The sequence below is a fragment of the Christiangramia sp. genome (genome assembly GCF_029937855.1).
Classification (GTDB): domain Bacteria; phylum Bacteroidota; class Bacteroidia; order Flavobacteriales; family Flavobacteriaceae; genus Christiangramia.
On sequence record NZ_JAPYPC010000025.1, the window covers coordinates 1 to 57,671 of the forward strand.

56 protein-coding genes and 1 riboswitch (1 of these 57 running past the window's edge) are annotated in these 57,671 nt (G+C 37.8%); of the genes, 34 read left to right on the plus strand and 22 right to left on the minus strand.

The window, feature by feature from the left end; genetic code table 11:
- Positions 1-175: 175 nt before the first annotated feature.
- The 7 genes from Q1K34_RS12875 to Q1K34_RS12905 all read left to right on the plus strand — a co-directional run bounded on the left by Q1K34_RS12875 (position 176) and on the right by Q1K34_RS12905 (position 9,912).
- A complete protein-coding gene (locus tag Q1K34_RS12875) occupies positions 176-2,911 on the plus strand; it encodes a PAS domain S-box protein (protein ID WP_300439577.1) in 2,736 nt (911 codons plus the stop codon).
- Between the two features lie 2 nt (positions 2,912-2,913).
- Positions 2,914-3,315: a response regulator gene (locus Q1K34_RS12880; protein WP_300439580.1), complete on the plus strand. Its 402-nt coding sequence runs from the start codon at positions 2,914-2,916 to the stop codon at positions 3,313-3,315.
- Positions 3,316-3,702: 387 nt separating this feature from the next.
- Positions 3,703-4,389, plus strand: a complete 687-nt coding sequence (locus tag Q1K34_RS12885; protein WP_300439583.1) for a TetR/AcrR family transcriptional regulator — start codon at positions 3,703-3,705, stop codon at positions 4,387-4,389.
- A complete protein-coding gene (locus tag Q1K34_RS12890) occupies positions 4,379-6,040 on the plus strand; it encodes a peptidase domain-containing ABC transporter (RefSeq protein WP_300439585.1) in 1,662 nt (553 codons plus the stop codon). The genes Q1K34_RS12885 and Q1K34_RS12890 overlap by 11 nt, the downstream gene beginning before the upstream one ends.
- A gap of 3 nt (positions 6,041-6,043) precedes the next feature.
- Positions 6,044-7,399 (plus strand): HlyD family efflux transporter periplasmic adaptor subunit, encoded by a 1,356-nt coding sequence (locus Q1K34_RS12895; RefSeq protein WP_300439588.1) that lies wholly within the window; start codon positions 6,044-6,046, stop codon positions 7,397-7,399.
- Entirely contained in the window at positions 7,396-8,784 is a 1,389-nt protein-coding gene (locus Q1K34_RS12900) for a TolC family protein (RefSeq protein ID WP_300439591.1), read from the plus strand. The genes Q1K34_RS12895 and Q1K34_RS12900 overlap by 4 nt, the downstream gene beginning before the upstream one ends.
- Before the next feature lie 114 nt (positions 8,785-8,898).
- A complete protein-coding gene (locus tag Q1K34_RS12905; RefSeq protein WP_300439594.1) occupies positions 8,899-9,912 on the plus strand; it encodes an LLM class flavin-dependent oxidoreductase in 1,014 nt (337 codons plus the stop codon).
- Positions 9,913-10,016: 104 nt separating this feature from the next.
- Here the strand turns inward: Q1K34_RS12905 and Q1K34_RS12910 are convergent, their stop codons facing one another.
- The 4 genes from Q1K34_RS12910 to Q1K34_RS12925 form a co-directional block, all read right to left on the minus strand.
- Positions 10,017-10,436, minus strand: coding sequence for a cytochrome c oxidase assembly factor Coa1 family protein (locus Q1K34_RS12910; RefSeq protein WP_300439598.1), 420 nt, complete (start codon positions 10,434-10,436; stop codon positions 10,017-10,019).
- A gap of 36 nt (positions 10,437-10,472) precedes the next feature.
- Complete coding sequence (locus tag Q1K34_RS12915) at positions 10,473-10,940, minus strand: hypothetical protein (RefSeq protein WP_300439601.1); 468 nt, start codon at positions 10,938-10,940, stop codon at positions 10,473-10,475.
- 189 nt (positions 10,941-11,129) lie between these two features.
- A complete protein-coding gene (locus tag Q1K34_RS12920; RefSeq protein WP_300439604.1) occupies positions 11,130-11,468 on the minus strand; it encodes a hypothetical protein in 339 nt (112 codons plus the stop codon).
- Between the two features lie 186 nt (positions 11,469-11,654).
- Entirely contained in the window at positions 11,655-12,020 is a 366-nt protein-coding gene (locus tag Q1K34_RS12925; RefSeq protein WP_300439606.1) for a DUF2200 domain-containing protein, read from the minus strand.
- 738 nt (positions 12,021-12,758) lie between these two features.
- Here Q1K34_RS12925 and Q1K34_RS12930 point away from each other — a divergent pair.
- A complete protein-coding gene (locus Q1K34_RS12930; protein WP_300439609.1) occupies positions 12,759-13,694 on the plus strand; it encodes a ribose-phosphate pyrophosphokinase in 936 nt (311 codons plus the stop codon).
- 177 nt (positions 13,695-13,871) lie between these two features.
- On the opposite strand, the gene Q1K34_RS12935 is transcribed toward Q1K34_RS12930, so the two are convergent.
- Positions 13,872-15,446, minus strand: a complete 1,575-nt coding sequence (locus Q1K34_RS12935) for a Ppx/GppA phosphatase family protein (RefSeq protein ID WP_300439612.1) — start codon at positions 15,444-15,446, stop codon at positions 13,872-13,874.
- Positions 15,447-16,255: 809 nt separating this feature from the next.
- On the opposite strand from Q1K34_RS12935, the gene Q1K34_RS12940 reads away from it, so the two are divergent.
- The 16 genes from Q1K34_RS12940 (at position 16,256) to Q1K34_RS13015 (ending at position 32,589) form a co-directional block, all read left to right on the plus strand.
- Positions 16,256-16,918, plus strand: a complete 663-nt coding sequence (locus tag Q1K34_RS12940) for a 50S ribosomal protein L25/general stress protein Ctc (RefSeq protein ID WP_300439615.1) — start codon at positions 16,256-16,258, stop codon at positions 16,916-16,918.
- 150 nt (positions 16,919-17,068) lie between these two features.
- The gene (gene pth, locus Q1K34_RS12945; RefSeq protein WP_300439618.1) at positions 17,069-17,695 is read left to right on the plus strand and encodes an aminoacyl-tRNA hydrolase; all 627 of its coding nucleotides are present in this window, start codon (positions 17,069-17,071) and stop codon (positions 17,693-17,695) included.
- Between the two features lie 6 nt (positions 17,696-17,701).
- Positions 17,702-18,637, plus strand: a complete 936-nt coding sequence (locus tag Q1K34_RS12950; protein ID WP_300439621.1) for a bifunctional riboflavin kinase/FAD synthetase — start codon at positions 17,702-17,704, stop codon at positions 18,635-18,637.
- Positions 18,630-19,949 carry an HTTM domain-containing protein gene (locus Q1K34_RS12955; protein WP_300439624.1) on the plus strand — a complete coding sequence of 440 codons (1,320 nt, stop codon included), beginning with the start codon at positions 18,630-18,632 and terminating at the stop codon, positions 19,947-19,949. The genes Q1K34_RS12950 and Q1K34_RS12955 overlap by 8 nt, the downstream gene beginning before the upstream one ends.
- A 70-nt stretch (positions 19,950-20,019) precedes the next feature.
- Positions 20,020-21,291, plus strand: a complete 1,272-nt coding sequence (gene serS, locus Q1K34_RS12960; protein ID WP_300439628.1) for a serine--tRNA ligase — start codon at positions 20,020-20,022, stop codon at positions 21,289-21,291.
- A gap of 46 nt (positions 21,292-21,337) precedes the next feature.
- Complete coding sequence (locus tag Q1K34_RS12965) at positions 21,338-23,122, plus strand: tetratricopeptide repeat protein (RefSeq protein WP_300439630.1); 1,785 nt, start codon at positions 21,338-21,340, stop codon at positions 23,120-23,122.
- Positions 23,123-23,146: 24 nt separating this feature from the next.
- Positions 23,147-23,455 (plus strand): DUF4286 family protein, encoded by a 309-nt coding sequence (locus Q1K34_RS12970; protein ID WP_300439633.1) that lies wholly within the window; start codon positions 23,147-23,149, stop codon positions 23,453-23,455.
- A 104-nt stretch (positions 23,456-23,559) separates the two neighbouring features.
- A complete protein-coding gene (rsmA, locus tag Q1K34_RS12975; protein ID WP_300439635.1) occupies positions 23,560-24,405 on the plus strand; it encodes a 16S rRNA (adenine(1518)-N(6)/adenine(1519)-N(6))-dimethyltransferase RsmA in 846 nt (281 codons plus the stop codon).
- The gene (gene mgtE / locus Q1K34_RS12980) at positions 24,386-25,735 is read left to right on the plus strand and encodes a magnesium transporter (protein ID WP_300439637.1); all 1,350 of its coding nucleotides are present in this window, start codon (positions 24,386-24,388) and stop codon (positions 25,733-25,735) included. Before rsmA ends, mgtE begins: the two co-directional genes overlap by 20 nt.
- A 123-nt stretch (positions 25,736-25,858) precedes the next feature.
- Positions 25,859-26,842 carry a 2-hydroxyacid dehydrogenase gene (locus Q1K34_RS12985; RefSeq protein WP_300439640.1) on the plus strand — a complete coding sequence of 328 codons (984 nt, stop codon included), beginning with the start codon at positions 25,859-25,861 and terminating at the stop codon, positions 26,840-26,842.
- A 103-nt stretch (positions 26,843-26,945) separates the two neighbouring features.
- Complete coding sequence (gene pnuC / locus Q1K34_RS12990; protein ID WP_300439643.1) at positions 26,946-27,578, plus strand: nicotinamide riboside transporter PnuC; 633 nt, start codon at positions 26,946-26,948, stop codon at positions 27,576-27,578.
- Entirely contained in the window at positions 27,539-28,117 is a 579-nt protein-coding gene (locus tag Q1K34_RS12995; protein WP_300439646.1) for an ATP-binding protein, read from the plus strand. Before pnuC ends, Q1K34_RS12995 begins: the two co-directional genes overlap by 40 nt.
- Entirely contained in the window at positions 28,107-29,645 is a 1,539-nt protein-coding gene (locus Q1K34_RS13000; protein WP_300439649.1) for a DUF4301 family protein, read from the plus strand. The genes Q1K34_RS12995 and Q1K34_RS13000 overlap by 11 nt, the downstream gene beginning before the upstream one ends.
- Position 29,646: 1 nt before the next feature.
- A complete protein-coding gene (arfB, locus tag Q1K34_RS13005; RefSeq protein ID WP_300439652.1) occupies positions 29,647-30,048 on the plus strand; it encodes an alternative ribosome rescue aminoacyl-tRNA hydrolase ArfB in 402 nt (133 codons plus the stop codon).
- Between the two features lie 508 nt (positions 30,049-30,556).
- Entirely contained in the window at positions 30,557-30,901 is a 345-nt protein-coding gene (locus tag Q1K34_RS13010; protein WP_300439655.1) for a hypothetical protein, read from the plus strand.
- Between the two features lie 335 nt (positions 30,902-31,236).
- Complete coding sequence (locus Q1K34_RS13015) at positions 31,237-32,589, plus strand: sigma-54 dependent transcriptional regulator (protein WP_300439658.1); 1,353 nt, start codon at positions 31,237-31,239, stop codon at positions 32,587-32,589.
- On the opposite strand, the gene Q1K34_RS13020 is transcribed toward Q1K34_RS13015, so the two are convergent.
- Positions 32,579-35,020: an ATP-binding protein gene (locus tag Q1K34_RS13020; protein ID WP_300439661.1), complete on the minus strand. Its 2,442-nt coding sequence runs from the start codon at positions 35,018-35,020 to the stop codon at positions 32,579-32,581. The two genes, Q1K34_RS13015 and Q1K34_RS13020, sit on opposite strands and share 11 nt — an antisense overlap.
- A gap of 89 nt (positions 35,021-35,109) precedes the next feature.
- Positions 35,110-35,199: riboswitch (TPP riboswitch) on the plus strand.
- Positions 35,200-35,302: 103 nt separating this feature from the next.
- On the opposite strand from Q1K34_RS13020, the gene Q1K34_RS13025 reads away from it, so the two are divergent.
- Entirely contained in the window at positions 35,303-37,684 is a 2,382-nt protein-coding gene (locus tag Q1K34_RS13025; protein ID WP_300439664.1) for a TonB-dependent receptor, read from the plus strand.
- A 61-nt stretch (positions 37,685-37,745) separates the two neighbouring features.
- Here Q1K34_RS13025 and Q1K34_RS13030 read toward each other — a convergent pair whose 3' ends face one another.
- Complete coding sequence (locus Q1K34_RS13030) at positions 37,746-38,174, minus strand: hypothetical protein (protein WP_300439667.1); 429 nt, start codon at positions 38,172-38,174, stop codon at positions 37,746-37,748.
- A gap of 256 nt (positions 38,175-38,430) precedes the next feature.
- Between Q1K34_RS13030 and greA the strand changes: the two genes are divergently transcribed.
- The 3 genes from greA to Q1K34_RS13045 all read left to right on the plus strand — a co-directional run bounded on the left by greA (position 38,431) and on the right by Q1K34_RS13045 (position 39,810).
- Positions 38,431-38,907, plus strand: coding sequence for a transcription elongation factor GreA (gene greA / locus Q1K34_RS13035; RefSeq protein ID WP_300439670.1), 477 nt, complete (start codon positions 38,431-38,433; stop codon positions 38,905-38,907).
- A 97-nt stretch (positions 38,908-39,004) separates the two neighbouring features.
- A complete protein-coding gene (locus tag Q1K34_RS13040; RefSeq protein ID WP_300439672.1) occupies positions 39,005-39,400 on the plus strand; it encodes an HIT family protein in 396 nt (131 codons plus the stop codon).
- Positions 39,397-39,810: an acyl-CoA thioesterase gene (locus tag Q1K34_RS13045; protein WP_300439675.1), complete on the plus strand. Its 414-nt coding sequence runs from the start codon at positions 39,397-39,399 to the stop codon at positions 39,808-39,810. Before Q1K34_RS13040 ends, Q1K34_RS13045 begins: the two co-directional genes overlap by 4 nt.
- Here Q1K34_RS13045 and Q1K34_RS13050 read toward each other — a convergent pair.
- A complete protein-coding gene (locus Q1K34_RS13050; RefSeq protein ID WP_300439678.1) occupies positions 39,807-40,955 on the minus strand; it encodes a HAMP domain-containing sensor histidine kinase in 1,149 nt (382 codons plus the stop codon). The two genes, Q1K34_RS13045 and Q1K34_RS13050, sit on opposite strands and share 4 nt — an antisense overlap.
- A gap of 114 nt (positions 40,956-41,069) precedes the next feature.
- Here Q1K34_RS13050 and Q1K34_RS13055 point away from each other — a divergent pair, with 114 nt between their 5' ends.
- The 3 genes from Q1K34_RS13055 (at position 41,070) to aat (ending at position 43,363) form a co-directional block, all read left to right on the plus strand.
- Positions 41,070-41,942, plus strand: a complete 873-nt coding sequence (locus Q1K34_RS13055) for a flavin reductase family protein (RefSeq protein WP_300439681.1) — start codon at positions 41,070-41,072, stop codon at positions 41,940-41,942.
- A gap of 8 nt (positions 41,943-41,950) precedes the next feature.
- Entirely contained in the window at positions 41,951-42,325 is a 375-nt protein-coding gene (locus Q1K34_RS13060; RefSeq protein WP_300439684.1) for a DUF3127 domain-containing protein, read from the plus strand.
- A 399-nt stretch (positions 42,326-42,724) separates the two neighbouring features.
- Positions 42,725-43,363: a leucyl/phenylalanyl-tRNA--protein transferase gene (aat, locus tag Q1K34_RS13065; protein WP_300439687.1), complete on the plus strand. Its 639-nt coding sequence runs from the start codon at positions 42,725-42,727 to the stop codon at positions 43,361-43,363.
- Here the strand turns inward: aat and Q1K34_RS13070 are convergent.
- The 9 genes from Q1K34_RS13070 to Q1K34_RS13110 form a co-directional block, all read right to left on the minus strand.
- Positions 43,356-43,949, minus strand: coding sequence for a DNA-3-methyladenine glycosylase I (locus Q1K34_RS13070; RefSeq protein ID WP_300439690.1), 594 nt, complete (start codon positions 43,947-43,949; stop codon positions 43,356-43,358). The genes aat and Q1K34_RS13070 overlap by 8 nt on opposite strands.
- A 4-nt stretch (positions 43,950-43,953) precedes the next feature.
- Positions 43,954-44,682, minus strand: a complete 729-nt coding sequence (locus Q1K34_RS13075; RefSeq protein WP_300439693.1) for a hypothetical protein — start codon at positions 44,680-44,682, stop codon at positions 43,954-43,956.
- A 22-nt stretch (positions 44,683-44,704) separates the two neighbouring features.
- Positions 44,705-45,421 carry a tRNA pseudouridine(55) synthase TruB gene (gene truB / locus Q1K34_RS13080; RefSeq protein WP_300439696.1) on the minus strand — a complete coding sequence of 239 codons (717 nt, stop codon included), beginning with the start codon at positions 45,419-45,421 and terminating at the stop codon, positions 44,705-44,707.
- A complete protein-coding gene (locus Q1K34_RS13085) occupies positions 45,411-46,205 on the minus strand; it encodes an undecaprenyl-diphosphate phosphatase (protein ID WP_300439699.1) in 795 nt (264 codons plus the stop codon). The genes truB and Q1K34_RS13085 overlap by 11 nt, the downstream gene beginning before the upstream one ends.
- Positions 46,206-46,210: 5 nt before the next feature.
- Positions 46,211-46,468 (minus strand): DUF3098 domain-containing protein, encoded by a 258-nt coding sequence (locus Q1K34_RS13090; protein WP_300439702.1) that lies wholly within the window; start codon positions 46,466-46,468, stop codon positions 46,211-46,213.
- A gap of 25 nt (positions 46,469-46,493) precedes the next feature.
- The gene (locus tag Q1K34_RS13095) at positions 46,494-46,907 is read right to left on the minus strand and encodes a GxxExxY protein (RefSeq protein ID WP_300439705.1); all 414 of its coding nucleotides are present in this window, start codon (positions 46,905-46,907) and stop codon (positions 46,494-46,496) included.
- An 82-nt stretch (positions 46,908-46,989) separates the two neighbouring features.
- Positions 46,990-47,868, minus strand: a complete 879-nt coding sequence (locus Q1K34_RS13100; RefSeq protein ID WP_300439708.1) for a permease-like cell division protein FtsX — start codon at positions 47,866-47,868, stop codon at positions 46,990-46,992.
- A 322-nt stretch (positions 47,869-48,190) separates the two neighbouring features.
- The gene (locus Q1K34_RS13105) at positions 48,191-48,904 is read right to left on the minus strand and encodes a geranylgeranylglyceryl/heptaprenylglyceryl phosphate synthase (RefSeq protein WP_300439709.1); all 714 of its coding nucleotides are present in this window, start codon (positions 48,902-48,904) and stop codon (positions 48,191-48,193) included.
- Positions 48,904-49,548, minus strand: coding sequence for a 4'-phosphopantetheinyl transferase superfamily protein (locus Q1K34_RS13110; protein WP_300439711.1), 645 nt, complete (start codon positions 49,546-49,548; stop codon positions 48,904-48,906). The genes Q1K34_RS13105 and Q1K34_RS13110 overlap by 1 nt, the downstream gene beginning before the upstream one ends.
- A gap of 64 nt (positions 49,549-49,612) precedes the next feature.
- Here Q1K34_RS13110 and ahcY point away from each other — a divergent pair, with 64 nt between their 5' ends.
- Positions 49,613-50,929, plus strand: a complete 1,317-nt coding sequence (gene ahcY / locus Q1K34_RS13115; RefSeq protein WP_300439714.1) for an adenosylhomocysteinase — start codon at positions 49,613-49,615, stop codon at positions 50,927-50,929.
- Between the two features lie 88 nt (positions 50,930-51,017).
- Here ahcY and Q1K34_RS13120 read toward each other — a convergent pair whose 3' ends face one another.
- Both Q1K34_RS13120 and Q1K34_RS13125 read right to left on the minus strand, forming a co-directional pair.
- Positions 51,018-51,236 (minus strand): hypothetical protein, encoded by a 219-nt coding sequence (locus Q1K34_RS13120; protein WP_300439716.1) that lies wholly within the window; start codon positions 51,234-51,236, stop codon positions 51,018-51,020.
- 7 nt (positions 51,237-51,243) lie between these two features.
- Positions 51,244-51,429: a hypothetical protein gene (locus Q1K34_RS13125; protein WP_300439718.1), complete on the minus strand. Its 186-nt coding sequence runs from the start codon at positions 51,427-51,429 to the stop codon at positions 51,244-51,246.
- Positions 51,430-51,599: 170 nt separating this feature from the next.
- On the opposite strand from Q1K34_RS13125, the gene Q1K34_RS13130 reads away from it, so the two are divergent.
- A complete protein-coding gene (locus tag Q1K34_RS13130) occupies positions 51,600-53,396 on the plus strand; it encodes a DUF885 domain-containing protein (RefSeq protein ID WP_300439720.1) in 1,797 nt (598 codons plus the stop codon).
- 383 nt (positions 53,397-53,779) lie between these two features.
- Here the strand turns inward: Q1K34_RS13130 and Q1K34_RS13135 are convergent, their stop codons facing one another.
- From Q1K34_RS13135 to Q1K34_RS13145, 3 genes are all read right to left on the minus strand, one after another.
- On the minus strand, positions 53,780-54,145 hold the full coding sequence (locus tag Q1K34_RS13135) for a hypothetical protein (protein WP_300439722.1): 366 nt from the start codon (positions 54,143-54,145) through the stop codon (positions 53,780-53,782).
- A gap of 226 nt (positions 54,146-54,371) precedes the next feature.
- The gene (locus Q1K34_RS13140; protein ID WP_300439724.1) at positions 54,372-54,605 is read right to left on the minus strand and encodes a hypothetical protein; all 234 of its coding nucleotides are present in this window, start codon (positions 54,603-54,605) and stop codon (positions 54,372-54,374) included.
- 26 nt (positions 54,606-54,631) lie between these two features.
- Positions 54,632-54,808 (minus strand): hypothetical protein, encoded by a 177-nt coding sequence (locus Q1K34_RS13145; protein WP_300439726.1) that lies wholly within the window; start codon positions 54,806-54,808, stop codon positions 54,632-54,634.
- 292 nt (positions 54,809-55,100) lie between these two features.
- On the opposite strand from Q1K34_RS13145, the gene Q1K34_RS13150 reads away from it, so the two are divergent.
- On the plus strand, positions 55,101-57,671 hold the 5' portion of the coding sequence (locus Q1K34_RS13150) for an amidohydrolase family protein (protein WP_300439728.1). It continues 786 nt past the right edge of the window; 2,571 of the gene's 3,357 nt are visible here — the first part of the coding sequence; it begins with the start codon at positions 55,101-55,103; the stop codon falls past the right edge of the window.

The window sequence follows — 57,671 nt, forward strand, 5'->3', positions numbered from 1 at the left end:
GGGGCTAGCCCCCAATGATTTAATTTGAGTTGCATTTATATATTGAACTTAGAAATATAAAAATTACAAAATTTATAAATATCTTAAACGATTAATAATTTTAGTTAAAATAATAATATATTCGTAAGGAAGATTCACAAAATCCTAGGGGCGGGATTATAAATAAATTTTGAGTATGGGCTTAAAATCTATAGGGATTTTTGGGTTCAAATTTCCTTTAAAACCCCTTATTACAGGTTTTTTTACTTTCCTCTTATTCCTAATCATAGGAGTATTTATACTATGGCAACGATTTCAAATCCTGGAAGAGGAACAGCGAAGGGAAATGTCTACCATTATTAACCTGGTAGAGAAGAATATGCAACAGGCATTGGGCTATAGTTCAGCGGCAGCTTTAAGCTTGGGGATGCAGGTAAATAATAACGGTGAAGTAGAAAATTTTGAAAAGGTGGCCTCCAGGCTCGTGGATGAAAATCCCAACATAGACATTGTGGAAATGGTTGAAGGTGACCGTATTACTCATGTCTATCCGTTAGAAGGTAATGAGGCTGCTTTGGGACTTAAAATCCTTAAAGATAGTGTACATCGCAATGAAGCTTTGCGAACTATAAAAGAGCAACGTATGTTCTTCGCGGGCCCTGTTCGTATCAAACAGGGTGGTTTTGCGGTAATTGGAAGATTGCCCATCCTGATAAACAACAAATTCTGGGGTTTTAGTTCAGTGATTATAAGCTTGGAAAATCTCCTGGTACAGTCCGGAATATATGAGTATTCCCATGAACAGTATAATTTTCAATTTTCTAAAATAGATCCAAACACAGGAAAAGAGACTTTTTATCTTCCAGATTTCGATAATTTCGATAAATCCTATTCCGAAGAAGTAATTCTTCCGGATGGTGACTGGAAATTTTATATCGCTCCTACTAATCCACACGAAATAGCTGGTTCCCTTTTTCCAGTGGCATTATTTATACTTTTTCTATCTGGATTTTTTGCATTTGGGACCTATTATTTCAGTATGCAACCATTGAAATTAAGGGTGCTGGTGGCGAAAAAGTCTAATGAATTGGCAAAAGTAGAAAATCAGTTTCAAACGGTATTTAACCAGGCTGCAATTGGAATGGCTCTCGTAGATACCAAGACTGGAAATTTATTGGAATCAAATTCCAGGTTACAGCAACAATTGGGGTATAAAAATACTGAATTAAAGAAGTTGGATTTTCAGGAGATAAGTTCTAAAGAAGATTATGAGGAAAATGAAAGGCTCTTAAAAGAATTGCGAAATAATAAACGTAGAGAATACTCCCAAAAGCTTAGGCTAAAAAAGAAGAACGGTGAATTTGCCTGGATACGTCTTACGGTTTCGGCTCTATGGCAACCCGGTGAATTACCAGATAAACATATAGCGTTGGTGGAAGATATTTCTGAAAGTGAAAGGGCTAAAAAAGACTTGCTAAGGAGTGAAATAAAGTTTAGGTCTATCTTTAATGAAGCGGCCGTGGGAATGGTTCGTGCCGATTCTAATACAGGTGAAATCCTGGAAACTAATAAGAGTTTTCAGAAAATGCTGGGTTATAGCTCGCAAGAACTTAGGGAAAAAAAATTCAGGGAGATATCCCATCCAGATGAGCTTAGGCAAAACCTTGAATTGTTAGAAAAATTAACCAAAAATGAAATTAGGAAATTCACCGTACAGAAACGATTTATAAAGAAAGATGGAGCTATAGTTTGGGTGCAGCTCAGTATAACCCCCTTAGGGGGAAAAGCGGAGAAACCCACTTTTCATATTGCAATTGCAGAAGATATTACAGAGAAAGTTGAAGCTCAAAAGAAACTCGTGCAAAGTGAAAAACGTTTTAGGGCAATTGTAGAGTATTCCAATGAAATGATATTAGTGTTGGATAAAAATAGGCAGCCCAGCTATTACTCTCCCGCCTTAAAAAAAATAATAGAGCAGGCAAATATTGATTTCGAGAGAAACCCCCTTATTTCCATAGTTCATCCCGAAGACCATCTAGTTATAAAGAATAAAGTAGAGGAAGCAGAAAAACAGCCGGGTGTTCCGCAAAAAGAAATTGTTTTTAGGTCTTTAGCTAATAAGCACAAAGTATTGTGGAAAGCTGTTACTATTACCAGTTTATTGCATGAAGAAAGTATTAAAGGTTTGGTATTTAATATTCATGATATTACAGCTAGCAAGGAAGCTCAAATAAAGCTGAAAAAATCTTTTGATCTGGTGACTGAACAGAATAAGCGACTCATCAACTTTTCTTATATCGTATCCCATAATCTACGCTCCCATTCCAGTAACCTGGAGTCTTTGTTAGATCTCTATAAAGAAGCTGAAAATCAAGATGAAAAAGAGGAATACCTCCAACTTTTACCAACGGTTTCTTCTGCTTTAAGCCAGACCTTAATGGATCTAAATGATGTAGTTACTATACATAACAATCATGCTTTAAAAATCGAATTGTTAAGTGTAAAGGACTACTTAGAAAAGACTTTAGAATCGCTTAAGGTAAATATACAGGATAAAAATGCTGAAATAAGTACTCACATACCCGAAGAAATGAAGGTTTATTTCAATCCTGCATACCTGGAAAGTATCTTTCTCAATTTAATTTCAAATGCTTTAAAATATAGCGCCGAATCAAGGCAGCCGACAATCTCTATTAAAGGCTATTTGAAGGATGGAAAATGGATCCTTGAGATAATGGACAATGGAATTGGAATAGATTTGGAAAAACATGGGACTAAAATCTTCGGACTTTATAATACCTTTAGTAATGCGTCTAATTCCCGTGGCATTGGCCTTTTTATCACTCAAAATCAAATGGAAGCCATGGCAGGTAGAATTACTGTAGAAAGCGAACCAGGTAAAGGCGCCACTTTTAAACTCTTCTTTGAATAAATATGTTTAAAACACTTACAATAATAGATGATGATCCGGTATATCAACTTATTGCCGGTAAGCTGATAAACAAAACTGAGATATTCTCCCACCCCACTTTTTTCAACAGTGGTATAGATGCTATTGAAGAATTTAAAAAAGAAGAAAACCCCCTGCCACATATTATCCTATTGGATATTAATATGCCCTATATGGATGGATGGCAGTTCATCAAAAAACTAAAGCAGCTGCGGCCTAATTGTAAGGAAGAAACTAATATCTATATCGTTAGTTCATCTATCTCTGAACGCGATAAGCATAAAGCAGAAGAAATCGAAGAGGTGATAGATTTTATAAGCAAACCCTTACATGTAGAGCGATTAAAAGCTATTGGAAAAAACACTAATCAAAAAATCAATTTTTAGTCAAAATTTGATAAATGTGAGGTTGTTTAAAGGGAAAAGTATCCCTGGATTATTTATAATATTCACAAGTAAATATTTCTCGGGATTTCCAAAGGTATTTAATTAGAATTTGAAGAAATTCTAATTCCTCTAAATGGAATTATTGAAATTTAACTTTGGAAGAATTAAGACTACCTGCACTCTGCTTACCTGAATAATTCAAACAAAATGATTAGCCTTTAATCATCTCGATCAATATTTTTTAAGGTTATAATGCATGGTGTATCATGATTAACTGATGCATAAATCAAACATTTTATCTAAATTTCGATAGTTCTACAAGTGTTAAATAACAGCAAAACTTTCTATTATGAAAGTATTACTATTATTTTTGAAAAAAATTTCAGCATGGAGGAATTGCTTAAGAACCTGAAAATATCTGTTAGCGAAAATCTTTACCTCAAGGATCCTGAGTCAAGTGAGTTAGGAAGAAGAATAATAGAACATGGTATTTTGCTTATTGATAAAATAGGCTTCGAGAAATTCACTTTTAAGAAACTGGGGTTGGAGATCCAGTCTAATGAAAGTTCTATTTATCGTTATTTTGAAAACAAACATCTCTTCCTGGTATATATCACCAACTGGTTTTGGGGATGGAAGGAATATCAGTTAATGTTTTCCATATATAGTATCAATGATCCCGAAGAGAAGCTTCTAAAAGCCATAGATGTTATGGCCCACCCGGTGATACAGGATATTCGTTTTAAGCATATTGATGAAGTGGCGCTTAACAATATTATCATAAACGAGTCTTCAAAATCTTACCTCACCAAAAAAGTAGATGAAGAAAATAAACATGGACATTTCCTGCTTTATAAAAGATTGGTAAAGAGAATTAGCCAAATGATCTCAGAATTGGATTGCGAGTATAAGTATCCATTCAGTCTTGCCACTACCATTATTGACGGTTCATTACATCAACATTTTATAAGTCAGCATTTTTTAAGCATCACCGATGGTGGTGATAAAATCAATCCGTCCATGTTTTTCAAAAACTTAGTTTTAAATCTTTTAAATACTAACAATGGCAAATAAACTCACCCCATTTCAGAGATTTGTAGGATTGCTGAAATTAGAGCGAAAGGATTTTCTTCAAATTGTTTACTACGCGATTTTTGCCGGACTTGTGAGTCTATCGGTTCCACTTGGTATTCAGGCGATTGTTAATCTTATGCAAGGTGCAAGGATTTCTACATCCTGGTTTGTACTTGTAATATTGGTAACGCTTGGGGTGGCTTTTGTGGGCATACTTCAGTTAATGCAAATCAGAATTTTAGAAAACATTCAACAGAAGATCTTTACACGTGCTTCTTTTGAATTCATCTATCGTTTTCCGAAGATAAAAATGGATCAGCTGCGAAATTTCTATCCGCCGGAGCTGGCCAATCGTTTTTTTGATGTCCTGATCATCCAGAAAGGCCTCTCAAAGGTGATTATAGATTTCCCGGCTGCTTTAACTCAGGTGATTTTCGGACTTATATTATTATCGCTCTACCATCCATTTTTCATTATTTATGGAATATTACTGGTCTTTTTGATATATGTAGGTTTTAAGTTCACTGGACAGAAAGGGCTGGATGCAAGTATGCTGGAGTCTAAATATAAATACCGAATAGCTCACTGGATTCAGGAAGTAGCCCGCGGACTAATGACTTTTAAAATCTCCGGAAAAACTAATCTTGCTATTTCCAAGAATGATCGCATGCTCAGTGAATACCTGGTGGCTCGAGAAGGACATTTCCAGGTACTTAAAATTCAGTTTATCCAGCTCATTATTTTTAAAGTGCTGGTTACAGCAGGTCTTTTAGCAATTGGAGGTATGCTCGTTTTAAATCAGCAAATGAACATTGGGCAGTTTGTAGCGGCAGAGATCATTATATTATTGATCATTGGTTCTGTGGAAAAAATTATCCTGGGCCTGGAGTCTTTTTATGATATTCTTACCTCCCTGGAGAAAATGGGGGAAGTGGTAGACAAGGAGCTGGAAGACCAGACCGGGGAAGAACCTTTTGAAATAGGGGAACCACTTACAATAGAGCTGGATGGAGTAAATTATAAAGGTTTTAGTGACAATAGAATAATTAAAAATATAAACCTTAAGATAAATCCTGGCGATAGGATTTTATTAAAGGGAAGTAACGGTGCAGGTAAATCTACGCTACTCAAACTGGTGGCAGGACTTATTCAGCCAAGTCTCGGAGAGATCTACGTGAATGATATTTCCCTTAAGAGCATTAGGCCCAATCATTACCGTGCCTTACTGGGACAGTCTATAACTGAAGAATCTCCTTTTGAAGGCAGCATCCTGGAGAATATCACCATGGGAAATCAGGATATTCCAAAACAGGATATTCAATGGGCACTGGAAAAAACAGGTCTGCTGGGATTTGTAAAGCAACAACCTAAAGGTTTAAATACCATCATTTATCCTGAAGGCATCCAAATGCCTTATTCGGTTTCAAAAAAGTTGATTCTGGCACGAAGTATTGTGAAGCGTCCTTCACTGCTAATTTTAAATGATCCATTGAATCAATTAGATCCAGAAGAAGAGGATAGAATCCTGGATTTTCTTTTTAGTAAAGAGAATAATTGGGCAATAATTGTGGCCGGAAAAGGTGAAAAATGGGAGAAATATTGTGACCGGCATCTTTTTATAAAAAACGGGAAAATAACAAATAAGACCTAGAATATGTTAAATATCACAAATAACACACTGCACGAGAAAGTAGATCTTAAGCAGTACGCTTCTGGGAAAAAGGTACTTCGAGATCGTACCCAAAAATATTTCAATAGGTTCCTAATAACTTTTGGGATAATTCTGATCGTCATTTTATTTTTACCCTGGACCCAAACTGTTGCAGGAAAGGGATATGTGACCACATTAACGCCGGAACAGCGACCACAAACTCTTCAATCGCCTATTCCGGGCCGTATTGAGAGATGGTACATCAACGAAGGTGATTTTGTAGAAAAGGGAGATACCATCCTTCATATTTCAGAAGTTAAAAATGAATATTTCGATCCGCAATTGGTGGATCGTACAGGCGATCAGATTAGGGCAAAAGAAAGCTCTCAGAGATCCTATGAAAGTAAAATACAATCATTGACCAATCAGGTAGGTGCCCTTCAGCAGGAAAAAAGACTAAAAATTAATCAGGCCGAGAATAAATTACGACAAAGCAAATTGAAATTCCGCAGTGACAGCATCGATCTGGAAGCCGCGAAGACAAATCTTGCTATTGCTGAAACACAATTTGAGCGGGCAAGAATGCTTAATGAAGAAGGATTAAAATCCATGACCGATCTGGAAAATTCCCGATTAAAACTTCAGGAATCTCAGGCTAAGCGAATTGCGCAGGAGAATAAAATGCTGGCTTCACAAAATGAAATAATCAATGCTGAAATTGAATTGAATCGTCTTGAGGCCGAATACCAGGAGAAGGTTTCCAAGGCTCAAAGTGACCGTTCTTCAGCAGAAAGTTCAATGTATCAAACCCAGGCAGACATTAGCAAGCTTGAAACTTCCTATGCTAACTATGATAAGCGAAGAGGGCTTTATTATATTTTGGCTCCACAAGATGGATATATTAACAAAGCAATTAAGGCGGGTATCGGCGAAACCTTTAAAGAAGGGGAACCTCTTCTGGGAATTATGCCCTCCAATTATCAACTGGCGGTAGAAACTTTTGTAGATCCTATAGATATGCCGTTGTTGCACGTGGGAGAATCTGTGCGCGTACAGTTTGATGGTTGGCCGGCGATTGTCTTTAGCGGCTGGCCCAATAGCTCATACGGCACCTATGGAGCAAAAATTGTCGCCATTGAAAATTTCATTAGTGCAAATGGGAAATACAGGGTTCTCTTAGCTCCAGATGAAAGCGAATATGCATGGCCAACGGAAATAAAGATAGGCTCCGGTGCTTCTACATTGGCTTTGTTAGAAGATGTACCTATCTGGTATGAATTATGGCGACAATTAAATGGTTTTCCACCAAACTATTATTCGCCTGAAGATGCTGTAAATACCAAAGTTTCAGAAAAATGAGAAAGCTGATCTTTATTTTAATGCTTGTGATGGTGAATGCCGGACACGCTTCTGAAAAAGACAGTTTAAGACTGGGTTTTGAAGAGTATCTGGCTATTGTGAAAAAATATCATCCCCTGGTGAAACAAGCCGGTTTAAAAGTGGATGAAGCTGATTTTAAGCTCCTAAAATCCCGTGGTTTTTTTGATCCCAAGATCCAAGCCGATCTATCTGAAAAAGATTATAAGGGAACTGAGTACTACAATATTTTTGGGGCTGCATTTAAAGTTCCCACGTATTACGGATTGGAATTCAATGCGAAATTTGAAGAAAATTCCGGCGAATACCTCAATCCTCAAAATACAGTTCCTGAAGAAGGGCTTTATTCCGCAGGAATTTCCCTGGATGTGACTAATGGCTTATTTATGAGCGAACGTATGGCGGCACTTAAACAGGCTAAAATTTACCAGGATCAGTCACTGGTGAAAAGGGACCTTATGATCGCTGAAATTCTTTATGATGCTTCCAGTGCTTATTTTAACTGGTACGCAGCATATCAGGAATTGTTGCTCTATCGTAGTTTTGTTAGCAATGCCGAATTTAGGCTAAGATCTGTAAAAACCCAATTTCGGTTGGGGGATAAACCGGCAATAGATACGCTTGAAGCCAATATTACTTTTGAGAATCGGGAAATTCAATTACAACAGGCTGAATTGGATTATCTGAAAGCTTCCCTCAGACTATCAAATTATCTCTGGACAGAAGCTAATGTTCCATTAGAGATCACTTCAGAAGTAAGGCCTAACGAAGATCTTTTTGAAAAGGTAAACGCAATGTGGCTGAAAAACGAAATCGCGGTTAATGAAGAGATTGATTCGAATCCAAAAATCAGGTTTCTGGAATATAATCTGGATATACTGGAAATTGAGAAAAAACTGAAAGCCAATAAATTATTACCAGATCTCGATATTAACTATAATTTTATTACCAATCAACCGGAAGAGTGGAGAGGTCTTAATACCCAGGACTATAAATTCGGTTTTTCTTTTAGTTTGCCCATTTTCTTAAGAAAAGAGCGTGGAGAATTACAACTCGCCAAACTGGAAGTGGAAAATTCTCAATATGAACTTTTAAATGCAAGTCAGGAAATTTCTAATAAACTGCGATCCCTTCAGAATGAAATTAGCTCTTTTAGAAATCAACGTTTCAAGCTGAATACTTTAGTGGCCGATTATGCCAGGCTTGTAGATGCTGAACAAAGAAAATTTCAACTTGGGGATAGTTCTCTTTTTCTGGTGAATAGCCGGGAGAACTCTTATATTTCTGCAAAATTGAAAGAAATAGAGGTTATTTTAAAGTATTTGAAAAGTCAGGCAGAATTGCTGAAAATTAAAGCTGCTTTTTAAAAAAAGAAAATGGTAGTGCTAATTTTTAAATCGATCTATAAATCCCGTAAGTATTCAGGGAAAACCAGACCAAACCCGGGTTTGTATTAGTGTAGAATTTGTAAATTGACGTAAATGCCTCATAAAAAGACAGCCTATTCTATCCTGGAACTAGCCGTAGTAGGTCAGGATATTCCTCATCATATAGTTTTTGAAAACAGTGCTGAACTTGCGAAAACCGCAGAAGATTTAGGTTACAAAAGATTCTGGCTGGCAGAACATCATAATATGGTTAGTATTGCCAGTTCGGCCACGACGGTACTTATGGGGCATATCGCCGGTAAGACAAATTCTATTAGAGTAGGTTCCGGGGGGATTATGCTTCCAAACCACTCTCCACTTATTGTTGCCGAGCAATTTGGAACTCTGGGAACCCTATATCCAGGAAGGATAGATATGGGACTGGGAAGAGCACCGGGAACAGATCAGGTAACGGCCCATGCGATTAGAAGTGACCGGATGAATTCGGTTCATAAATTTCCGCATGAGATTGATGAAATTCAGCAATATTTTAAGAACCAAAGAGCGACCAAAAAAGTAAGAGCTACGGTCGCCGAAGGTGTGGATGTTCCTGTGTATATTTTGGGATCCAGTACAGATAGCGCCCATGTGGCAGCAGAAAAAGGGCTTCCCTATGTTTTTGCCAGTCATTTTGCACCTGCTCAATTATTTCAGGCGATGGAAATCTATTACCGGGAATTTCAGCCTTCAGAATATCTGGAAAAGCCTTATAGCATTGCTGGTATCAACATAATTGCTGCTGATAGCTATGCTGAAGCTGAAAGAATTTCTACAAGTTCCCTTAGAATGATGGTTGGAGTATTAACAGGTAATCTTGATTATCTTCAGAAACCGGAAGATATGAGTCCGGAACTTACTGAAATTAGGAATCATCCTCAACTTTCACGAATGCTGCAATACGCTTTTGTGGGAGACCGTGAAAGGATCAAAAAGGATACAGAAGATTTTATCAAACAAACAGGGGTAGATGAAGTAATTGTTGCATCTCATATCTATCATCAGGAAGATCGCTTGAAATCTTACAGGATATTTTCAGAAATTATGCAGGAGCTTAATGAAGGTTCTTAGACTTTCATCTTTATATATTTAAGATCAAAGAGAATAATAGTGATCAATTAGAAAGATTTTGTACTCATCTTTTTTACCAGGATTGCTATTCCTTAATTTAATCGTCATTGATATATTTCTATAGCTTGAGTTTCCCCAGTGCTATTATCTATTCTAACCTGTAGAAGATCATACCTCCATTCATCGTTTTTTAGATGTGCTTTAATATCAAGTTTAGCCTTCCCTTTATCCCCATGAACCTTAATGGTAGAAGTCACTTTTTGAAAATCACTGAAATAATTGACTTCCCCGTTAAAAATCGCCATCCTATCAATACTCTTTATTCTAACTACTACTTTAATTACACGCTCCTCTTTATTAGCCATTTCTATAGCCTTTCGATAAAGTTCTTTATCGGAATAAGCCTGCACCAGATCTTGCGAAATTTTGCCGAAATTGAAGGAACTTAAGAAGTAGAAAATAATGATAATAGTACCCGTTACAGGTACAAGCCATATAATATTCTTTTTGAACCAGTTTTTCATACATCAATCTTTACGCACGAATGGCTATGAAGTTTTTTATGCATACAGTAGCGCAATAATAAATGGAATAGTAACGGTGATAGATATAAGGGCAGGTTTTACCCAGCTCTTTTTTTCAAATTCAATATCTTTTCCCAGGTATCTATTCCAGAAATATTCATTTAGAATAATGGCTCCTAAAATATTTAGTAAAATGGTAAAATTACTTGATTTGGTATATGCTACGGTAAAGATCATTCCGGCCGTGTAGATAATAGAAAAAAATAGTACCTGTAGCTTTCCTTTTTGTTCATCTTTTTTCTTCAGATTACTCATTAAAATAACGGCTCCGAAGATGGTAGAAAATAATATACAGAAAGCGGTAATTACCCTTTTTGAATATAATTCTGGCGGTATTTCGGTAATCTCATTTTCTTCAAATTCTTCATCTAAAGGCTGGTGGGAGTAATTACTTCCCGGTTCTTTTTCGGTTAATTTCCTTTGGTAGTTTAATAATTTCTCCAATATGAGAGGTGTTTGATTATAATATATTATACTGAGGAAAACTTGCGGAAGTAGGGATGCAGCTTTCAACAATAGGCTAGTAAATAGCGAATTTAGAAAAAACCACAGGAATCACATAGAATATTGAAAAAACTATGGAAGAACTGTTTTAATACCGCAGAAGGATAAATTCCATGTTTCAAAAACCATTTAAGTTCGGTATAGATTCGTAGGATGGGTAACATTATTTCTCCTGTGCATTTCTTCTTCCACTTTATGTACAAAAAGAAAGATTAAGAACAGGATGATGAGTATTGAAATAATGAGCAGTTTAAAATCTTTTATGGTTTCTAATCGAGCATTGGATCTTATTTTTTTAATCACCTGCTCAACAGATTTTTCAGGAATCCTGTCAAAAAGAAGTCCGTCTTCCGGAATTTCATCTTTATAAATATTTTCCCTGATATTTTCTTTAAATCTCGGTTTGTTGGAACGTAAAAGAGATTTGTTATGATCCTGCTGACTTCTTATTTCATTCCTGTTAGGCATGCTTTTACTTATTAATCTATCTCACTTTTAATATTGCAATTTGAAAAGGAAAAATAAGTGTAGGGAATAAACTCCATTCTTTAACTGCTTAATTAGGCAGAAGTTAATAATTTTTTTGAATATGTCTTTGGGAAGAAAATACGATTCCCGGGATAAAATCTCCCAGAGTTTTCCTTCTTCTGGCTACTATGATTTCCGTAATATTTTTTCCATTTTTCGTCCTTTTGCCAGCTCATCTACCAGTTTGTCCAGGTATCTTACCTGTTGGGTCAACGGAGTTTCCAACTCCTCTATTCGATACCCGCAAATCATTCCCTTAATTAGATGTGCGTTTTGATGTAAACGTGCTTTTTGGAAGAATTCTTTAAAACTGACTTTTTCCTTTATAAGTTCCAGTATTTTCTTTTCATCAAATCCTGTTAACCACTCTATAACCTGATTTAATTCCTCTTGCGTTCGTCCTTTCTTCTCCACTTTTGTAATATAATGTGGATATACCGAGGCAAAAGTCATTTTTGCAATTCTTTCATCATGTTCAGGAGTAGTTTTCATATCTCAGCTTATTGAAAATGATAAGTTACTTCAATCTTTTCAAACGTCACTTTTCTTTAGTGATTTTTTGACTTTCTTCTGAACCTTTTAATTGTTAAAAGGACATTTCCATAGAAAATCAGTTAATTCTTTTTTGACTTAATGCTTTTATTAATCAATTTATAATCTCTGTAATTATAATGCTGTCGGAAGCTTCTCCTCTAAGTCCTTTTTTCAAATTCTTTCCAATCATAAATGATTATAAAAACAAATGCAGCTAATGCACCAAGGATAAAAAATGTGAGATATCTACGGGTGAAATTAAAACTCATATTATCGTTTTTGGTTATTCCTGGAATTTTTATTTTTCTGAAATCCTGAAGGAATCAATCTTTGCTTTCTTCTGTATTTGTTACCGATGCTGCTTCATCATCAACTAATGGACTTTTTAAATCCTGTTTCTTTGAAATTGTGGATTAATCCTGATTAGAAGAAATATCAGGTTGTAATATGTTTAAAATTAAGAAAGATAGTAGGCTTATCATGAATTTTTTTCAGACATGAAAAAAATTTAATTTCTGGCAGATAAATCATTTATAAAATAAGTAACGGTTTTGACTGTTAAGATATCTTTTTGGTAAAATTTACATAGTTAATTCATCTTTCTTTTGATGGAGTTGGTTTTATCCTATTATCACAAGGATAAATTTTTAAATTTGCAGGCAACAAGAACAAACACACAACAAAAAACAACACAACATGCCTGCTACAGAAGCTAAGATCTTTAATTGTACCCAAAGTCGCGAACTCGCTGAGAAGATCGCTGAATTTTATGGTTCCAAACTGGGAAATGTGATTACTTCCACTTACAGTGATGGTGAGTTTCAGCCTTCCTTTGAAGAATCGGTAAGAGGATCCCGTGTATTTATAATTGGATCTACACATCCGGGGAGCGATCACCTTATGGAAATGTTGCTGATGCTGGATGCTGCGAAAAGAGCTTCTGCTAGACATATTACTGCAGTGATGCCGTATTTTGGGTGGGCCAGGCAGGATAGAAAAGACAAGCCGCGGGTTCCTATTGCAGCGAAAATGATTGCCAGTATTTTGGAAACTGCCGGGGCTACAAGAATTATTACCATGGATCTTCACGCAGATCAAATTCAGGGGTTCTTCGAAAAGCCGGTAGATCATTTGTATGCAAGTACTGTTTTTCTTCCGTATCTAAAGAAGCTTGGACTTGATAATTTAACTGTAGCATCACCAGATATGGGAGGTTCTAAAAGGGCCTATGCCTATTCCAAAGCACTGGAGAGCGATGTAGTGATTTGTTATAAGCAAAGGGCTAAAGCGAATGTAATTTCCCATATGGAACTTATTGGAGATGTTACCGGAAAGAATGTTGTTCTGGTAGATGATATGGTAGATACTGCCGGAACTCTTACTAAAGCCGCAGATCTTATGATGGAGCGTGGTGCGAAAAGTGTTCGTGCTATTTGTACGCATCCTGTACTTTCAGGAGAGGCCTACGATCGTATAGAGAAATCTAAACTTCAGGAATTAATTGTCACAGATTCTATTCCGCTAAGACAGGAAAGCAGAAAGATTAAAGTAGTAAGTTGTGCTGAACTTTTTGCTGATGTAATGAAGCGTGTTCAGGATAATAAGTCGATAAGCTCTAAATTCATTATGTAATTGTAGATCGCTTCACTTTGTTCGCGATGACAGTCAATAGAAGTTGTTGATATTGTGAGTGAAACGGAATAGTTTCATGTTGCTTATGTGGTTCTGAGTTTTCTGCATTGAGAAAAGTCACTGCGAGCATAGCGAAGCAGTCTCATCTTCGGTATTGCCGCTAGGAAGTTCTATGCGTCATTGTTCCTTGTTAACACTATAGATCTCAAGTTTTTTCCCGGTCACTTTTTCAAATAGTTTAGATTTCCTTTCGGCGCCCCAGATCTCAAGTTCAGGATCACCCATGGTCGTGATATGGAATTTCACTTTTTCAGCTTCATTTTGCACTTCCAGTGTTTGAACATTTTGATAATGGCTACGATCCAGGCCATCAGCTACACGCAATAAAGCAGAAAGTTTTTTAACTCTTTTTCGAAGCGGTTTCTCAAGTTTTTTATACAGGAAATGTCTTTTCCTGGGGGTGGATCTCCGGTGATATCTGGCCACATTGGCCATAATATTGATCTCATCTTCGGTAAAGCCCCTTAAATCTGAATGTCTTATTAAGTATAATGCATGTTTATGATGTTTTCTATAAGAAATATAATAGCCAATATCGTGCAGGTAACTGGCATATTCCAGCAGTTCCCGATCTGTTTCCTCTAATTTTAATTCTTTTCTAAATTCATCAAAAAGCTGCAGAGCCATATTGGCGACATGTTTTGAATGCGCTTCCAGCCAGTTACATTTACGGAGCAATTCAAAAATACTTCGCTTTCTGGGTTCGGGAAAATTGGCGACCATATCTAGTTTTGGCCTTTCTTCTTTAATAAAGTTCAGGATCATCCCATCCCTTAAAGCAGCTTCGGAAATCTTTATAGTTTGAATTTTAAATTCTTCTATAAGATATTTTACCAGTACCATTCCAGGGTTGATGATATCTATCCGCTTTTCATCCAGTTCACTGATCTTTTGGCGTTTTTTTCTGTTTAGCTCAATAAAATCCTGGTATAGGGAGTTAAAATCTGAAGCCTCAAAACTTAGTTCATTAAGGCTCATGGAAGCAGTGAGGGAATTACGGCTGGCTACCATGGCTCCGATATTTTCCATAGTTCCTGAAGAACCTATCATGGTGGTGATATGATTCTCTTTGAGAATTTCTGAAATTTCTTTTAGTTCCTGTTGATAGTGTGAAACTAATATTTGAATTTCCTCTTCAGTGATCGGATCATTTTTCACAAATTTCGCGGCCATTCTGGCAACTCCTAATTTTAAACTTTCCCGATAAATAAATTTTTGATTATTCCCTATGATAAATTCTACGCTTCCCCCGCCTATATCAACCATTAGTACCATTTCCTTGTTCAATGCAATACTATGCCTAACCGCGTAACCAATAAGTTCAGCTTCCATTTGTCCCGGAATCGCCCTGGCTTTTATACCTACTTCATCGATCATACGTTGAATAAAATCACCGCCGTTCTTTGCTTCCCTTATGGCGCTGGTGGCAAAAGCGAGAATTTCTTCTACATTCTGACTATCACATAGGAATTTAATGCGTTTCAAAGCATCGAGTCCGCGTTGCATGGCATCTTCGCTTAGGTGATTATCCATGCCTTTTTCAGCAAGTATCACCATTTCTTTTAGTTTATCGATGGTTCTGAAACTTCCGTCGGGATAAATATCTACCAGCACGGCATGGAATGAATTAGTTCCCAGGTCTATGGCTGCAATTCGTTTGGTGGAGGTGGAAGATTCGGTATCATTTTTCATTCTTTGAATATTTCAGGATGAAGTTTTCTCTTATTTTTTTCAATTTACTGAAAATAGGCTTTACGTCCTTGAAAGGCTTTGTGAAAACAATAATCAGTTAGTTGAGAATAATCAGAGATTTCTCCCTTCGGTCGAAAGGACAATGAGGTTGAGATCCTGAAACAAGTTCAGGATGACGGTTCCAGGAAGTTGTCACTACGAGTGAAACGAAGCAGTCTCCAACTGGGATTGCTTCGCTTCTCTATTAATGAAAATGAGCGGTGGAGAAATTTATTTAATGCAGGGAATCAACGTGTACTATAAATTTCCGTATCTCTTTATTGTGGCCACGAATTCACGAATGTTTGGTTTTATCAATAGAAATATGAGTGCATTAGTGGCTAATGATTTGAATGTCATAACGCTATATTAGTGCTGTTCGCATTCTAATAAAACATTTCAATGGTAGCGGAGTGAAACCAGACGAAGCAAATTCGCTATTATCAAGTTCAAACATATTTTAGAGGAAAACAACAGCAGTTTGCTTCGGCTACACTTCGCAAAGACCACCGGTTAAATAACCCGTTTTTCTATACGTCACTGCAAGTGAAACGAAGCAGTCCCATATTGCCCCCCAGACCTTGCCGAAGTATGGATTCCCAACCATCCAAATCTCTAAAATGATAATTCTTAATTCCGTAGAGCTTTTTAAGCTACAGGGTTTTACAAATAAATAAAAAAGACTTACTTTTGCAGTCAAATTTTTAAGCAAATGAAGGCGGTCCACGAAGGACTTGACAACATTTGTTCAATTAAATTAAGATTTACAAATGAAATCAATTACGATCAACGGATCTAAAAGAGAAAGCGTAGGCAAGAAAGCAACGAAAGCACTACGTAATGCTGGAGAGGTTCCTTGCGTATTGTACGGGGTAGAAGGTGATCCACTACACTTTGCAGCAGAGGAAATAGCATTCCAGAATTTAGTGTACACACCAGACGTACACACTGTAAAAATCAAATTAAAAAGTGGGGAGTCCTATGACGCGATCCTTCAGGATATCCAATTCCATCCTGTTACCGATGCGATTCTTCATATTGATTTCTACCAGATCTTTGGAGATAAACCAATTACTATGGAAATCCCAATTCACACCGAAGGTGTTGCAAGAGGGGTTAAGAATGGTGGTGTGTTAAGATATAACCTACGTCGTCTTAAAGTAAGAGGATTGCCAGGAGATCTTCCAGATTATATCGTAGCGAACGTGACTAAGCTTAAAATTGGTCAGAAGCTTTATGTAACTGGAGTAGATAGTAAAGATTTCGTAATTCAGCATCCAGATAATACTGTAATATGTCAGGTAAGAACTTCACGTAACCTTGTAGAATTAGAGGATGAAGATGAAGACGAAGATGATGTAGCAGCAGATGAAGTGCCAGCAACTGAAGTTGATGATCAGGCAGCTGTAAAAGAGGGAGAAGATAAAGAGTAACCTTCTTTGAATAATTTTTAAAAAGCATTCCTTATTCGGCAATCCCGATTTCGGAATGCTTTTTTATTTGAAATATTTTAAATCTTCGGTTTTGTTTTTTCTGAATTAAAAGTATCTGATTAATTTTATCTTTACCAAAACACTAAATGGATGCTTTCATTCTTCGGAAGGATTTTAGGAAAGAAAGAGACCGAGGAGAAAATAGATCCCATGAAGAAATTTTTGATCGTTGGTCTGGGCAATATTGGCCCCAAATATGAAAATACCAGGCACAATATCGGGTTTAAAATTCTCGATGAACTTGCCCGGGAAAAAGAAGTGACTTTTGAAACGCAGAAGCTTGGAGATGTGGCGACCTTTAAATTTAAAGGAAGAACCTTCGTTTTGCTTAAGCCCAGTACCTATATGAACTTAAGCGGAAAAGCAGTGAATTACTGGATGCAGAAAGAGAAAATTACCCTGGAGAATCTTCTGGTGGTAACAGATGATCTCAATCTTCCCTTCGGAACGCTTAGATTAAAGACCAAAGGCAGCGACGGTGGGCATAATGGTTTGAAGGATATACAGTCGCAACTTAACACCACGAAATATAATCGTTTTAGGTTTGGGATAAGCGATGAATTTTCCCAGGGGAGCCAGGTGAATTATGTGTTGGGTGAGTGGACCGATGATGAGGAAAGTAAATTACCGGAACGTTTAAAAACGTCAGCTGAATTGATCCAATCTTTCGGAACCGCGGGAGTCTCTAATACCATGAATACATTTAACGGAAAATAGCAGGATTTGAAAGAGCATAAAGGAGCAAACTCATTTGTAAGTGAACGTCAAACGGTAGTCACGATTGGTACTTTTGATGGGGTTCATGCAGGGCATAGGAAGATCATAGAACGCCTCGTAAATGCTGCCAATGCAAATAACCTGGATTCTGTAGTGCTTACTTTTTTTCCTCATCCAAGGATGGTGCTTCAAAAGGAAAGTGGAATTCAGCTTATAAATACCATCGAAGAGCGTAAGAAACTTCTAGAAGAAACAGGAATAGATCATTTGGTGATACATCCTTTTACCCATCAGTTTTCCAGACTTACGGCATTGGAATTTGTTCGGGATATCCTCGTAAATAAACTTAAAGCTAAAAGAGTTATTATTGGCTATGACCATAGGTTTGGACGTAATCGTACGGCAGATATTAACGATCTGAAGCAGTTTGGAGAGGATTTTGGATTTGAGGTGGAAGAAATTTCCCAGCAGGATGTGGAACAGGTAGCGGTAAGTTCTACCAAGATTAGAAATGCCTTATTAGATGGCCGGGTGGAAAGGGCCAATATGTATTTGCAACATCCATTTACTTTGAAGGGAACCATTGTTAAAGGCCGCGGAATTGGCAAAGACCTTGGTTTTCCTACCGCCAATCTCGAGGTGACTGAAGAATATAAACTTATTCCAAAAAATGGGGTTTATGTAGTGCAAACTAAAATAGATGGTGAGAAGGTCTATGGAATGATGAATATTGGTACGAATCCAACCGTAGGCGGAAAAGAAAAAACTATAGAGTCCTATTTTTTTGATCTTGATAAAGACCTTTATGGAAAAGAAATAGATCTGGAATTGCTGGTAAGGATTCGTGATGAGAAGAAATTTGTTTCGGTAGAGGATCTCAAGATCGCCATGAAACAGGATCAGGCATTTTCAAAACAATACTTAAAAGATAACCATGCTTAACAGGTGGCTTTTTAAGCAGGTTGATAATTCGGCATTGGTAGTTTTCCGTGCGCTTTTCGGATTTCTCATTGCCATAGAAGCTTTTGGAGCCATTTTCACGGGTTGGATTAGGAGAACGCTTATCGAACCCGATTTTACCTTTAATTTTATAGGTTTTGAATTCCTGCAACCGCTACCGGGCAATGGCATGCTTTGGTATTACGGCATTATGGGCTTATTCGGTATTTTCGTGATGCTCGGGTATAAATACAGGTTGAGCATTATTTGTTATGGTATCATGTGGGCCGGCGTGTATCTTATGCAAAAGTCCTCCTATAATAACCATTATTATCTCTTGATGTTACTATGTTTCATCATGAGCTTTTTGCCGGCAAATCGCTGGTTTTCCCTGGATGCTAAAATCAAGCCTGAAATCAGTAAAATATCCATGCCTCGTTGGGTTTGGGTGGTTATCGTTTTACAACTGTGGATTGTTTACACTTATGCTTCTGTTGCAAAATTCTACCCAGACTGGCTGGACGGAAGTTTTCCAGCATTGCTAATGCGATCTAAGGCAGATTACTGGCTGGTTGGTGAATTTCTTCAGCAGGGCTGGGTACGATATGCTATCGCTTATTTTGGGTTGTTGTTTGATCTTTTGATCATTCCATTATTGTTATGGAAAAGAACCCGACTTCCAATTTTTATGGCAGCGATTTTCTTTCACCTGTTTAACAGCTTTATTTTCCATATCGGGATATTTCCTTATATGTCCCTGGCTTTCTGTATCTTCTTTTTTCCTTCGGAAAAGATCAATAAGGTGTTTCTTCGGAAAAAAAAGAAACATTATGATGGAGATGAAATCATTATTCCTTCCTACCGGAATTTTTTGATAGGAGCGATGAGTGTTTGGTTTATCATTCAGCTGGCCCTTCCATTAAGACACTGGTTTTTTCAGGATGATGTGCTCTGGACAGAAGAGGGGCATCGATTAAGCTGGAGAATGATGTTAAGAGGGAAAAGCGGAAGAATCACCTTCAAAGTGGTGGAAAAAGGAACTTCAGACACTATTATTATTGATAAAAAGGATTACCTCTCGAGAAAACAATTGCGGTCCATTTCAACCAAACCAGATATGATTTGGCAGTTTGCCCAGCGTATAGAAGAAGAATATGCTGAAAAAGGGAAAGAGGTTGAGGTGTATGCAGAAGGAAAAATGAGTGTGAATGGAGGAGAATATAAACCGCTTATTGATCCTAGCGTAGATCTTGCCGCGGAAAAATGGCAACATTTTAAACATCATAACTGGATTCTTCCCTCAGATTCAGACTAATTATCTTACCTGCTTTTGTTACATTTGCTGCTTAGAAAATAATATAAACGGTAAATAAAAATCCGGCCTCATGTTACAGGTTTCAAATATTGCAGAACATAAAGAAGAATACATTAAAGCGCTTAAAAAAAGGAACTTTAATGCCGAAGATATTTTTGAACAGGTTTTAACTCTTGATGAGACAAGAAGAACTACCCAGGCAAAGCTGGATGATACACTGGCAAATTCCAATAAAATGTCCAAAGAAATTGGACTGATGTTCAAAAATGGAGAGCATCAGAAAGCCAATATGCTGAAGGAGAAAACTGGAAAACTGAAAGAAGAATCTAAAGAACTTTCAGAAAAGCTTACCACAACCGTGGCAGAACTTCAAAACCTGCTTTATACGATCCCAAATATTCCTCATGAGTCTGTTCCTTCTGGAATGAGCGAGGATGATAATGAGGAGATCTATACGGAAGGGGAGGTTCCTAAACTTGCTGAAGGAGCGCTTCCACATTGGGAGCTTGCAAAGAAATATGATATCATAGATTTCGAGCTTGGGAACAAAGTTACCGGTGCAGGTTTTCCTGTTTATAAAGGAAAAGGCGCAAGACTTCAACGAGCGCTTATCACCTGGTTTTTAGATAAAGCCACGGAAGCCGGATATACCGAATATCAATTACCTTTATTGGTAAACGAAACTTCAGGTTTTGGAACAGGACAGTTACCAGATAAGGAGGGTCAAATGTATCATGTTACCGAAGATGATCTTTATTTGATTCCTACTGCTGAAGTACCTATGACGAATATGTTTCGTGATAACCTGATGAATGAAAAGGATTTCCCGATTCTTTGTACCGGTTATACGCCATGTTTTAGAAGGGAAGCAGGATCTTATGGCGCGCATGTGCGTGGGTTGAATCGCCTACATCAATTCGATAAAGTGGAGATTGTAAGATTGGAGACACCAGAGAATTCTTATACCGCTCTAGATAACATGGTAGAACATATCAAAGGCTTGCTCAAAGAACTGAAACTTCCATACCGAATCTTAAGATTATGCGGTGGCGACCTTGGTTTTACTGCGGCACTGACTTTTGATTTTGAAGTTTTCTCTACCGCTCAGGATCGCTGGCTGGAAATCAGCTCAGTATCCAATTTTGAAAATTTTCAGTCTAACCGATTAAAATTACGGTACAAAACTAAAGATAATAATAAGGAGCTGGCTCATACACTCAACGGAAGTGCGCTTGCCTTGCCCAGGGTTTTAGCAGGCATTCTGGAAAACTATCAAACCGAAAACGGAATAAAAGTACCAGAAGTGCTCGTGCCGTATTGTGGTTTTGACACGATAGATTAATCTGAAGATCACAATATTAAAACAGCGCAAATGTTTATATTTACATATGCGCTGTTTTGTTTTTATAGCTTTATGGTTGTTAGTCGGTTGTGGGTTGTATGCTCAAAGTGAACAACTGGCAAAGAATTTTTTTGATCAGGGCGAGTATGAAAAGGCGCTGAAGGTGTACCAGAAACTTTACGAGCAAAACCCTGCCAATCCCGTTTATTTTAATGGAGTACTTTCTTCAAACCAGCAATTGGAAAATTTTGAAGAAGCTGAAAGAATGTTGCAGGAACGGCTTAACCGTACCGCTAATAATCCCTCTCTTCTTATAGAATTAGGTCATAATTACGAACTTCAGAACGAAGAAGAAAAGGCCAAACGTTTTTATGATGAAGCGCTTCAGTCTATAGAAGCACGGCCAAATTATGCATATTCTATTGCCCGCGGTTTTGAGCAATACAGCCTACTGGATTACGCGGCCAAAGCTTATGAAAGGGCCTTGGAAATGAGTTCCGATAGAAATTATAACCTTCAGCTTGCCCGTATTTACGGCGAACAGGGTAAGATCGAAGCAATGTTCAGCAATTACCTGGATCTTATTGAAGATGATATGAAATTCTATGGCATTGCAAACAGGGAGTTTAATAGGTATATTTCAGAAGATTCACAATCTGAAGCCAATACTATTTTTAGAAAACTACTCCTAAAACGTCTTCAGGAAGATCCTCAATTGCTATATAATGAAATGCTGAGCTGGTTATTTATTCAGCAAAAAGATTTCGACAAGGCTTTTGTCCAGGAACGGGCAATTTTTAAACGTGGCGAAAATTCTTTACAGGGGATACTTAATCTGGCCGTGCTGGCTAAGGAAGACGAAGAGTATGAGACTGCAAAAGAGATTATTGCCTATGCGATTGAAGAATCACCTTCCAGGACTTTTAATCTACAGGCACGTCATTTTTTATTGAATATTGAACTGCAGACTGCCGGTCCCGAAGATTTTGCCCGGGTGGAAGTAGATTTCAAATCGCTTTTGGAAGAATATGGTTATAACCAGGAAACGCTTGATGTTCAAATAGATTATGCCAATTTTATGGCTTTTAATCTGGACAGGAAGGATGAAGCTATAGTCCTTTTGAAGAAGGCAACGGAGATCACTCCAACTAAATTTAACCTTGCTAAAGTGAAAATGGCACTGGCAGATATTCTGGTGGTTCAGGAGAAGTTTAATGAAGCACTTATCTATTATTCCCAAATTCAGAATCTTGTAAAGAATGATGTGATTTCGCAAAATGCAAGATTTAAAGTGGCAAAAACCAGTTATTATAAAGGAGATTTTGACTGGGCAAAGACGCAGCTTGATATTTTAAAATCTTCCACATCCCAATTAATTGCGAATGACGCGATGGAATTGAGCTTGCTCATTAGCGATAATTCCCTCGAAGATTCTACAAAGACCGCTTTGAAGAAATTTGCACATGCAGATCTACTTATTTTTCAGAAGGAAAACAGTAAAGCTATTCAGGCTTTAGATTCTATTCTTATAAATCATAAAGGAGAAAAGATCGAAGATGAGGCCTTGCTGAGTCAGGCGAAATTGTATGAAAAGGAGCAGAATTTTCAGAAGGCAGAGAAAAACTACCTGGAGATCATTAATTCGTTCAATGATGATATCCTTTCAGATAACGCACATTATTTTCTGGCAGAATTATATGCAAACCAGCTTCAGGATCTGGAGAAGGCAAAGTCACTTTACGAGCAAATAATCTTTAACTTTGCCGATAGTATTTACTATGTGGAAGCACGTAAGAAATATCGAATGCTCCGAGGTGATACTTTAGAGTAACTCCAAAATTTTAAATTTTCAGAAATGATTATATATAACGTTACCATTAACGTGCAGGAAGATATCCATGACAACTGGTTAAAATGGATGAAAGAAGAACATATTCCTGATATGCTGGATACCAAAAAATTCAGTAAAGCATTAATGACGAAAGTTTTGGTGCAGGAACCCATGGGTGGAATCACCTATTCTGTGCAATATACTGCGGAAAGTAAAGAGATGCTTGAGAAATATTACACTGAAAATGCAGAAGAACTTCGATCAAAATCCAAAGCTTTTGATGGTAAATTTGTAGCTTTTAGAACAGAGTTGGAAGTAATTACCGAACAATAAGCTTTTTGAAAAAGTGAATTTTTTCAGGTTGTTTTTGACAGGTTGAGCTTGTCGAAACCTGTTTCCGCATAAGAATTTCCTTAAGACGTATTTAATAGCAAATCATGAAAAAATATAAGCCTTCATTCCATAAAGCCTCTTCCGATTATTCTAACAAGGATGATCAGGCGGTAAAGGCAAAAAAACATCTGGGACAACATTTCCTAACCGATGAAAATATCGCGGCGAAGATAGCAGATACTTTAAGCTATGAAGGCTACCATAAAGTGTTGGAAATAGGACCAGGAATGGGGGTTCTTACTAAATATCTTTTGGATAAAGATGCTGAGGTTCATGTGATCGAAATTGATACCGAAAGTGTGGAATATCTGGAAAGTCATTACCTGCATTTACGTGGTAGAATCCATGAAAAGGATTTTTTAAAACATGATCTGGGGCAAATATTCAACAAAGAACAATTTGCTGTGATTGGTAATTTCCCTTACAATATTTCCACCCAAATAGTATTTAAAGTACTTCAAATGAGGGATCAGATTCCTGAATTTTCAGGAATGTTCCAAAAAGAAGTGGCAAAACGCATTTGTGAAAAAGAAGGGAACAAAACTTATGGGATTCTAAGTGTACTTACACAGGCATTCTATGAAGCCGAATACCTTTTTACGGTTCCACCTTCGGTTTTTAATCCGCCGCCAAAAGTAGACAGCGGAGTATTAAGGCTTCGAAGGAAAGAGAATTTCAGTCTGGATTGTGATGAAAAACTGTTTTTCAGAATAGTTAAGACTTCCTTTAATCAGCGCAGAAAGACCCTTCGCAATAGTTTAAAAAGTCTTAATCTGCCCGATAATTTAAGGGAAGATACTATCTTTGGTCTTCGGCCGGAGCAACTCGGTTTCCAGCAGTTTATAGAACTGACCAAAAAAATTGAGCCGCATGCAATTTCAAATAACTGAAGAGCTAATAGATAAGATCCAGTACCTCATTGAAGAAGAAAACAATGAGGAATTGTTATTGCATCTTGAAGATGTGCACCACGCCGATATTGCTGAAATTCTTACAGAACTTAATCTGGAGGAGGCAACCTACCTGGTAAAACTTCTGGACAGCGAAAAGACAGCTGAAGCACTGATGGAGTTGGAAGAAGGAGTTCGGGAGCGAATCCTGGAAAACCTTTCGGCAAAAGAAATTGCTTCTGAGCTTAGTGAGATGGATACCGATGACGCGGCAGATATCATCTCTGAACTTTCGCTGGAATTACAACAGGATGTAATTTCTGAAATGACCGATGAGCAACACGCTGATGATATCGTGGAGCTATTGCGTTATGATGAAGATTCTGCCGGTGGTTTGATGGCGAAAGAACTGGTAAAAGTGAATGAAAACTGGAGTGTCACCGGTTGTATGGCTGAAATGCGAAAGCAGGCAGAAAATGTGACCCGGGTACATTCTATCTATGTGGTAGATGATAAGAATAAGCTGAAAGGCAGACTTTCCTTAAAAGACCTGCTTACCGCCTCCAGTGATGCCAATATTAGTGATATTTATATTCCTCAGGTGGATTATGTGAATGTGCATACCGAAGGTGAGGAAGTAGCGCGGATCATGCAAAAATATGACCTTGAAGCGATTCCGGTAGTAGATGAGATGAACCGTCTGGTAGGCCGAATTACTATTGACGATATTGTAGATTTCATTAAAGAGGAAGCAGAAAAAGATTACCAGATGGCTGCAGGTATTTCTGAAGATGTAGAAGCCGATGCCAGCATCTGGAGGCTTACCAGGGCACGTTTACCCTGGCTTATTCTGGGTCTCTTTGGAGGTTTAGGCGCTGTATATGTGATGAAGGGTTTTGAAGAAGCGCTCGCCAATTATGTGGAGTTATTTTTCTTTACACCACTAATCGCCGCGATGGCTGGGAATGTAGGAGTGCAGTCCAGTGCGATCATTGTTCAGGGATTGGCTAATGATAATCTTAGAGGCAGCCTCTTTAACCGGCTCCTGAAAGAAATAGGGCTTACACTTATTAATGGAGTAGTTCTGGGTGTTTTGGTTATACTTTTTGGGCTTATAGTAGGGCAACCTCAAATAGTAAGTTTTACCATAGCCCTGGCTTTGATCACGGTTATTATACTGGCGGCACTAATAGGTACTTTTGTTCCCATTATACTTGATAAACAGGGCATAGATCCTGCCATTGCCACAGGTCCTTTTATTACCACCAGCAACGATATTTTCGGGATCTTTATTTTCTTTTATTTGGCTAAAACCATCCTTGGTTTTTAGAATATTCCTCTATTTCTTCGGGGGCTGATAATCATTCTTTAGATTTGTAAGTTCCATTTTCGGTAGTTAACTGGAAATGTGAGAAACCTTATTTTTTAATACTAATCAGAAAAAGAAAAGAAAATGATTATTCTGCATGCCGATACGAATCATCCAACTTTGATGAAGAAACTCGAAGAGGCAGGACACCACAATATTGAAGGCTACGAACAATCCAGGGAGGAAACACTTCAAAATCAACATTTATATGACGGAATTGTAATTCGAAGCCGATATAAAATTGATCGTGAATTTATAGATGCAGCTCCCAATCTAAAATTTATTGCACGTGTTGGAGCAGGTTTGGAGAGTATAGATGTAGATTATGCTGAGGAGAGAGGTATCAAACTTTTTTCTGCTCCTGAAGGAAATAGAAATGCGGTGGGGGAACATTCGCTGGGAATGCTATTGTCGCTTTTCAATAAGCTTAATAAAGCCGATAAAGAGGTTCGCGAAGGACTTTGGCAACGAGAAGAGAACCGTGGGGTGGAATTAGATGGAAAAACGGTGGGCCTCATTGGCTACGGAAATATGGGAAAAGCATTTGCCAAAAAATTGAAAGGTTTTGATGTAGATGTGATCTTTTATGATATTAAAGAAGGAATAGCCGATGACAACGCCCGCCAGGTAGGTTATGAAGAATTCTTTAAAAAAGCAGATGTAGTAAGTTTGCATACTCCCTTGACAAAAGATACACATCAAATGGTAAATAAGGAATTCATAAGTAGATTCAAAAAACCTTTCTGGTTCATAAATACTGCCAGAGGAAAAAGTGTGGTGACTGCAGATCTTGTAGAGGCACTCAAGAAAGGAAAGATCCTTGGCGCCGGATTGGACGTTCTGGAGTATGAAAAAGCTTCTTTTGAGAGTCTCTTCGGAAATAAAAAAAATGTTTCCATTAGTGCGGCAGATCCAATTCCGGAAGCATTGAGGGAATTGATGTTTATGCCACATACTTTGTTAAGTCCGCATGTGGCAGGATGGACCAAAGAATCGCATAAAGGTTTGGCAACGGTGATCGCAGATAAGATCATAGATACTTTTGGCGAAGGAGACGAGAAAAAATAATAATTATGAAAAACAGGGTAACTGGTTTGGGTGGATTTTTCTTTAAGTTTAAAATTCAGTGGTCTCAGGTACATAAAAATTTTAAAATCTGACCTTAGCAAGTATGCAGCCAATTTTTGATTTTTTCTTTCAGCAATACTCAGATTATCCCACCCTGTTTATAATTCTGGAGATCATTGCGGTGATATTTGGATTCTTATCGGTATGGTATTCCAAGCAAAATAATATTCTGGTATATCCAACCGGTATTGTGAGTACCATGATCTTTGTTTATTTACTATGGCAATGGGAATTATTGGGAGATATGATGATTAACGCATATTATTTCTCCATGAGCATTTACGGCTGGTATATCTGGACAAGAAAAGTAGATCCTGAACATTATACTCCAATTACTTCCACCACAAAAAAAGAGCAAATCCAGTCGGTTTTTATTTTTCTGGGCACACTTCTTTTTGTCTTCGCTGTTTATGAGTATTTTGATAAATGGAATAACTGGACAGCTTACGTAGATACGGTGACTACGGCAATTTTCTTTGTAGGGATGTGGCTCATGGCCAAAAGAAAGATTGAAAACTGGATCTACTGGATTGTTGGAGATATTATATCGGTTCCACTGTATTTCTACAAGGGCCTTACCTTCACCAGTCTGCAATATTTGGTGTTTACCATTATTGCTGTTTATGGATATAAAGCATGGAAGAAAAACTTACGCAACGACCTGCGTCCTGCATAAAAATTGTCATTTTCGGGCCTGAATCTACCGGGAAGACTACCCTTTCTGAAGATCTTGCCAGGCATTACAGCGAACCTCTGGTACATGAATATATGCGAGAATATCTTCAGGAGGTATGGTATTCCGAAAAACGAATTTGTAAACCTAAGGATATTATTCCTATAGCTGAAGGACAAATGAAGGCGGAGAATCAACTTTCAGGTAAAGCTAAAAATGTTCTTATATGTGATACTAATTTATTGGAATTAAAGGTTTATTCCGAAGCTTATTATGATGGCTACTGCGACCCCAAACTTCTTAAACATGCGTTAAACAACTATTATCATCTCTACTTTTTAACGTATATTGATGTTCCCTGGACTCCAGATGATTTACGGGATAAGCCTCACGATCGTGAAGGAATGTTCCGGAGATTTAAAGATACTTTGGAGCAACATCAAAAACCATATTTTCTTTTGAGAGGAAACCGGGAAGAGCGTCTAAAAACCGCAATAAAAGAAATTGACCAACTAATAAAAAATAAGCATCGTGAACTTTAGTGAAAAAGATATCCTGCAAATTGATGAAAAAGGGCTTTCAACTAATGAAGTAGAAGATCAGATAGCCATATTCAAACGGGGAAATATCAAGGTAAATATAACAGAAGCCGCAACCATAGGCAAAGGAATAAGTGAAGTAACTTCAGAGGAAAAAAGGAGGTTAATAGAATTTTATGATATTGAAAAAGATAAACATAGCATTTTAAAATTTGTTCCGGCATCTGGTGCAGCTTCGAGGATGTTTAAAGCCCTGCACAATTTTGCGGATGATTTTAATCCTGAAAAACATGGATTACGGGAATATTTAGATGCTTCAGGCGATACGGATCTGCGTAAATTTTTCAATCACTTGGACAAACTGCCATTTTATGATCATGCGCTGGAAAAGACGAAAAAAAATCATTCAGATTATGAAGAGCTTTCCCATGACATGCAACATAAACTCTTGGTAAAAACCATTCTGGAACCTGATGGATTGTACCTAAGCAATCTTCCAAAAGGCCTGGTGCCATTTCACAAATATAAAGATCATATTGCCACTGCCTTTGAAGAACATCTTCTGGAGGCCGCAAAATATGTGGAAATAGGCGGAATTGCAAAACTTCATTTTACTGTAGCCAAAGGCGATAAGGAGAAGTTTGTAGGTGAATGGAAGGAAATTCGTGAACGTATCGAAAAGAAAACCGGTGTAAAGTTTGAAATTGAATATTCATATCAGGATCCTAAAACCGATACTATTGCCGTAGATAATGATTTTAAACCTTTCAGAACCGAAGAGGATGATCTTTTCTTTAGGCCGGGAGGCCATGGAGCTCTCATAGAGAATATGAATCAGTTAAAAGAAGAAATTGTTTTTGTTAAGAATATAGACAATGTGGTTCCCGAAGATGAACTTCAGAATGTTGTTAATTATAAGAAAATGCTTGGTGGTAAGCTTTTCGAGATTCAACAGAAGATTTTTAACTATTTGGAGGCTCTGGATAACCGAAATGTAACTTCTGAAAAACTGGATGAAATTCAGGATTTTATACGCACAGAACTTTTCGTTAGAGATTCATCTGACCGTGATTTATTCAAAGAAAATCTAAAACATAAATTACATCGTCCTTTAAGGGTGTGTGGAATGGTAAAAAATGAAGGAGAACCCGGCGGAGGACCGTTTTTAGTAAAAGACAAGAATGGAGAAATATCGCTTCAGATCATTGAAGGCGCTCAAATAGATAATGACAATCCAGAACAGGCAAAAACAGCCAGGGAAGCCACTCATTTTAATCCGGTAGATATCGTGTGCAGCTTAAAAGATCATAAAGGTGAAAGTTTTGATCTTCATGAATATGTTGACGAAGAAATGAGCTTTATTGCTGATAAGACTAAAGACGGCAAAGCTTTAAAAGCCTTGGAGCGTCCCGGTTTGTGGAATGGCGGTATGGCGAAGTGGAATACTATTTTTGTTGAAGTTCCAGTAGAAACCTTTAATCCAGTGAAAACGGTTTCAGATCTGCTAAAAGAATCGCACCAGCCTCGATAAGATGGATCAAGAGATTATTCTGAATGAACTGGACTATAAGGCAGTAAGAAGCTCTGGTCCAGGTGGGCAGCATGCGAATAAAACCGCCACTAAAGTAGAGCTGAGCTTTGATATTGCCAATTCCGAAGGACTTTCGGAGCAGGAGAAAAAGAGGATCTTTTTAAAATTAGCTGCGAGAATCAATAAAGAGGGTATTCTAAAAATGAATATTGAAGACTCCAGGAGTCAGCACACAAATAAGAATATAGTTACCGAAAATTTTTTTACTGAAATTGAGAAGGCGCTTGAAAAAGCGAAGCCAAGGAAAAAAACCAAACCTACGAAAGCTTCAAAAATCAAACGCCTAAATGCCAAAAAGAGGAAATCTGAGATAAAGTCGAATAGAAAGGATCCACTCAAATAAAATTGGGGAAAATTTCTACACTTCTGGCATAATGTCTACATATTTTCTAGAGAATTAAGTTATATAATTTAAGTTATAAATCGTGAAAGTCCTATAATTCAGATATATAGACAGTTGTTTGGTGAGTTTTGCGAAGTGGTACAATTTTTACAATGTATTAAATAGGTTAGTATTGGGAATAGAATAATTTGACAACTAACAAATTTATTCTATTTTATAATTTAGATTTTCGGATTGAAAAGGCTCCTGAGTGGAGCCTTTTCTATTTTGTATAATATTCGGTAAAAACTAAAGGCTGGATATTAAAAAAAGTGAGGTTTAATTTCCACAGTTATTGACTCATAATTATCGTTTTTCTACATAATATTTTGTGAAATAAATAATTTTAGAGCCAATATATTACTGTTTATGAGGTGTTTGGTTCTTATTGATCAAAACGGCATAATTTTTCTATTAAATCTATAATAATCAGAAGATCAACAATAAAGGATCAATAAATTCAGAAATTATGAAAAAGATTTTATTAAGTTTTATGACCGTTGGAGCCATGTTCTTTGCTACAGAAAAAGTACAGGCACAGGTAGAAGAGGTAGAAGAAATCGAAGAGATTGAGATGGAAAAGGAACATGAAGAATTTGTTTCTATTGATGTGATGGAATTACCTCAGGCTGTTAAGGACGCTTTAATGACAGATTATAATGGTGCCGTTGCTTCAGAGGCCTGGGTAAAAACAATAGATGATAAAAATATATATAAACTTAAAGTAGATGTAAAAGGTGAAACCGAGAAAGTTTATATAGATCAGGATGGTAAATGGCTTGAGAAAGACGACCTGGAAGATATGGAAAAATAAAGTTCTGTTATTTGGAGAGACCAACTCCCGGAACTACAGATTAATGAAATGCACAGTAGTTTATCTACCCCAATGTAACTTGCAAAAGAGTGACTGCTTTCAGGATTTATCCTGAAAACGAACAACCAGAAAACTAACACTATAAAGGTCACTTTTTTGCCGGTTATCTTGAGAAGCAAATGAAAATCTGTTAAATGGAAATTAGTCTACGGCAATTATATAACCACAAATTGTCAGAAAGAGAGGTTGAAAACAACCTCTCTTTTTTTATGCTTTCTTTTAAAAACTAATGATTTAAAGATTCTTACCTTTGTTGAGCTTTTTAAAATTGATCTATGTCTAAAGTTTTGGTCGTTGAAGACGATGTAGCATTTGGAACCATGTTAAAAACCTTTCTTGAGAAAAGGGATTATAAGGTAAGTCTTGTTTATTCAGCTTCTGAAGCCTTTAAAAAAATATCATCTAATACCTTCGATTTATTGCTCACCGATGTAAGGCTGCCAGATAATGATGGGTTAGAAATTCTGAAAGATATAAAATCTAAGAATCCCGCTACCCAGGTTATTGTAATGACGAGCTATGCAGAAATAAGTATGGCGGTAAATGCGATGAAAGAAGGTGCTTTTGATTATGTTTCAAAGCCATTCCGGCCCGAAGCTATCCTCCAAACAATTGAAAATGCCCTTCACACTAATGAAGTGGCGCCCGTAGCTGCAAAACCTAAAACAGTAAAAAAGAGCAAGGGCCCGCTGAATGAAAATCTCGATCTTGTAAAAGGGGTTAGTGAACCGTCCAGAAGACTGAGTGATTATGTAGAACTTGTCGCACCGACGAATATGTCTGTTCTGGTTACCGGTGAGAGTGGTACGGGAAAAGAGCAAATCGCTAAAAGCATACACTTACAAAGTAAAAGACATAGTGCACCATTTATTGCCGTAGACTGTGGGGCCATTCCCAAAGAAATCGCTTCCAGTGAATTTTTTGGCCATTTAAAAGGATCTTTTACCGGCGCCATCAATGATAAAACAGGCCATTTTCAGGCAGCAAATGGGGGAACCCTCTTCCTTGATGAAATTGGGAATCTTACTTATGAACTCCAGGTGCAATTATTAAGAGCTTTACAGGAGCGAAGAATTAAGCCGGTAGGAAGTAATAATGAGATAGAAGTAGATATTCGTGTGGTTACAGCTACTAATGAAGACCTTTCTGAAGCGGTTAAAGAAGGCGAATTTAGAGAAGATCTTTATCACAGGCTGAATGAATTTTCTATCAAAGTTCCTGCTTTAAGGGAAAGAAAAGAGGATCTTATGTTATTTGCAAATCAGTTCTTGGATGAAGCCAATGCCGATTTGGAAAAGAATATTCTAGGATTCACAGATGAAGCGATCCATGCTTTCAGGAATTATAACTGGCCGGGAAATCTTCGGGAACTAAAGAATATGGTAAAGCGTGCCGTGCTATTAACCAAGGATGAACTTATTCCCTTAAAAGTGCTGCCACACGAGATCGCAACTTCTACACGTACCAACGATAATGATTATGGCTTGTTTAAGAATAAGAACGAAGAGCAATTAATTTTAGATGCGTTGGAAAAAACGGGAGGAAATAAAAGTAAAGCTGCCAGGATGCTTTCTATAGATAGAAAGACTCTTTACAATAAACTAAAGCAGTACGGGATTAAACTGTAATTTCAGTTTCTAAACTTGACATTAAATCCTTTATTTTTTTCTCAAAAAATGAGAATTCAGTTTTATTAATTTCTTCTCTGGCTTCCATTTTTACCAATAACCCGGTTAAATCTTTTGCTTTCATTTGCCGAAGCATTGGGAGCATACGGTGAGCAATTTTCCCCATTTTATTGATATTCTTCTCTTTATAAGCTGCTTTAAGCTCCTGCAAACTATCCTCTGATCCTTTTAGAAACGCATGGATGATCTTTTGCATGGCCTCCTCATCATGGCCCGAAAATTCATAAATGTCGCTTAGATCATAATTATCAGATTTTAATTTGTCATTTTGAGGTTCTTTGAAAGCTTTACTTTCCTCATATTCCAAGCCAAGAATATCGGCGATATTCTGTTTTAGGTCATCAGGTTTATAAGGCTTTAAGAGTTTATTGTTGAAGCCGAGTTGAATGTAAATATCCCTTTTAATATCTGTTCTTCCTGAAAGTGCGATTACTGGAATTTTTTTGCCTATCTCGCTAGCTCGAATATTTTTGATGAGCTGAAAGCCATCAAATACGGGCATTTGAATATCGGTGAGGATAATATCGAAGTTGGAAGCTTCAAATTTTTCCAGGGCTTCCTTCCCATTCACGGCAGTTTCAATTTCAAAGCCCATAGATTTAGCCACTTCCACAGTTAAGGATAATTGTCCGGGTTCATCGTCAACAATCAAAACCCTTTTTCCTGAAGCATCCACGGTTTTCTCCTCAATAATAGCTTTTGCTTGTTCTTCTCTTTCAGGATCTTCCCTGGTTTCAGAAATTTTTACAACGGGAATATTAATAATAAACTCACTTCCTTTTCCCTGTTCGCTTTCCACTCTTATTTCTCCGTCAAGAAGCTCGGTAAGTCTTTTAGTAATCGCAAGACCAAGACCAGAGCCGCCAAATTTCTTCTCTATACTGCTGTTTTCCTGCGAAAATTCTTCAAAAATAATGCTTTGCATTTCTTTAGAAATCCCAATCCCGGAATCTTTAACCCTTATTTCCAGGAAATGATCTTTAGCCGAATTTTCCTGAAGTTCTGCAGCGATAAGGATACTTCCTTCTTCAGTAAACTTCCAGGCATTGGAGATAAGATTCGCCAAAATTTGCTTTATTCTGAAAGGATCACTTTGAATCTGAACATCTGTTTTGTCTGATACCTCGACGATGATTTTAACCTCCTTTTTCTTTTCCGCAGGGATAATGTTACTTATGGTGTCTGTGATTAATTTTTTAGGATTGAAGGAAATCTTTTCCACCAGCATTTTCCCGGCTTCCAGTTTTGAAAGATCTAATAGATCGTTTACCAGTCTGAGGATAAATTCTGAAGATTTTCTAATCTGTGTTAAATAATGATTTTGCTTTTCGTTTAAATCGGTCTTCTGAATAAGATCTGTATAACCCATCACTGTGGTAAGCGGGCTTCTTAAGTCGTGGGTGATCGCTGCCATAAACTGCTCCCGGCTTGCCAGTAAAGATTCGGCAAATTCTTTAGCATCTTCCAGTTGCACCCTATATCGCTGACTTCGGGTAACATCACCAATAATGTTTATAACGAAATAAAGGATAATGAGAAGAATAATACATCCTCCCATGATCACGATATTCGAGGTCTTATTGAGCATATTCTGAAAGACTTCTGCTCTTTGCACTGAATTCTCCCTTTCTTTTAATTCAAGTTCAGAAAGTAAACTTTGGAGTTGCTGATTCAGGATCAGGTCGTTATTTAATAATTCATTCTCTTTTTGAATCACTTCATTCTGGAACTGCCGGTTGGCAAATTCAAGATCTGTTAGCACACGTTTTACAGATTTCACTACAGAATCCAAACGCTCGGTAGTAATACGCTCGGCATTATCTTCCCTGGAATATTCAAGCCATTTTACCAGCACATCTTTTTGATAAGGCTTTAGATTTCTAAACCTGTTTTCGTAGTTATAATTCTTAAAGGATGCATCAATATTCCTGAGTTCATTTAAAGCTCTGGAATAATAATTCGTATTTCTATCGGTATCCCTCAGCGCGACCAGCTCTTTTAAGTTTTCGGTTTTTTGATCCAGCAGTTTGTCAATACTATCAGCTTCATTATCGAGGTCGATATTTTCATAGGTTTTTTCAAGTTTATTCAGTTTAGACTTTATGGTGTCTATCTGTTTATTATAAAGCTTTAATTCTTTTTCTTCCCCTGTTTGAATAAGTCTACGGCTGGTATTTTCAGATTCGTTGAGGTTGGTGCTTATCTCGCTCACCAGTATAAGTTGCTGGTTGTTTTCGGTATTGGATTGTGCGATTTCAGAATAAGCGATTACCTGTTGGTATACATACCAAACTGCAAGCCCGGCCAATATGGCTACGATTACATATCCCGTAACAACTTTTGCGGTGATGGAGCGTTTCGCACTAAACATTAATCTGATTTTAATCTAAAATTAAGCCAATTATAGTAATTCTTGCCAAATGTATTGTATTTCTGAAAAAGCATATTACATTTGCGCCACAATCTCATAAGGGGTGCCCGGATGGGCTGAGATCATACCCAATGAACCTGGGCAGGTAATGCTGCCAAGGGAATTGCACGCAAGTGCAGTGTATGTACTCCTGATATTGCCAAATGGCAGTTTCAGGATTTTTTATTTATAAACTTAAAACAGAAGAATAATCGCCCCTTTTATTCGTAAAATTTATTACGGATGAAAAATGTATTATTTTTTGTAGGTCTGCTAGTACTTTCTATACAGGCCTATGCACAGGAATTTCGACTTTCCGGTACCGTAACCGAAAATGGAACTCCTTTAAATGAAGCTTCAGTGTATGTAAAGAGCTCTGGAGAAGGAACGCTTACCGATGAAAATGGGAATTATTCGCTAAACCTGGAAAAAGGGGAATATACCATTGTTTTTATCTTCGGAAATCAGAAGAGTAAGAAGGTTGTTCTGGATTCAGATAAAGTGCTGAATATAGATCTTTCCGGCGCTAAGGAATCATTAGATGAAGTATTTCTTTCCGCAGTAAGGGTGACCGAAAAATCGCCCATTACCTATAGTAATTTAAGCAATGAGGAAATTGAAGACCGAAATCTGGGACAGGATATTCCCGTTTTAATGAGTTATATGCCCAACGTGGTGACTACTTCAGATGCCGGTGCCGGGGTTGGATATACCGGAATTAGAGTTCGTGGTAGTGATGCTACCAGGGTGAATGTGACTATAAACGGTATTCCCTATAACGATGCGGAAAGTCAGGGCACTTTTTGGGTGAATCTGGGGGATTTTGCCTCATCTGTAGAAAATCTGCAATTACAACGAGGAGTAGGGACTTCCACTAACGGAGCCGGAGCTTTTGGTGCCAGTCTTAATATCCTGACAGATTCCTATAAAGAAGAGGCGCAGGGAGAAATTGCCAATAGTATTGGCTCCTATAATACTTTTAAACACACGGTTAAATTTAGTACAGGTCTTATAAATGATCACTGGTCTTTCGCCGGAAGAGGTTCCAAGATTAGAAGTGACGGCTATATAGATCGTGCCAGCAGTGACCTTAAGTCTTACTTTCTTCAGGGAACTTATGTAGATGAAAATACGCTGGTAAAGGCCCTTACTTTTGGTGGAAGCGAACGGACTTATCAGGCATGGTACGGTATAGATAAGGAAACACTGGAAAATGACCGCAGATTTAATCCGGCCGGTATTTATACAGATGAAAATGGAAATACCCGGTTCTATGACGATCAAACAGATAATTATAAGCAGGACCACTATCAGTTGCTATGGAACCAGGACTACAATGCTAACTGGTCTTCAAATATCGCCCTGCATTATACCTACGGAAGGGGATTTTATGAAGAGTTTAATGAAGATGCAGATCTGGCAGAATTCGGACTTCCTTCTTTTATGGCGGAAGGTGAAGAGATTACTACTTCAGATATCGTGGGGACCAAATGGCTGGATAACCATTTCTACGGAACTGTTTTCAGTTTAAATTACCAGAATACCAATTGGGATGTTACTTTAGGAGGTGGCTGGAATAAATACGATGGGGATCATTTTGGAGAAGTGATTTATACGAGATTTGCCCGAAATAACCATCCTTACGAGCCATATTATTTCAACCAGTCTGAAAAAACCGATTTTAATATCTACGGAAAGGCGAATTTCGCAATTACCGAAAAACTTGCTGGTTATGCAGATCTTCAGCTTAGAACGGTGAGTTATGAGACCGATGGTTTGCTAGATGATCAAACGCGTTTCCTTAACGATGATAATTTCAGTTTTTTTAATCCTAAGGCTGGATTAACCTATGAGATAAATCCGTTTAACCAGCTCTATCTTTCTTACGCCCGAGCGCACCGCGAGCCAAGCCGAAATGATTATGAGAACGGAGATCCGGAGCCGGAAGAATTAAACGATTTTGAATTGGGATGGAGACATAACACCAGAAATTTCCAGGTGAATACCAACCTGTATTATATGGATTATCAAAATCAACTGGTGCTTACCGGTGGAATTGATGATGTGGGAGCCTTTATTCGTCAGAATAGTGGGAACAGCTATAGATTAGGACTGGAAATAGATGCAACAGTTAGACTTTCAAATCAGGTTTCGCTAAGGCCAAATCTTGCTTTAAGTCAGAATAAAAATGTTGATTTTGTTTCCACGTTCAATGGTGAGTTGATAGACTATGGAAATACCGATATTTCCTATTCTCCGGAAATCGTTGCGGGAAATATTATAAATTATCAACCAGTAAACGGACTTGAATTGAAGCTGCTTTCCAAATATGTTGGAGAACAATTTATGAGTAATGTTGAAGCAGAGAACTCTAAACTGGACAGCTACTTTGTGAACGATTTTAATGTACAGTATACCTGGGACGAGCCATGGGTCTTTAGAGAAGTGGTGCTCACAGGTTTAGTCAATAATATTTTTAATGAGAAATATGTGTCTAATGGGTATTATTTCACGTTTGATGTTCCCAATGAAGATATCCCGTCTGGAGTTCAAACCTTAGACGGAGCAGGTTTTTACCCGCAAGCCACTACTAACTTTTTGTTGGGATTAACTTTGAAATTTTAAGTATTTCAAAGGTTTTTAGCTGCCTCCTTTTCTTAATGTAGGGTTTTGAAAAGGAGGTTTTTTAGTTAAATACTTCTATTCGGTTACCAAATCTTTCTACACGATATGGTTTCATAGTGTATCGTCCTTCGCCTTCTACAATCTCTCCCGTAATTACATTGTACTGGTTGTCTTCACATCCACAGGTTGCGATCACGCCATTTACGGTCATCCCGGAACAGCTATTTGGCGGATGGTTGGGGTCACTTAGTTCAAAAGCTACATATTGGGAATTATTGAGGTTATAAATAACCACGCCTCGAACCCCTTGATTATAGGTGGCAAAGGAATTACCAGGGAATTGAAGGTCATTATATTCAGGGAAACTAAGATCTAATTGAAACCTGAAATTAAGATCGGGTAAATTAGGATTGTTTCTCACTTCATCATCAGATCCCGAACATGCCGTGAATATTATAAAAACTGCTATTAAGCTGAAGATTTTTTTCATGTAATTTTAAGTTGCAACGAAAATAATATAATTGTTCTAAAAGATTAAATTTCTTACATTTGTTTAAAGAAATCCCGTTCGTAATGGGATTTTTTCAGTTAATGATGCAATAGTTTAAACCCGGAAAGCTAAAACTTTATAGATCCGGGCAATCCCGCATCCAGGGATTCAATTATTACTAAAATCATTATAAGGTATTTTTTCGGCTCAGTAAGGGTGCAACCCGCTGACTGCGAAATATTAAAACGATAAAGTTATGAGTAAAGTATCTTATTATACCCCAGAAGGGTTAAAGAAGCTAAGAGATGAACTTAATCATCTTAAAGATGTAGAGCGGCCGAAAGCTTCCCAGGCTATTGGAGAGGCCAGAGATAAAGGGGACCTGAGTGAGAATGCTGAATATGATGCGGCAAAAGAAGCTCAGGGTTTACTAGAAATGAAAATTTCAAAATTAGAGGAAGTAGTGGCCAATGCCAGGGTGATAGATGAATCCCAGTTAGATACTTCCAAGGTGCTGGTGCATTCCCATGTGAAGATCAAAAATCAAACAAATAAGGCTGAAATGACTTATAAGCTGGTGGCTCAGAGTGAGGCCGATCTTAAATCAGGTAAAATTTCTGTAGATTCACCTATCGGAAAAGGGCTCCTCGGGAAAAAAGTAGGTGATACCGCCGAAATAGAAGTTCCTAACGGAACCGTGAAATTTGAAGTTATCGAGATCTGGAGGGAATAATCTCTGTCCATTTCAGTTAAAATTTATCCTTTTCTTTCATCTATAATTTCGGATTTGAGAAAAGGATTCTTTAATTTTATTAAAAACCAACCTAATCATGCCAACACTATTCACAAAGATCGTAAAAGGGGAAGTGCCTGCTTATAAAGTAGCTGAAAATAGCCAGTTTCTGGCTTTTCTGGATATCAGGCCCAATGCAAAAGGTCATGTGCTTTGTATTCCGAAGAAAGAAATCGATAAGATTTGGGATCTCGGAGAAGAAATGTACCACGAGTTGATGCGTTTTGCGAGAAGTGTATCTATAGCTCTTGAAAAGACAGTTCCCTGCAAAAGGGTAGGAATGGCTGTGGTAGGTCTGGAAGTGCCACATACTCATGTGCACCTAATTCCTCTTAATAGCATGAAGGATATGGATTTTTCGAACCATTTTGAAATGAGCGATGAAGAATTCAAAGAGCTGGCCGCAGCCATAAATTCGAACATTGAACTGTGACCAATAGCGACGATTTTAAACTTAGCCTGAAAATTAGAATAGACTGGAGCGATCTCGATATGTATGAGCACGTAAACAACGTTTCTTATATGCGGTATCTCCAAAGCGGAAGGGTGAATTTTTGGGAGGCTTCCGGGATTCATAAATTCTACCGGAATTCAAACCAGGGAACCATGCTGGTTTCAACTAAATGTGATTTTAAAAAGTCACTGTACTATCCTGGCGATGCCATTATAAAAACCGGGCTTGATTTTATTGGTAATACCAGTTTTGGCTTGAAGCATGTTATTCTGAATGAACAAAACGAACTTTGTGCGGAAGGAAAGGATATCGTAGTTTGTTTCGATTTTGAAAATAAGACAACTTTTCCTGTTCCAGATTGGTTACGCGAAAAAATAGTTGAATTTTAAACTTTTTTCAGACTTATCTGAAAGGTAGTTCCTTTATTAATTTCACTTCGGGCAACTTTGATCTTTCCTTTGTGGTATTCTTCAATGATTCTTTTGGCTAAAGAAAGACCAAGGCCCCAACCACGTTTTTTGGTAGTTTGTCCAGGTTCAAAAATAGATCTGAATTTGTTTTTATCTATACCCTTCCCGGTATCACTAATATAGATATGCGCCTGCTTTAAATCCTGTTTTATCTCAATTAAAAGCTCGCCTTTGCCCCTCATGGCATCAATGGCATTTTTAACCAGGTTTTCTATGGTCCAGCTGTAAAGCTGTTCGTTAAGCATCACATTTATTGGTTGGCGGGGAGTTCTTATACTAAAATCTATAAGATTAGAGCTTCTGTTTTTTAGATATTCGAAACTTTCTTTCGTGGAGCCAACAATATCAGTTTTTTGTAAATTAGGTAAAGAACCTATCTTGGAGAATCTTTCGGTAATGGTTCGTAACCTGTCAATATCCTTTTCCATTTCCTCCACATAAGACGGATTAATATTTTCAGCTTTTAAAATTTCAGTCCAGCCAATAAGAGAACTTAGCGGTGTACCTATCTGGTGAGCAGTTTCTTTTGCCATTCCCGCCCACAGCTTATTTTGCTCGCTGGATTTGGTAGTAGTATAAAAAAAGTAAACCACTCCTATAAATAAAAATCCAATTAGGGTAAGGCCAATGGGATAATACTTTAGCTTATTCAGGGCAGGGGAATTACCGTAATATAAATATTGGATTTGACCTTCGCCCAGATCTATGATAATGGGTTCGTTTTCTTCTTTAAGATCTTCCAGGTACTCCCGGGTTCTATCCTGATCTTCGAGGATTATAGGATCAAGATTGGTAGTGTAGGCAATTTCGCCTTCCTCATTGGTATGGATTATTGGAATGGTAGTGTTATTATTTAAAATTTCGAGAATAAGGCTAAGGTCGGCATCTTCAGGAGCATTGCTTAACTCTTCCTGTGCCTGCGCCCAGATATTCATTTTTGCCCGTTCATCTTCTTTTAGCCGCTGAAAAAATATGCTTGTATTCCAGAGCACCAAAACGATGACCACAAGGCAGGAAATAATGATAAACCAGCGATTAAAGCTGCGTTCGTCGGGTAGATTCATGTATGATTCCGGCTTTTAATCCAAAATAAATATAAGCGTTTTAAAACTAATTTTATTGTAATGCATTGCTTTTCATTCCTTGTTTGATTCTTTATCTTTGACGAAAATTCACCGATGTTAAGTATAGAACCTAAGGAGGTAAGTGTAGGGAAATTGCATCAATATCTTTTGGGAGCCATTGGTCCCAGGCCAATTGCTTTTGCAAGTACTATAGATGAAGATGGTAAACCCAATCTTTCACCATTTAGTTTTTTCAATGTTTTTGGTGCGAATCCTCCGGTATTGATCTTTTCACCGGCAAGACGGGGAAGGGATAATACCACGAAACATACTTTTGAAAACGCTAAGAGGGTAGATGAGGTTGTGATCAATATTGTGAATTATGATATTGTTCAGCAGATGTCACTTTCCAGTACAGAATATGCTGAAGGGGTGAATGAATTCGATAAAGCAGGCTTAAGCATGCTGAAGTCTGATCTGGTAAAGCCCTTTCGGGTGGCAGAATCTCCGGTTCAGCTTGAATGTAAGATCAAAGAAATTGTGGAAACGGGTACTGAAGGCGGTGCCGGAAACCTGGTGATCTGCCATGTGGTAAAAATGCATATAAAAGAGGAAATTCTTGATGAAAGCGGGTTTATAGATCAGCATAAAATAGATCAGGTAGCACGTATGGGCGGTAACTGGTACACGCGTGCTAAAATGGGAATGTTTGAAGTTCCAAAACCACTTTCTACTTTGGGAATAGGTGTAGATGCGATGCCAGAAGAAATTCGCAAGAGCACCGTTTTAACCGGAAATGACCTGGGAAAGTTAGGAAATGTCGAAGCTTTACCTGAAAACGGTGAAATAGAAGAATTTCTTAATTCGAATTCAGAAGAAGCCGAACTTGTAAAAAGCGGTGATAAACAAAAAATTCATAAACAGGCTCAGGTTTATCTTGAAAAAGATCAGCCGGAAAATGCCTGGAAAATATTATTAGCAAAATAAACGAGACAATGGAAGTACAGGGAAAGATTAAACTTATTGGAGAAACCAAGACTTTTGGGAACAATGGTTTTCAAAAAAGAGAAATGGTAGTCACTACCGAGGAGCAGTATCCACAACATATCATGATTGAATTTGTTCAGGATAAATGCAGTCTTTTAGATGCATTTCAGGTGGGACAACCGGTAAAAATTGGAGTAAACCTAAGAGGACGTGAATGGGTAAGTCCACAGGGCGAAACTAAATATTTCAACTCTATCCAGGGATGGAGAATTGAGAACCTGGCCGCTCAACAACCATCGGGAGGTTCTAATGTGCCACCACCAGACCAGTTCGAGCCTGCCAGTGATTTGAATGAAGAAGATTACGACGATCTTCCCTTCTAGAATAATTTAAGTTATTTCGACCAGCGGGCGAAATCTCTTGAGATCTCTCAATTTCGTTCGGGATGACCCATTTTAAAAATTTTTGTAGAACTGAGCTTGTCAAAGTTCGAGGTATAAAAAAGGAATATTTTTATTTAGTGATAAAGCGTATTTTGATCATACTGAACTTGTTTGAGCGTTTCTGGCTAACACCACAAATAAAAATTCAGTTTTGGAGGAGGTTGTCTAAAAAGTCCTTATTTCGTCAAGCTGAACTTGATTCAGCTTCTAAGTGCTTTTGATTTTCAATTAGTTGAGATCCTGAAATAAATTCAGGATGACGTTTCCTTATAATAATATCAAAGTCGGGTTAGAAATCTCGCCGGACTTTTTTATTTTCAGATTCTAAAATCAGAATATTTGTATTTTATTCAACCATATGAAAAGCTACCTCCGGTAACTTACGCCGATGATGAAGGTTTGCTTGCTGTGGGCAGAGATCTGAGTCCCAAAAGGCTAAAAGAAGCTTATTATAAAGGAGTTTTTCCCTGGTACAGCGAAGGTCAGCCGGTGCTTTGGTGGTCCCCAGATCCCCGAATGGTGCTTTTTCCAGAGAACCTGAAAATAGCAAAAAGCATGAGGCCTTATTTAAATCAGGAGAAATTTCAGGTGACTTTCAATCAGGAATTTGAAAAAATCATGGAGAATTGTGGCCAAATTGATAGAAAGGGACAGGATGGAACCTGGATCACTTCAGAGATAAAAGAAAATTATCTTCAGCTGCATAATGAAGGTTTAGCTCATTCTGTTGAGGTCTGGGATAGTGAAAAGTTAGTGGGCGGACTGTATGGTATCTACTTAAAAGATAAACATGTCTTCTGCGGGGAAAGTATGTTTACAAAAGCCAGCAATGCTTCAAAATTCGGTTTTATAAAGCTGGTTCAGAAATTACAAAAAGAAGGAGTAGAATTAATTGACTGCCAGATTTATACGAGTCATTTGAAAAGCCTTGGTGCTGAAGAAATTTCCAGGGATGAGTTTTTAAAATATCTTAAATAGAGACTTTTTCTCCAAGTTTTTTAACTTCTTCATATTTGAAACAATCTACCTCGTGGTCGTTCACCATCCCGGTAGCCTGCATATGAGCATACATCACCGTGGAGCCAACAAATTTAAAGCCTCTTTTTTTTAGATCTTTACTTAGTTTATCGCTAATATCAGTAGTAGCCGGAGCTTTTTTATAATCTTCGACTTTGTTCTGGATAGGCTGTCCTTCTACGAACTGCCAGATATATTTAGTAAAACTGCCAAATTCATCCTGGATCTTCATGAATTCCCTGGCATTGGTCACCGCAGCCCTGATCTTCATCTGGTTTCTGATAATACCCGCATTCTGCATCAATTCAGTAATTTTAGCGTCTTTATATTGGGCAATCTTGCGATAATCAAAATTGTCAAAAGCTTCCCTGAAATTGTTTCGTTTGCGTAAAACAGTGATCCAGCTTAAGCCAGCCTGGAAAGTTTCCAGCGTTAAAAATTCGAATAAAGTTTCATCATCCAAAACGGGAACCCCCCATTCATGATCGTGATAAGCTTCATATAAAGGATCACCTACGCACCAGCCACAACGTTTAATTTCTTGCATAAATCTAGGATCTAAAGTAATAAGTGATGGTTCCAATTTGGGAATTTCTGCCCGCCAGTTTGCTGAATCTTGCCCCGGCTGAATATTCCAAAGCACGATCTATAAGGCATTCATTAGAAGTTGTTGAGCTACCTTTATTAAACGACGAATCTACCACATAGCCATTGGCATCTACCGTAATATTTATCACAACTTTCCCTGCCGTATCACAGGTATAAACGGGATTCGGAATTTTCACCGCACGTCTTCCTTTTAAAGAAAATGAAATGGAACTATAATCGTAAGCAGCAGACTTTTGAGAAGCTTCCTCAGCCGAATCATCTCCGTCTGACCGGTTTTTATCTTTTTCAGCATTTTTTTTACTCAGCGCATAATTTCCTTCTGAACCTTCGGTATCTTCATTCTCAGATTGCTCTTGTTGGGCCGAGTTCTTTTCGAAAATTTTATCCAGTTGATTTTTAAAATCTTCTTCTCTGGTTTCTTTATCCTGATTATAAGCCTGATGAGTTTGAACATCTCGCGGATTTCTCCTTTGGGTTTCTTCCGGCTTTTCCGGTTCTGCTTCTTTTTTCTCCTCGACTTTAAACTGTTCGAGATCTACGAGCATTTCTGCTGTTTCCTTATTGTTGTTGGCAAGTTTAAAGTTATACAGTGCCAGCATCAGGACAGCAAACGAAAGTATAGTCAGGATAAGCGCTTTGTGCTTATCGAAAAAATCCTCGAAATCTTTCATATACAGTTAACAGTCAGTAGACTTAATTATTCTCTGGTGAAGGTAGCAATTTTTGAAAAGATTCAAGGTTCATTGCTTTTTCTACAGAATAATCGCCAATAGCCGTCCTTCTTAATTCAGAAAGATGGGCACCGCTATTTAAAGCCTGACCGAATTCGTGGGCAAGACTTCTAATATAAGTTCCCTTGCTGCAAACCACTCTGAAATAAATCTTCGGAAAATTCTCAGAATCGATCTCAAACTCTGAAATTTCTACCTTCCGGGATTTTACTTCAACTTCCTTGCCTTCCCGGGCATATTCATAAAGCCTTTTCCCGTCTTTTTTTAAGGCCGAGAATACAGGTGGAGTCTGCTCAATTTCACCAATGAACTTTTTTGAGGTTTTCTGAAGTAGTTCTTCCGTGATATGATCTGTGGGGAATTCCTGCTCAATTTCAGTTTCTAAATCGAAAGATGGAGTAGTGGCTCCTAAAGTAAAGGTTCCTGTATATTCCTTGACCTGTCCCTGGAGCTCCGGAATCGTTTTAGTAAATTTTCCGGTGCAGATAATGAGTAATCCCGTGGCAAGCGGATCTAATGTTCCGGCGTGACCAACCTTAATTTTTTTAATATTACAGCTTTTCCTGATTAGCCATCTCACCTTATTTACTAGCTGAAAGGAGGTCCAGTTAAGTGGTTTATCAAAAAGTAATACCTGTCCAGTTTTGAATTCTTCGGGAGTAATTTCCTTATTGTGCATATGCAAAAATAATAGCCGCCAGTCCCACTACAAAACAATAAATGGCAAACCATGAAAGTTTACTTTTCTTAACCAGGGCTATCATCCAGGTACAGGCTACAAGACCTGCTAGAAATGCTGCAACGAAGCCAATGGCCAGAATGGAAAAATCGGCAGAGCTTTCCATCAACTCCCCGCTTAGAAGATCTTTAGCGATCTTTCCGAAGATCAGTGGCACCACCATCAAAAATGAGAATCTGGCTGCTTTGGTTTTATCATTGCCAAGCAGTACTGAAGTAGAGATAGTAGCTCCGCTTCGGGAAATTCCCGGTAACATGGCAATCGCCTGCGAAACTCCAATTACGAATGCATTGCTGTAACTGACTTTTTTTCCGGTGTTTTTTGCTTTATCAGCAAGCCAGAGCAATAATGCAGTTATTAACAGCATAAAGCCTACAAATAATATATTTCCGCCGAATAAGGCTTCAAGCTGTTCTTCAAATAAAAGTCCAACTAGAACGGCTGGGATCATGGAAATGATGATCTTTACTGAAAATTGCGTTTCTTCATTCCATTTTAAACTCAGCAGGCCACCAAAAATTTCTAAAATATCTTTTCTGAAAACAACAATGGTACTCAACGCGGTGGCAAAATGAAGCACTACCGTAAATAGTAAAGATTCTTCTGGAACACTCGTATCTCCTAAAATCGCTTTACCTAATTCTAAATGGCCACTTGAAGATACGGGTAAAAATTCGGTAAGTCCCTGGATGATACCAAGGATCACGGCGTCTAATACGTCCAAATTCCTTATTTTTTATTCGGATTCAACAAAATGGCATACACCTCAATGGCAAAACCAATCAGGACCAAAGTAGGAGCAAGTCGAATTCTTTGAAAATTATAGATCGCGTCATTAAATTCATTCGGATCTTCGCTACCACCGCCAGACATTAAAATAAAGCCTAAAGCGATCACTGCGATTCCAATAAACATAAAGGTGTAGTTCTTCTTCCCAAAAACAAATCCGGTATTAAAACTGCCTTTTATTTTGTTATTTTCTGCCATAAATATACTTTTTGCCACGAATAAATTATAGAACTATTCTTTGGTGTATTAATTTGTCGGCTTCAAAATTAACCAATATCGCTAATTTATTCCCTGAAACTTTGAGATAATTAATACATTGCGCGACATGACGATCATTTAGAGCCGCAACCGACTTGATTTCTAATATTATTTTATTATAAATAACGAAATCTGCTACAAATTGGTGAGGTAATACAATCTCTTTATAATTTACCTGATATCGTTTTTCCCTTTCAAAGGGAATCTTTTTGGACTTTAGTTCATATTCTATAGCATCTGAATATACCGCTTCAAGAAAACCTCCTCCAAACTCATTGTCTACGTCAAATAGAACACCTATCAACTCATAACTTTCCTGTTTATAGATGAGGTTTGCCCTCCAGATTCTTGTTATAAACCGATTTTGCCACGGATGCACTAATAACTTTTAAAAAAAATATCTTTCTAAGCATTTAAAAAAAGATAAGATATTCGTGTATTAGTGGCTAATAATATAGTGTTTAATAGTATAACTCATCCGTTTTCAGATTTAGAAAACGCGACGTGGCAAAATACGTACTTATCCATGTAATTACAATTCCCATCAGGAAAATTCCGGAGAAGAGAATTACCAGCATTTTTATATCTCCAAGAAGGTTAAGTTCTGTAAAACTGTTATTGAGATAATAAAGTACCGCGGCCATTCCTATTAATGCCAGGATAGCCCCAATAAGTCCAAGCTTTACACTTTGCCATATAAATGGTCTTCTAATAAATCCTTTGGTGGCGCCAACCATTTGCATGGTTTTAATAATAAATCTTTTTGAATATACGGCCAGGCGAATACTGCTATTGATCAATAGCACTGCTATAAAGGTGAAAACTGCACTGGCTATTAAAACCCAGAAACTGATCTTTTTTACATTATCATTTAATAAAGCGATCAATGGTTTGTCATAAACTACCTCGTCTACAAAATTCTTCGAGGTAAGATCTTCCGCGATCTGGTCTACCTGATCTGAAGAGACAAAATCGGCATTCATATACACATCAATAGAATTCTGTAACGGATTGTATCCCAGGAATTCCATAAAATCTTCGCCAATTTCCTCGCTATGCGCTTCCGCAGCTTCCTCTTTGGAAACATAGGTGGTAGATTTTGTATAATCAGCCATAGCCAGGCTTTTTTTCAACTGTTCAATTTCTACTTCTTTGGCGGTGTCTTTTAAATACACGGTAAGAGCGATCTGTTCCTTAAAATGATCGGCTACTTTTTTGGTGTTCAATACCAAAAGCCCCAGCATTCCTAGCAGAAACAATACTAAAGAAATACTAATCACTACGGAGAAATAGGAAGATATAAGTCGGCGTTTCTGATACCTTTCAAAAGATGTGGTCATAGAGTGACTTAAGATTTTTTGTAAAAATAAGAAAGTTCGGCTTTCTCAATCTTTAAAACGTTTAAACTTTTAAAAATATTGGTAGGGTCTTATATTATTTAAATTGTCATTCCGACCGAAGGGAGGAATCTCTTTTTCTATTGAGTCTTCTCGGTCGCTTTGCTTCCTTGAAATGCCCTAATATTACGTCATGCTGAACTCGTTTCAGTATCTCTAGAAAAAAACTTTGAAATAAAGGTTGACGGATTTCTCGTCGCAGCAGCCTTGCTATCGCGGACTACTGCTCTGTCGAAATGACATTTCCGCTGTTATTAGGGAGCTATTATTGAAAAGTACCATTTTCGAAAGCAGTTCCTATCACTACGAGATCTGCTCCCGCATCATACACTCTATGAAGTTGTTGTATGCTGCGGATGCCCCCACCCACAATAATTGGAATATTCAAGGCATCTTTTACAGCTTTTATAATTTTCGAAGAGACCTGATCTTTTGCGCCACTACCTGCTTCCAGATAGATTATTTTTTTTCCTGAATATTGTCCCGCCAGGGCCGTGTTTACAATTTGCTGAATGTTATCTTGAGCCAGCGGAATAGTATTGCTCACTTTTTGCACTGAAGTTTCTCTTCCGCCATCAATCAAAATATACCCCGTGGGAATAATTTCCAGATTCGTATTCCTTATCTTTTCTACAGAACGTACCTGCTGTTCAATTAAAAATTCGGGATTTCTGCCGGAAATAAGACTTAGAAAAAGTAAAGCATCTGCATGTGAAGAGATCTGACTATGATCGCCAGGAAAGAGTATAACAGGTAAATCGCTTATACTTTTTAGGAATTTAACCACAGAGCAGGTTCTGCCTTCTTTAACCGTACTTCCTCCTACAAAAATATGGGTGATTTGCTTTGGTAATTTCTGAAGAAATTTCTGGGGTTTTGTTTCATCAAATTTATCGGGATCTATAAGAATTGCCAGTAATTTCCTCTTTTCAAATGTCGCCTGCTGAATTTCTTCCAGATAACTTTGTACCTCAATCATCAGGTTCCTTTTTTAATGGAAGGCATGGCATACACACAGGTGAAATTTTCAAATTCTAAAAATTCAACATCAAACCAACCGTCTATTCCGTTATACCTTACATGAGTTGTAGTTTTAGCATCGTCGAAATCGAAATCGGTTACATTGATATGCTGTAAAAAACCCACTCCGGGTTGCGCCAATATTTTATATACCGACTCCTTTGCGCCCCACACAATCGTAAGTTTTCTTATAAGTGCTTCTTCATTGGCAAGGGTATGATATTCATCTAAAGGAGTGAATTTATTCGCAATTTTTAGAATTTTGTTTCGCTGCTTTTCAATATCTATACCAACATCTTTATTGCTAATGATGATTGCCGTAAAATTAAAAGAATGGGTGATGGAAATATATTTATCATCTTTCAGGTGAGGCTTACCATGATCGTCGTAATAAAGATCATGATCGGTATAACCTGCCTCGGCCATTAAATGACGAATGCTCATAAAACCGCGACGATGAATCTCAGACTTCATCCCATGAACCCTGTTACTGCAATGATCGCTTAATTCCACATTTTTAGATAGCCAATCAAAAGATTCTTCAACCTTCCAAATGAAGACCTTAGTGAGTTCGTCAACTGTTATAGTTTTATAAAGAGGCATAAATTTTCTAAGCTTTTCCTTATTTTTGCAATTAGAAAAATTGCTAATATTCAAATATAATAATATGTCAACTAAAACAGTACCGTATACCGCCTATAAAGTAAAAGATATTGAGCTTGCTGAATATGGACGCCGTGAAATAGAACTTGCTGAAGCCGAAATGCCAGGTTTAATGGCGCTTCGTGAAGAATATGGAGCATCAAAGCCTTTAAAAGGAGCCAGGATAGCGGGATGTTTGCATATGACCATACAGACCGCCGTTTTAATTGAAACCCTTGTAGAACTGGGAGCTGATGTTACCTGGAGTTCCTGTAATATCTTCTCTACCCAGGATCATGCTGCCGCTGCTATTGCCGCTGCCGGAATTCCAGTTTACGCCTGGAAAGGAATGACAGAAGAGGAATTTAACTGGTGTATCGAACAAACACTTTTCTTTGGGGAAGAGCGCAAGCCATTAAATATGATCCTTGATGATGGTGGAGATCTTACCAATATGGTACTTGACGAATACCCAGAACTGGGTAAAGGTATCAAAGGACTTTCTGAAGAGACCACTACCGGCGTTCACAGATTGTATGAGCGAATGAAAAAAGGGACCCTTCCTATGCCCGCCATCAATGTGAACGACTCCGTTACAAAATCTAAATTTGATAATAAATACGGGTGTCGCGAGAGTGCGGTAGATGCAATTCGTCGTGCTACCGATGTGATGCTAGCTGGAAAACGCGTTGTTGTTTGTGGTTATGGAGATGTGGGTAAAGGAACAGCTCAATCATTCAAAGGAGCTGGCTCTATAGTTACAGTTACTGAAATTGATCCTATTTGTGCCCTACAGGCTGCGATGGATGGTTTCGAGGTGAAGAAACTGGAAACTGTACTTCCAAAAGCAGATATAGTGATCACTACAACGGGAAATAAAGACATCGTTCGTGGAGAACATTTTGAAGCCATGAAAGATAAGACCATTGTTGCTAATATCGGTCATTTTGATAATGAGATCGCTGTTGCCTGGTTAAATGAAAACCATGGAGATACTAAAGTTGAGATCAAACCTCAGGTAGATAAGTATACCATTGATGGGAAAGACATCATCCTTCTTGCTGAAGGTCGGTTAGTAAACCTTGGATGTGCCACAGGTCATCCTAGTTTTGTGATGAGTAATTCATTCACTAACCAGACTTTAGCACAAATCGAACTTTGGAAAAATACAGACCAGTATAAGAATGAAGTATATATGCTGCCAAAGCATTTAGATGAAAAAGTAGCAAAACTTCACCTGGAAAGAATTGGTGTGGAGCTTACCGAGCTTAAACCAGACCAGGCTGAATATATCGGGGTTGAAGTAGAAGGACCTTTCAAACCTGAATATTATAGATATTAATAAGGTTTTAGACCTGAAATGTTACAGGTTAGAATTAATAAAGCCCCTGCAGATACAGGGGCTTTTTCTTATATAAAAGTTTCAGTTTTTATTCCTTGATTACCACAGCAGTTTCTTCTCTTAGTACATCCTGACCTTTTAGCCATTCCTGGAAACCTGCCTCACCCATTCTGGCTTTCATTGCCCGGGTGCCTGCCGCAGTACCTTCTACCGTAACCCCGGAAACAAATGGGTAACTGGTATAACGTACTACACCGTCTACAAGCATATCATGATCGGGACCTACAGCTTCTAAAGCTTCATCCATAGCATCTTTAATATTCCAGCCAGCCTATTCGAGGGAAATAGGATTTCTTAGCTTCCGTTTTTACGCCTTCAGACTTGTGTATGTCCAGGCTTACATTTTTAGAACTGATTACGGTAAAGGCTACCAGTCTCATTGAGCAACTTGTTAATGGCATAACCGCAATTGCGACCATAATTAAACTTTTAAATTTCATAATGGGTGGATTAGTTGTTTTTCCTACTCTTTTGGATTTTCAGGTTTCTCCACCCGAATACAATTTTCCGAAATTTGCAGGATATATATGATATTTTTTATTGAGGATTCTAAACAATATCTGACTGCGATTTTTTCTTATCTTAGAATTATATTATAAAATCTTACAATATGTTTCACAAGATCATTCTTTCATTCTTCCTTTCTATTCTATTCATAGGTTGTAAAAATGAGAATACAGAGACTTCCGCAGATGATGAAAAAAATGAGGTCAGTGCAAAATTTGACAGCATCCTTAACAATTATTATGAAGATGGTTTAAAGCTGAACCCTATTTCAGCTACCACTTCAGGAGATATGCGCTATAACGACCAATTTCCAAATTTCCTTTCTAAAGAATATGAAGATAGCTTAAGAGCTTATTATACCAAATATAAAAATGAAGCCGGTGCTATAAGTGACGAGGCACTTAGCGACACCGAAAAAATGAGCAAAGATATTTTGCTTTGGGAATGTGATATCAACCTTGCCTCAATGGAATTTAAAAAAGACAAATATATGCCCATAGACCAGATGTGGTCTGTAAACCTGTTTATGGGTCAACTGGCCAGTGGTGTTGGTGCTCAACCTTTCAATACGGTAGAAGATTACGAGAACTGGCTAAAACGTGTGGATGGTTTTCTTAGCTGGATGAATTCTGCGGAAGAAAATATGCGCGAAGGGATGGAGCAGGGATATGTATTACCGGCTTCATTAATTCAGAAGGTGATTCCGCAAATGGAATCCATGACGGGTTCTAATCCAGAAGAGCATTTATTCTACGGCCCCGTAAATAACTTTCCCGATAGTTTTTCAGAAGAAGAAAAACAGCGTTTAACGGAAGAATATAAAAGTATGATCACCGAAAAAGTCATTCCGCAGTATAAAAAAATGCATACTTTTTTGCAACAGGATTATTTGCCAAAAGGCCGTAAAAGTAGCGGGATTGCAGATATTCCAGAGGGAGAGGAATATTACAAACATCAGATCAAGCTTTACACCACTACAGATATGACGGCAGAAGAAATTCACCAGCTTGGACTGGATGAAGTGGCCAGGATTTCAAAAGAAATGGAAAAAGTGAAAGAAGAAGTTGGATTTGAGGGAGATCTTAAATCTTTTTTCAACTATGTAAGGGAAAATAAAGAGCTGATGCCATTTGATAAACCTGAAGAAGTGATCGCCAATTTTGAAGAAATTCATGAGACCATGAAGCCAAATATCAGTAAACTTTTCAGTGTTACTCCTGAAACTTCTTTTGAGGTAAGAAGAACGGAAGAATTTAGAGAAAAATCTGCCAGCGCCGAATATAACCCTGGATCTTTAGACGGAACCAGGCCTGGTATCTTTTACGTGCCCATTCCCGATGCCGCCACTTATAATACTTATAGTGATGAATCATTATTTTTGCATGAAGCAATTCCCGGACACCATTACCAAATTTCCCTTACACAGGAAAATGAGAAGCTACCAGATTTCAGAAAAACTTTATGGTACAGCGGTTATGGTGAGGGCTGGGCTTTATATTCAGAATCTTTAGGAAAAGAGCTTGGGCTATACACAGATCCTTATCAATATTTTGGAACATTGGGGGCTGAAATGCATCGCGCCGTGCGTCTTGTAGTGGATACAGGTTTACACAGCAAAGGCTGGACCCGCGAAGAAGCGATCCAGTATTCCCTCGAAAACGAAGCAGAACCGGAAGCCAGTGTGATTTCAGAAATTGAAAGATATATGGCCAATCCAGGGCAGGCATTGTCTTATAAAATTGGTCAGTTAAAGATCCAGGAGTTACGTGAAAAAGCGAAAACTGAACTGGGAGATAATTTTGATATTAGAGAATACCACAAACAGGTGCTTGAAACCGGTTGCGTTCCACTGGAATTACTGGAGAATAAAATTGATAACTGGATCGCCGAGGCGAAATAAAATTTTTATAAATAGCAGAAAGCCCGTCTGGGAATTTTAGCCGTCAAGCTGGACTTGATTCAGCTTCTCTAGAGATCCTGAATCAAGTTCAGGATGACGATAATTAAAATTTCAGACGGGATTTTCTATTTATAATCTGGTATTCCTTTCCCGAGAATAAAATCACGCTCAATTAATTTCATATCACCTATATCCTGAAGCTTAACCACGCCGTCACTTCCCCGGGGAGGATCATTTTGATGATTATCGGTAAGCAGTGGATCACCTTCAAAGAAAAAAGCAGATAGATAGTAATATGTACCATCAGGTTCCAGTATAAATGGATGTATATGCGCCGGATTTTTACCATCGGGATAACTTCCCGGTATTTGAGTATAAAAAGTTCAACGCCCATCTTTAGCAGTTTTTATCCAACCTCTTAAATATCCATGTCGCCTGGCCCAGTTCTCTTCATTTCCTTTGGTAGGATAAATTCCTTCCGCATTTGTATGGTGAATGTATAAAACAATATTTTCAGCGGGTGTGACGCCATCAGGCTCATAAATAATACCCGATATTTTCAATTTATTTTCTGCGGAAGTAAATTCAGGTAGCGTATCAACTGCGCTAAGCTCCCGGTCGCCGTATTCCAGGACCGCTTCACAGCCTTCGCAAGGCCCGCCAATAAGTTTAGGTTCGTTTTGCTGTTGTGATCTTACGCAGGAAAACATCAACACTGAAGTTACGATTACAATTATTCTTAAACCCATTTTAATAAGCTTTAGATAAAGTTACTTAAAATTTGATTATCAGGTAAGTATATTGTTCCCGTAAATATTACAATAGTGCGGGAGTACAAATAAGCATTATAAGTGATCGACGATAAAAGTGAGGGTTTAAAAATGTCGATAAAGTATATTCCTGAATTTATTTTTGGATTATTATAAAGTAAAGAGGTTTGACTGATTACTAAGGATTTTTTACAGCCTATTTTTATTAGTTAAGGGAAGATTGAAAGTTCTTCATCATTTTATAAATGACCTTAAAAACGTATTTTCTTTTCTTTTTCCCGGAACTTTTTTCAAACCGAAATTTGATAAATTTCCCTCCAGGCTCATTGCTTGAAAATTGATAGTTGGTGCCATCAAGAACAAAACCTGTTTTTTCTGAAAAAATAAAATCTGACACGTATTTCTTTACCAACCTGCGTTTACCTGAAGAGCCTTTCATAATTTTTGGTTTTTGGTTAGAATGTATTAAGATACGAAAAAAATAGTTTGATTAATTTCACGGCCTTTGTAGAATTTCCCAATACCGTCAAAACTACCAGATTTATAGGTGTAATTATCGTTGGTTTTTTTGGTTTGCCCATTACATTGCAAAAAGGTGAAGGCAAGAAATATTATTAAGGTGCAGGATATAAATTTTCTCATAATTTTTTATTGACCTCAATAAATTTATAGAAAAACCAGCTCACTTAACTTTATTGATCATTGGTATTATTTATTAGATCACTTTCTCCGCCTATTTTAGGCTTTGCCATTTGGCAATCTTCAATTTGTTTTCAAATTAAAATTTCAGGCTGTTTCACTAGAAACTATCTCTGTATATAAGGTCGGGCATTACTATTAAGAAGAAATTTTGGTATTCTTATCTACAACCTGAACCTGAATAAATGATTAAATATATTCCTATATTGGTGAGCAAATTTATTCTAATAGAAACATGAAAAACTATTTCTACTTTATTCTAGGTATACTAATTTTTACTCAATTCGAGATCAAAGCGCAGGACAGTATTAGTATTGCCCAGTTAGATACTCTTACAACCAAAGAACTTCCTTTAAAACCGGCAAGAAAAATATCCTTTACCACAGAAGAAGGCACCTGGCTTTCTGTAGACGTGAGCCCGGATGGGAAACACATCGTTTTTGATATGATGGGTGATCTATACCGTATTCCTGTATCCGGAGGTAAAGCAGAAAAGTTAACCAGCGGTCTTGCGTATGATGTACACCCAAGATACAGCCCCGACGGAAACAGTCTGGTTTTTATTTCAGATAAGAATGGATCAGATAATGTCTGGATCATGGATCTGGAATCCAAAGAAATGAACGCAATTTCTGAAGAAAAAAATCAAAATTACTTTTCGGCTGAGTGGAGTCCCGAAGGTGATTTTATAGTTGCCTCAAAAGGTAGAAGAAATATAAAGCTTCATTTATATCATAAAGATGGGGGGAGTGGAGCCCAACTGGTTAAAGAGCCAGAGAATCTAAAAATGACAGATCCGGCTTTTAGTCCTGATGGCAAGACCATCTATTTTTCTAAAAGGAACAATGCCTGGAATTATAATGCCCAATTTCCACAGTACCAGATAGGGACTTATGATATGGAAAAGTCTGATGTTGCTACGATCACCGGGAGGTATGGATCTGCTTTTACTCCCACGCCTTCGCCAGATGGAAAATGGCTGGTATATGGTACACGCTTCGAAACTAAAACGGGGCTGGTAATTCGTGACTTAAAAACAGGTGATGAAGAATGGCTAGCCTATCCTATACAACGCGATGATCAGGAATCTATCGCCAGTCTGGGGGTATTACCGGCTATGAGTTTTACTCCAGACAGTAAAAACCTTGTTGTATTCTATGGTGGGAAATTGAATAACATTTCCCTTACAGATAAAAAAGCCACCCCTATTCCTTTTGAAGTAGATCTTGATCTGGAATTAGGTCCTGAATTGCTATTTAAATATCCTATTGAAGATGATGCCACCGCCCAGGTTACCCAAATTAGGGATGCGGTGCCATCGCCTGATGGATCAAAACTGGCTTTTACCGCCCTCAATAGATTGTATGTTATGGATTTTCCCAACGGGGCACCAAAAAGACTTACCAATAATGATTTTGTAGAAGCTCAACCTGCATGGTCGCCTAACGGAAATAAAATTGCCTTTGTAACCTGGGAAGATGATGGTGGATATATTTATAGTGTAGATACCAATGGAAGGAATTTAAAAAAACTTACTCTCAATAAAGCGATCTATTCCAACCCGGAATGGTCTTACAAGCATGACAGAATTGCTTTTACGATGGGAGCAGCAGAAGAATACAGGTTGGCCACCAGCATGAGCGGTTCTCCTAACAAGGAAGACCTTGCCTGGATCCCTTCCGCCGGAGGTGAGGTAAATTTTATTGAAAAATCAAAAGGGAGAGTGAATCCTCACTTTTCAAAGATCGATGACCGTATTTATGTGAATGATGATGATAAGCTAATATCATTAAGATGGGACGGCACAGATGAGAAAACACATTTATCTATAAAAGGAATAACTCCTTATGGATCCTCAGATGTGCATAAACATATGCTGGGAGAAGATGACCTTCAGGAAGAAAAAGATAAAGCCTCAAAGCCTTCTGAAATAAGGATCTCCCCAGATGGCAAACGAGCGCTGGCTAAGATTAATAATGATATTTATACCGTGGTGATTCCTCGTTTTGGACAAACTGCCAGTATTTCCCTTGCGAGCATGGATAAAACTGCTTTTCCAGCAGAAAAACTTACAGAGATTGGCGGGGAATTCCCGGCCTGGGAAGAAAATAGTAAAGATGTGCACTGGTCTTTGGGAAGCAGCCACTTTGTTTACGACCTGAAAGAGGCAAAGGTTTATAACGACAGTGTTAAAGCACTGAAAAAAGCGGAAAAAGAAGCTGAAAAAAAGAAAGACGACACAGAGGAAAAGGCAGACAAGAAAGAAGATGAACATGAAAACTTTAAAGCTGAAGAGTATAAAATTGTAAAGACCTATCAGCGGGCGATCCCTCAGGGTGTTGCTCTTATTAAAGGAGGACGTATCATCAGCATGAAAGGGGATGAGGTCATTGAGAATGGAGATATCTTAATAAGGAATAACAGGATTGAAGCGGTGGGGCCATCAGGTTCTTTAAACGCACCTGGGAACGCTACCGTCATGGATGCTTCAGGGAAAACAGTAGTGCCGGGATTTATTGATACCCATGCTCACATGTGGCCTAACTGGGAGGTTCATAAGAACCAGGTATGGATGTATTCAGCAAACCTTGCTTATGGCGTTACCACTACTCGTGATCCACAAACTTCTACTACAGATGTACTTACATATTCAGATATGGTAGATGCGGGAATGATCCAGGGCCCCAGGGTTTACAGTACCGGTCCCGGTGTAGGTTACTGGGCTTATAATTTAAAAGATCTGGATCACGCCAAAAGGGTATTGAAACAGTATAGCGAATACTATGATACCAAGACCATCAAAATG

Bases quoted from the DNA above. Each gene is read 5' to 3' on its own strand.
- Q1K34_RS12900 (WP_300439591.1), top strand. From the start codon at position 7,396: ATGAGAAAGCTGATCTTTATTTTAATGCTTGTGATGGTGAATGCCGGA.
- Q1K34_RS12905 (WP_300439594.1), top strand. From the start codon at position 8,899: ATGCCTCATAAAAAGACAGCCTATTCTATCCTGGAACTAGCCGTAGTA.
- Q1K34_RS12910 (WP_300439598.1), bottom strand. From the start codon at position 10,436: ATGAAAAACTGGTTCAAAAAGAATATTATATGGCTTGTACCTGTAACG.
- Q1K34_RS13075 (WP_300439693.1), bottom strand. From the start codon at position 44,682: ATGAAAGATTTCGAGGATTTTTTCGATAAGCACAAAGCGCTTATCCTG.
- Q1K34_RS12925 (WP_300439606.1), bottom strand. From the start codon at position 12,020: ATGAAAACTACTCCTGAACATGATGAAAGAATTGCAAAAATGACTTTT.
- Q1K34_RS12920 (WP_300439604.1), bottom strand. From the start codon at position 11,468: ATGCCTAACAGGAATGAAATAAGAAGTCAGCAGGATCATAACAAATCT.
- Q1K34_RS13130 (WP_300439720.1), top strand. From the start codon at position 51,600: ATGTTTCACAAGATCATTCTTTCATTCTTCCTTTCTATTCTATTCATA.
- Q1K34_RS13120 (WP_300439716.1), bottom strand. From the start codon at position 51,236: ATGGATGAAGCTTTAGAAGCTGTAGGTCCCGATCATGATATGCTTGTA.
- Q1K34_RS12955 (WP_300439624.1), top strand. From the start codon at position 18,630: ATGCTTAACAGGTGGCTTTTTAAGCAGGTTGATAATTCGGCATTGGTA.
- Q1K34_RS12875 (WP_300439577.1), top strand. From the start codon at position 176: ATGGGCTTAAAATCTATAGGGATTTTTGGGTTCAAATTTCCTTTAAAA.
- Q1K34_RS12895 (WP_300439588.1), top strand. From the start codon at position 6,044: ATGTTAAATATCACAAATAACACACTGCACGAGAAAGTAGATCTTAAG.
- rsmA (WP_300439635.1), top strand. From the start codon at position 23,560: ATGAAAAAATATAAGCCTTCATTCCATAAAGCCTCTTCCGATTATTCT.
- greA (WP_300439670.1), top strand. From the start codon at position 38,431: ATGAGTAAAGTATCTTATTATACCCCAGAAGGGTTAAAGAAGCTAAGA.
- Q1K34_RS12995 (WP_300439646.1), top strand. From the start codon at position 27,539: ATGGAAGAAAAACTTACGCAACGACCTGCGTCCTGCATAAAAATTGTC.
- Q1K34_RS13040 (WP_300439672.1), top strand. From the start codon at position 39,005: ATGCCAACACTATTCACAAAGATCGTAAAAGGGGAAGTGCCTGCTTAT.
- pth (WP_300439618.1), top strand. From the start codon at position 17,069: ATGCTTTCATTCTTCGGAAGGATTTTAGGAAAGAAAGAGACCGAGGAG.
- Q1K34_RS12885 (WP_300439583.1), top strand. From the start codon at position 3,703: ATGGAGGAATTGCTTAAGAACCTGAAAATATCTGTTAGCGAAAATCTT.
- Q1K34_RS12935 (WP_300439612.1), bottom strand. From the start codon at position 15,446: ATGAAAAATGATACCGAATCTTCCACCTCCACCAAACGAATTGCAGCC.
- Q1K34_RS13145 (WP_300439726.1), bottom strand. From the start codon at position 54,808: ATGAGAAAATTTATATCCTGCACCTTAATAATATTTCTTGCCTTCACC.
- Q1K34_RS13070 (WP_300439690.1), bottom strand. From the start codon at position 43,949: ATGCAAGAAATTAAACGTTGTGGCTGGTGCGTAGGTGATCCTTTATAT.
- Q1K34_RS13105 (WP_300439709.1), bottom strand. From the start codon at position 48,904: ATGATTGAGGTACAAAGTTATCTGGAAGAAATTCAGCAGGCGACATTT.
- truB (WP_300439696.1), bottom strand. From the start codon at position 45,421: ATGCACAATAAGGAAATTACTCCCGAAGAATTCAAAACTGGACAGGTA.
- Q1K34_RS13140 (WP_300439724.1), bottom strand. From the start codon at position 54,605: ATGAAAGGCTCTTCAGGTAAACGCAGGTTGGTAAAGAAATACGTGTCA.
- pnuC (WP_300439643.1), top strand. From the start codon at position 26,946: ATGCAGCCAATTTTTGATTTTTTCTTTCAGCAATACTCAGATTATCCC.
- Q1K34_RS12880 (WP_300439580.1), top strand. From the start codon at position 2,914: ATGTTTAAAACACTTACAATAATAGATGATGATCCGGTATATCAACTT.
- Q1K34_RS13125 (WP_300439718.1), bottom strand. From the start codon at position 51,429: ATGAAATTTAAAAGTTTAATTATGGTCGCAATTGCGGTTATGCCATTA.
- Q1K34_RS12970 (WP_300439633.1), top strand. From the start codon at position 23,147: ATGATTATATATAACGTTACCATTAACGTGCAGGAAGATATCCATGAC.
- Q1K34_RS13025 (WP_300439664.1), top strand. From the start codon at position 35,303: ATGAAAAATGTATTATTTTTTGTAGGTCTGCTAGTACTTTCTATACAG.
- Q1K34_RS12985 (WP_300439640.1), top strand. From the start codon at position 25,859: ATGATTATTCTGCATGCCGATACGAATCATCCAACTTTGATGAAGAAA.
- mgtE (WP_300439637.1), top strand. From the start codon at position 24,386: ATGCAATTTCAAATAACTGAAGAGCTAATAGATAAGATCCAGTACCTC.
- Q1K34_RS13015 (WP_300439658.1), top strand. From the start codon at position 31,237: ATGTCTAAAGTTTTGGTCGTTGAAGACGATGTAGCATTTGGAACCATG.
- Q1K34_RS13100 (WP_300439708.1), bottom strand. From the start codon at position 47,868: ATGACCACATCTTTTGAAAGGTATCAGAAACGCCGACTTATATCTTCC.
- Q1K34_RS13010 (WP_300439655.1), top strand. From the start codon at position 30,557: ATGAAAAAGATTTTATTAAGTTTTATGACCGTTGGAGCCATGTTCTTT.
- Q1K34_RS13110 (WP_300439711.1), bottom strand. From the start codon at position 49,548: ATGCCTCTTTATAAAACTATAACAGTTGACGAACTCACTAAGGTCTTC.
- Q1K34_RS12965 (WP_300439630.1), top strand. From the start codon at position 21,338: ATGCGCTGTTTTGTTTTTATAGCTTTATGGTTGTTAGTCGGTTGTGGG.
- Q1K34_RS13050 (WP_300439678.1), bottom strand. From the start codon at position 40,955: ATGAATCTACCCGACGAACGCAGCTTTAATCGCTGGTTTATCATTATT.
- Q1K34_RS13060 (WP_300439684.1), top strand. From the start codon at position 41,951: ATGGAAGTACAGGGAAAGATTAAACTTATTGGAGAAACCAAGACTTTT.
- Q1K34_RS13020 (WP_300439661.1), bottom strand. From the start codon at position 35,020: ATGTTTAGTGCGAAACGCTCCATCACCGCAAAAGTTGTTACGGGATAT.
- Q1K34_RS12940 (WP_300439615.1), top strand. From the start codon at position 16,256: ATGAAATCAATTACGATCAACGGATCTAAAAGAGAAAGCGTAGGCAAG.
- Q1K34_RS12930 (WP_300439609.1), top strand. From the start codon at position 12,759: ATGCCTGCTACAGAAGCTAAGATCTTTAATTGTACCCAAAGTCGCGAA.
- arfB (WP_300439652.1), top strand. From the start codon at position 29,647: ATGGATCAAGAGATTATTCTGAATGAACTGGACTATAAGGCAGTAAGA.
- Q1K34_RS12890 (WP_300439585.1), top strand. From the start codon at position 4,379: ATGGCAAATAAACTCACCCCATTTCAGAGATTTGTAGGATTGCTGAAA.
- Q1K34_RS13030 (WP_300439667.1), bottom strand. From the start codon at position 38,174: ATGAAAAAAATCTTCAGCTTAATAGCAGTTTTTATAATATTCACGGCA.
- Q1K34_RS13055 (WP_300439681.1), top strand. From the start codon at position 41,070: ATGTTAAGTATAGAACCTAAGGAGGTAAGTGTAGGGAAATTGCATCAA.
- serS (WP_300439628.1), top strand. From the start codon at position 20,020: ATGTTACAGGTTTCAAATATTGCAGAACATAAAGAAGAATACATTAAA.
- Q1K34_RS13135 (WP_300439722.1), bottom strand. From the start codon at position 54,145: ATGGGTTTAAGAATAATTGTAATCGTAACTTCAGTGTTGATGTTTTCC.
- Q1K34_RS13090 (WP_300439702.1), bottom strand. From the start codon at position 46,468: ATGGCAGAAAATAACAAAATAAAAGGCAGTTTTAATACCGGATTTGTT.
- ahcY (WP_300439714.1), top strand. From the start codon at position 49,613: ATGTCAACTAAAACAGTACCGTATACCGCCTATAAAGTAAAAGATATT.